We start from the raw sequence: 57,671 nt of genomic DNA on the forward strand, positions 1-57,671 counted from the left end.
AATTGTCGCCAGAAACGATCACAGACCTGAAAACACTGGGTATTCATTTTAATGGCGCACTCAATCCCGACGAGCTGTTTTCCCTTAACGCACTGGCAGCGCCTAAAACATGGTTGCTGTTGTTGTCCGGAGGCATTCTGGTTGGATTTGGCTCCAGATATGCGGGTGGCTGTACCTCAGGACATGCAATCTCAGGCTTGTCAAATCTGCAACTGCCTTCTCTGATCGCGGTAATTGGCTTTTTTATCGGTGGATTGATCATGACCTGGGCAATCCTCCCTTTTATCCTTTAAAAAATTGAAAACATGAAGTCAGTAAAATATATACTTGCCGGAATACTTTTCGGCATCATCATGACCAAATCTGAAGCCCTGTCCTGGTTCAGGATCTATGAAATGTTTCGCTTCGAGTCGTTTCAGATGTATGGCATTATCGGAACAGCTGTTGTTCTTGGCGTAATTTCCGTTTTCTTGATTAAAAAAATGCATTGGAAAGATTCTGAACACCAGCCAATTCTGTTTAAGGATAAAGAACCTCCATATACAAAGTACATCATCGGCGGGACGATATTTGGTTTGGGATGGGCCTTAACGGGAGCATGCCCGGGGCCGATGTTTGTGAACCTTGGCTACGGTTATCTGACCATGGCCATTGTGATTGTCGGTGCTTTGCTGGGAACCTTCCTGTATGGGCTGATTAAAGATAAATTACCTCATTGAGCGATGTGTGACTTTCATCACTAAAAAAGCAGTCAATAATACTCAGATTTGCATAGATAAAGGGTTTTACGTTAAAAAAAATAAAGATGATTATAGAACAATTTAAAGATGAATTTTTAGCCCATTATAGTTATGCTATAGTTAGTGAATGTGAACAGAAGATCGTTCTGATCGATCCTTCACGTAATCCGGAGCCTTATTATGAGTTTGCAAAACAGTTTGAAGCAGAGATCATTGGGGTGATAGAAACTCATCCCCACGCTGATTTTGTGAGCAGTCACCTGGAAATTCATCAGCATACCGGCGCTACCATATATGCACATAGTTTAACAGGAGTTGCTTATCCTTTTACCCCTTTTGATGAAGGGGAGGAAATCAATTTCGGTAAAATAAAACTGAAAAGCCTGCATACTCCGGGGCATTCTCCTGATAGCATATCTATTGTGCTGGAGCATAATGGTCAGGATAAAGCGGTATTCACGGGAGATACTTTGTTTATAGGTGATTGCGGCAGACCTGACCTGAGAGAGTCGGTAGGGAACCTGCAGGCAAAAAGAGAGGAGCTGGCTAAAAAAATGTTCCATTCCCTCAGAGATAAAATGATGAAACTGGATGATGATGTGCTGGTTTATCCTGCCCATGGCTCAGGAACATTATGTGGTAAAGCACTTAGTACGGCAAATTCAAGTACTATAGGAGCAGAAAAGGTGGGTAACTGGTCCTTACAGGAGATGACCGAGGAAGATTTTGTGAAAGAACTGACTACAGATCAACCTTTCATTCCTAAATATTTTGGCTTCGATGTGGACCTCAACAGGAAAGGTGCAGCTGAATTTAAACCGCAAATAGAAAAAGTGAAGACGATAGTTAATCCTGATCCTGAATCACTCAACCCGGCTATTGTAGTGGTGGATACCCGTCCGGAAAATCTGTTTAAAGAAGGGCATCTGCCGGGAGCAATAAATATTGTGTATGGTAAGAAATTTGAAACCTGGTTGGGAAGTATTGTTAAACCTGCTGAACGTTTTTATCTGACAGCAGCAAATGAGGAACAGTTGCAGGAACTGATCGGTCGTACGGCAAGTATCGGTTATGAGGATTTTATTGAAGCTGCATTTGTAACCCATACCGGTGATGTAATTATGCCGGTAATGCCTTTGGAATATTTTATGGCCAGTCCGGATGATTTCACCATCATTGATGTTAGAAATGAGAATGAGGTGAAAAAGAAAACCGTCTTCAAAGGTTCTTTAAATATTCCGCTGGGCGAATTAAGGGAGCGTATTAAAGAAGTTCCGGCAGGAAAGCCCATTGTGGTGCATTGTGCAGGAGGAAGCAGAAGCGCAGCAGGAAGCAGCATTATTGCTGCGGAATTAGGGGCCGAAATTCCGGTGTACGATTTAGGAGGAGCAGTCCGCGATTTTAATCAGGCAGAAAAATAGGCTTAATAACCTTAAGACAATACGATGGCAGTTCCCCTTGATAAAGAAGCGCTCCTAACCGCAATCCAAACGAGTTATCAAAAGCTGAAAGGAGAGATCGCGCATATTTCCGAAGATCAGGCGATAAAAGCAGAACTGGAAGGACATGTAAAAGGTACAAAAATGACAGTACTGAACCTGCTGTCATACCTTTGTGGATGGGCGGAATTGGTACTGAAGTGGGAGAAAGGAAAGAAAGAGGGCCGGCCGGTCGACTTTCCGGAAACCGGATATAAATGGAATGAGTTGGGAAAGCTGGCGCAAAAATTTTATGTAGATTATGATGGAGACAACCTGGAAACGATTAGCCGCAAACTCGACCTGGCGGTAGAAAGGATCTTATCCCTGGTAAAAGAAAAAAGTAATGAAGAGCTGTATGGAGTGCCCTGGTACGATAAATGGACGATGGGAAGAATGATTCAGTTTAATACGGCTTCACCTTACGTTAATGCGAGAGGACGCATCCGCAGATGGAAAAAGGAAGGATAAATGACCAATTTTTGCCTTAATCTTTGATTTAATTATTGTATAATCTAAATAATAATGTTATCTTCAAGTATATAAATGAAAGGGAATCACGAATTAATACGTTCTCCTACATAGTCTTCAGCAGCTCTTCAATAAAAAGGGTTGCTGATTTTTTTTTGAAAGCCCCCTTCTGCCATAGGATAAAAGCTTCTTTATGGAGTTCTTTTCCAATAATTGGAATGGCAATAAGGTTATCCCAGCCGGTAATTGCTTTTTCGTTAATGATCGTGATCCAGTTGCCAGTGTCGACGAGAGACAGCAGAGAATGAGTGTCGTTCATCTCGATTTTGATGTTGGGAATGATGTTGTTCTTTTTAAAAATCTGATCAAGCATGTCTCTTGAACTGAATCCTTTATTGGCTAAAACCATTTCTTGCGGTCCGAGGTCTTTCAGGGAAATTTTACTCAGTTGTGCCAGTGGATGGCTTCTGGAAGTTACCATTTTGATTCGTGAAGTAAACAGCAACTGCATATCCAGGCCGTCATTGTCAGATTGTTCATGGAAAGCAAGGATAAAATCAAGGTCCGCATTTTTCAGCCTCAGTTCCAGCTCCCCTGCAATGCCGGATTCTATATGGAGTTTAATACCAGGATACTTTTTTGAAAAGGGCGTGAGCGAAGGCAGTAATAATGAGCTGAAAGCATAAGTTACTCCGACCCTAAGCTCCCCGTTAACGAGATTGTTTAATTCAAATATGGCTTGCTTTGATTTTTTTACCTCCTGCAAAATCTGTCTTGCATGTTTCAGAAATAGTTTTCCCGCTTCGCTGAGCTGTACATGTTTACCTATCCGGTCAAACAGGGGCATTCCTAATTCTTCTTCCAGCTGTTTGATCTGCTGGGATAAGGTAGACTGAGTGACAAAACACGCTGCAGCAGCATCCGTGAAATGCAGCAACTCTGCAGCTTTGATGAAATAATTCAGTTGTCTAAATTCCATAATCGATCGGTTAAACTAATCAATATGATTAAAATTATCAATTTTACAAATATATAGTTAATGCCGAAATTTGAGCCATCACAGAAATAAATCCTATGGCACTATTCAGATCGCTTAAATCCAGAAACTTCAAGCTGTTTTTCTATGGACAATCCATTTCCTTAATTGGAACATGGATGCAGAAGACGGCAGTGAGCTGGTTGGTGTATCAATTGACAGGATCAGCGTTGTTGTTAGGGGTAGTGGGGTTTGTGAGCCTGATCCCCTCGCTGCTGCTTTCGCCTTATGCAGGCAGCCTGGTCGACAGACATAACCGCTACCGGATCCTGGTTATTACGCAGATTGCATCCATGATGCAGGCGGGAGCATTGGCAGGAATCATATTTTTTGGATACCATAATATACTCCTGATCGTTGTGCTGAGTCTTATCCAGGGGATCATCAATGCCTTTGACATGACCTGCCGACAGTCGTTGATGGTAGAAATGGTAGATGATAAAGAAGACCTTCCGAATGCAATTGCGCTAAACTCCACGATGGTGAATTTTGCACGCATTGCGGGGCCGGCAGTAGCGGGAATTATCCTGAGTGCCTTTGGTACAGATATCTGTTTCATCGGGAACTTTCTGAGTTATGTGCCGGTACTGATCTGTCTGTTTATGATGCGCCTCAATGTCACCGCGATCGGTAAATCGGAGAAAAGCATCTGGACTGAACTGGAAGAAGGGTTTAAGTATGTATCCGGAGATAGAGACCTGAGTAGTATGATCCTCATACTTGGCATGAGCAGCTTGTTTGTGATGCCTTTTAATACCCTGATGCCCATGTTTGCAAAAGATATATTTAACGGTGATGCGCGGACTTTCAGCTGGTTTGAAAGCGCAGCCGGCCTGGGCTCTATCTTAAGTGCCATCTATCTGGCCAACCTTAAAAACAGCAATGGCCTGATCAAAATGGTGACGATAGCGGGAGTAATCCTGGGTGGAAGTCTGCTGTTCCTGGCCTACGCTCCTCAACTGCCCTTCGCCTTATTTTTTATGACACTGGCAGGAGTAGGGATGATGGCGCAGACCTCCGCAATCAATACGTATATACAAACACATTCAATTCCGGAGATGCGCGGCAGGGCAATTAGTTATTATGTAATGGCTTATCAGGGAATCATACCCATCGGTAGCCTGCTGATTGGCTGGGCCGCAAACCTGATAGGTCCGAGGCCGGCAATCTTCATTGAAGGGACGATCGGCATCACCGCAACTGTAGCTTTTATCATTTACCGAAGCAGGTATTCCCAAAGAAAGACGCTTAGCGTGTAATTCCTAACCTATAACTGGTCCCAATTACTTAACTTTGGTGTATCACTAACTAATTTATTATATCATGAAAAAAACAGTTTATCTGCTGTTGTGTGCATTGGTGTTTTCCTTTGCGAATACAGCCAAGGCAGATGAAGGGATGTGGATCCCGATGCTGATAGGAAAGAACTATGAGCAAATGAAGAAACAAGGCTTTAAGCTAAGCGCAAAAGACCTTTACAATGCAAATGGTTCGAGCCTTAAAGATGCTATCGTTCATTTCGGTGGTTTCTGTACCGGAGAGATTGTTTCTGATAAAGGATTGATCTTTACCAACCATCACTGTGGTTATGATGCAATAGCTTCTAACTCAACAGCTCAAAACAACATTCTTGACAATGGTTTCTATGCCAAAAATTATGGTGAAGAAAAACCTATCGATGGTTTATTTGTACGTTTCCTTCTGAAAATGGAAGATGTAACGGATAAAGTAAATGAAGCAACCAAAGGATTGAAAGGCGCAGAGAAAGCTTCAAAAATGACGGAAGCCTTCAATACCATCGCTAAAGCTGCGGTAACAGGCCCTACAATCGAAGCAAACGTAAAAGACTTCTATAAATCAAACCAGTTTATCCTTTTCGTTTACGAACGTTTTGATGATATCCGTCTGGTAGGTGCACCTCCTCAGAATATCGGTAAATTCGGTGGTGATACAGACAACTGGGAGTGGCCACGTCAAACAGGTGATTTCTCTGTATTCAGAGTATATGCCGGTAAAGACAATAAGCCTTCGAAATATACCACAGAAAATGTGCCTTATGCACCAAAAAAATTCCTTCCGGTTTCTATCAAGGGAGTGAAAAATGGTGATTTTTCTATCGTTTACGGTTATCCAGGCCGCACAGACCGGTATTTAACTTCTTACGGTGTTGATCTTGCAACTGAAAAAGTAAGTCCGACGATCGTGAAATTACGCGATATCCGTCTGAAAGCATGGAAACAGGAAATGGATAAAAGTGTAGATACCCGTTTGAAACTGTCTTCACAATATGCAAACATCGCTAACTACTGGAAATATTTTATTGGTCAGACTGAACAGCTGAAAAGACTTAAAGTTGCCGATTCAAAAAGAAAAGAAGAAAAAGAGTTTACAGAATGGGCAGCTCAGAAAACTGAATTTGCTGGCCTGATGGATCAATATGCTCAGATTTATAAAGATATCGATCCGATCTCTGTACAACGTACTTATATCAATGAAGGCTTTATGGCCTCAGGATGGGTGCCAAATGCAATTTCTATCGGTCGCGCATGGACTGCAATGGACCAGAAAAAAGGTGATGCTGCCTTTGCTGAAAAAGTAAAATCAAGCATCAATGGTTCGATTGCCGGTTACGAAGAAACTTATGTGGAAGCTGCTGATAAAAAGATCTTCGCTAAGATCCTGGCTGCTTTCTATCAGGATGTTCCTACAAAATCACAACCTAAGTTCTTCGCCGAAATTGCAGAGAAATACTGGACAGGAAGCCCTGAAACAACTTTTGAGAAGTACGCGGATTACCTGTGGGAAAACAGTAATTTCATTAAACCGGAGAAACTGAAGAAATTTATCGCTTCTAATCCAAGCCTTGATGCCATTAAAGCTGATCCTGGATATAAATATGCGGTAAACCTGCTTCCTGCGGATTATGTAAAAGCAAACTTCGGATCTCTGGTAGCTGATTTTGAAACTAAAAAAGCAGAACTGGATAACCTCTACCTGAAAGCAATCCTGGAAAAAAATGCAGGAAAGATCATGTATCCGGATGCAAATTCAACAATGAGGTTGTCTTATGGAAATGTTCAGGACTACGCTCCAAAAGATGGGATGTCGTATAAAACTACGACAACGATCGAAGGAATCATGCAAAAATATGTTCCTGGTGATGGCGAGTTTGACCTTCCTGCTAACCTGATCGAAAACTACAATAAAAAGAACTTCGGCCAATATGGTAATGATGGTACTTTGACGGTAGGATTCATTACCAATAATGACATTACTGGTGGTAACTCTGGTTCACCGGTGATCAATGGCAATGGCGAACTAATCGGCCTTGCTTTCGATGGTAACTGGGAAGCAATGAGCGGTGATATCGCATTTGATAAGAAATTTAAACGCACAATCTGTGTGGATGTACGCTATGTGTTGTGGTGTATTGACGTTTTAGGTGGCGCTAAGAATATAATTGATGAGCTGGACATCAGAAAAGATGGTGTAGCTCCGAAGAAAGCTGTTACCAAGAAGTAATGTGAAAAAAATGTTCCTCTTTTCATCCTCGGATCTTTGCTGAAAAGCAAATATCCGGATGTCTTCAAAGAGGAACATTTTTTTTGGGGAAAAGAGAGATCCTGCCCGGGATTAAGGATCTTGCAGGGTTTCAGATTAAAGGACTTGTAAGATTTCAGATAAAGATCCTTGTAGCACTCAGATTAAAATACTGTTTTAAAACTAACTGAAAGGGGTTAAGCATCATGTTTAACCCTTTTTTTATTTGCTCCTTTTTATTGTTGAAGCAATTCGCCTTGTCCAGGATGATAACTATGGGTGGGAATGAGCAATATTTCAATAAAAAAGAAGCATTCTCTGAAAAGGCATAGAAGGCTTTGCGCCCTTCAGCGCAAGGTTTTCAGCCTTTGAAGAGTGATGCTTCTTTTTTAAGTAAGAATAATCTTTTTAACTAAGAATAATTGGAAACGAAAGAGCTAAATAACAAAAATCAGGAACACAAAAAAACCGGCACTAAATAATGCCGGTTTCCTTAATAATATCTGCTTCGGTTAGTTATATACAAACGTACCTTTTTCGCTTTGAATCGTTACCTGTTTCTGTGATGATGATTCTACACGGCCAATAATCTGTGCCTCAATGTTAAAACTATTAGAAATTGCAATAATCTCCTGAGCAATAGCTTCCGGAACATATAGTTCCATTCTATGTCCCATATTGAATACTTTATACATTTCTTTCCAGTCGGTGCCTGACTGCTCCTGGATCAATTGGAATAAAGGAGGAACAGGAAACAGATTGTCTTTAATGATATGTACATCATCATTTACAAAATGAAGCACTTTAGTCTGGGCGCCACCACTGCAATGTACGATGCCATGAATCTGATCTCGGTGTGCTTCTAAAACTTTTTTAATGACAGGTGCATAAGTACGGGTAGGGGAAAGCACTAACTTTCCTACAGTAATTTCTGTCTCTTCATTTATTTTGATGGTGTCAGTCAGCTTTTTGCCTCCGGAAAATACCAGGTCAAAAGGAACTGAAGGATCGAAACTTTCAGGATAGTTGTTGGCGATGGATTTCTCGAAAACATCATGTCTGGCAGAAGTTAATCCATTTGATCCCATTCCACCATTATATTCGGTTTCATAGCTGGCTTGTCCTGATGAAGAAAGTCCTACAATCACATCTCCCGCTTGAATTTTATCATTGCTGATGATTTTATCCCGCTCAATTCTGCAGGTTACTGTAGAGTCAACGATGATGGTGCGAACAAGATCACCCACGTCGGCGGTTTCACCTCCGGTAGAATAAATGGAAATTCCAAGTGCTCTTAATTCTGCCAGGATCTCTTCAGTGCCATTGATAATTGCAGCAATCACTTCTCCTGGGATCAGGTTTTTGTTGCGTCCAATGGTAGAGGATAAAAGGATCTGATCTGTAGCGCCTACACAGATGAGGTCATCGATATTCATAATGATGGCATCCTGTGCAATTCCTTTCCATACGGAAATATCACCTGTTTCTTTCCAGTAAACATAGGCCAGAGATGATTTTGTCCCTGCTCCGTCTGCATGCATAATGTTGCAGAATGCTTCATCATTTCCCAGGATATCCGGGATGATTTTACAGAAGGCTTGCGGAAAAATACCTTTATCTATATTCTTGATGGCTTGGTGCACATCTTCTTTTGACGCAGAAACGCCACGTTGGTTGTACCTGTTATCACTCATGTTGTTGCAAAGATAGGGAAACGCCCGAATGTTAAAGCGTTAAGCGCAAAAAAATAACCCTTCAAAATTAATTGAAGGGTTATAAAACTAAAATAAATGGTTTATTGAGGTTTGGTTTATTTTATAAACAACAATTCTCTGAACTTAGGTAGAGGCCATACGCTGTCGTCTACAATTTGTTCTAATTTATCTGTATGGTAACGGATGGTGTCAAAGTAAGATTTAACATTCTCATCATAACCGATTGCTTTCTCGCGTGAATCTTCGATTGCATTAGTTTTTTTACGTTCTTCCAACATTTTATCGATACTGGTTTTAAGGACACCAAGGTGTTCTGAAACTTTATTGATGATCAATAACGGCGTTTCTAGAGCATCTTTACCAAGACCAAGGTCTTTCAATCCTTTTGCATTTTCGATTAGCGTATTTTGGTAAGCAATTGTAGCAGGAATGATCATGCTGTTTGCTACTTCGCCAATTACCCTTGCTTCGATCTGAAGTTTCTTGTAATAGCTTTCCAATAAGATCTCATGACGTGCATGTAATTCACGTTTGCTGAAGATATTGGTGTTAGTGAATAGCTCAGATGTTTTTTCAGTTAAGTAAGCATCTAAAGCTTTAGGTGTAGTTTTGATGTTTGATAAACCGCGTTTTGCAGCTTCCTCTTCCCACTCCTGGCTATAACCATTTCCTTCAAAACGGATGTCTTTTGATTCTTTAAGGTATTTTTTGATGATGGTTAATAAAGCCACATCTTTTTTCTCTCCTTTTTTGATCAGTTTGTCTACTTCAACTTTGAATTTAGTCAATTGATCTGCAACAATTGCATTCAGGACAGTCATCGGAGCAGAAGAGTTTTCAGAAGAACCTACTGCCCTAAGCTCGAATTTGTTTCCGGTGAAAGCAAAAGGAGAAGTACGGTTACGGTCAGTTGTATCGAAAGAGATCTGAGGGATCTTAGGAATACCTAACCACAATGAATCTTCGCTTTTTACTTTTTTGATGATGCTGCGTGAAGATTCGATTTCGTCTAATACATCAGCAAGTTGTGAACCAAGGAAGATCGAGATGATTGCCGGTGGCGCCTCATTAGCTCCAAGACGGTGATCATTGCTTACAGAAGCGATACTTGCTCTTAAAAGATCAGCATGTTCATGAACAGCTTTAATGGTATTCACGAAAAACGTTAAGAACATTAAGTTGTTTTTAGGCGTTTTTCCTGGTGACAATAAGTTTTTACCAGTATCAGTAATTAGTGACCAGTTGTTGTGTTTACCTGATCCGTTGATTCCTGCATATGGTTTTTCGTGTAATAAAACTTTGAAGTTATGTCTTAAGGCAACTTTTTCCATTAAGTCCATCAACAATTGATTGTGGTCAATCGCAAGGTTGATTTCTTCATAGATTGGTGCGCATTCGAACTGAGAAGGAGCAACCTCATTGTGGCGTGTTTTCAAAGGAATACCTAATTTCAGGGCTTCGTTTTCAAAATCAACCATATAAGTGAATACACGCTCAGGAATCGATCCGAAATAATGATCTTCTAATTGTTGTCCTTTTGCAGACATATGTCCGAATAGGGTACGGCCGGTTAAGGCAAGATCCGGACGTGCGTTATACATCGCAAGGTCTACCAGGAAGTATTCCTGCTCAATACCTAAAGATGCATTTACTTTAGTGATGCTTTTGTCGAAATACTGACAAACATCAACTGCTGCTTTATCTAAAGCAGAAAGTGCTTTTAACAGGGGAGCTTTATAATCTAAAGCCTCACCGGTGTAAGCAACAAATACAGTAGGAATACAAAGCGTTTTACCAGCTTTGCTTTCCATAATGAAAGCTGGAGAAGAAGGATCCCATGCAGTATATCCGCGGGCCTCAAAAGTATTACGGATACCTCCGTTAGGGAAGCTGGATGCATCCGGCTCTTGCTGAACCAATGCACTTCCTGCAAATACTTCAATTGCACCATCTTTACTTGGCTCAAAGAAAGAGTCATGTTTTTCAGCAGTAGATCCTGTTAATGGTTGAAACCAGTGAGTGTAGTGGGTTGCACCTTTAGCCATTGCCCAGCTTTTCATGGCTGTGGCGATATGATTGGCATCCTCATGATTGATTAACTCTCCCTGGTCAATGGAAGAAATTAATTTCTCAAACACTTCTTTTGATAAGAAATCTTTCATTTTTTTCTTATCGAAAACATTAACGCCAAAAAACTCAGAAATCTTAGTCGAAGGAGACTTTACTTCCGGTGAAATTCTTGATTGCGCCTCTTTTAATGCAATTGTTCTTAAGCTTTTCATTTATTTGTTTAAAATTTGGTCAAAAATATAATTTTTGTTTGGTATTTTCTGTGAATTGTTTGTAAAAATACGAATGTCAGGAAATAATCAAAGAAATATTTGAGGTTTTTAGAGATTTTGTGTGATGAATTTTAATGAATAGGCGTTATTCTGCCGCCTGTTTGATGTTTTTGCCGATTTCAGGCGTTTTAAGATTTTTTGCATTTTGGCTATGAAAAGCTGGTAATCTTCACATCATTGTAAGGAATGGAAAGGATATTTCCCTTATTTTCTGGAAGATAGGAAGAAATTTTCAAATAAAAGAGAAAAAAAAGCTGATTATGATATATAAGGTGTAGAAAAAACAAATAATAAGGCATTCCCTGCAAATAAAAGGTTTATGCCTACGAATAATAAAAAGATATAGCAGAATAATAAAAACATAAGGATCTTAGTAGAGACAGCCCTTTTTAATGTGACCCCCTAATCATATTGATATGGATGTTTACCAGTTTAGGTGGTGTAGCACTTTAGATAGGTAAAATAAGAATGAGCAGGAATAAATTCTCAAGGTTAGTAAACCATGCCTGCTGTACTTCAAATAACCATCAGGAATTTTATTTCCTCCCCGATCTGAGATCCTGATGGTTGTTTTTTTTACCTTTGCCCCGTTCCATAAATAACATACTTATATATTATATATAGTATACGATAATTTCAAATGCCATCATGGGGAGTATTTTTAGGTTTAAGCAATTTGAGGTAGACCAATCTGGTTGCGCCATGAAGATCAATACGGATGGTGTGTTGCTGGCTGCTGTAGTAGCTAAATCTGAACCTCGTTATATTCTGGATATCGGTACCGGAACAGGAGTAATCGCCCTGATGCTGGCCCAGCGTTTTTCTTCTGCCTATATAGATGCGGTAGAGATCGACGAATCTGCTGCGAATGCAGCGGTCGGGAATTTTGCCCGTTCCAGCTTTTCATCGCGGACTGCCGCTCATTTCAGTGCCATAGAAGATTATACGACCGATCGGAGGTATGACCTGGTCGTTTCCAATCCCCCATATTTTGTCAACGACCTTAAAAATCCTGAAATAAGAAAAGGAATTGCAAGACATGCTGATGAACGGTTTTTTGAGGCGCTATTGGAGAAAGTTTCCGAAATATTGGCTGAGGAAGGTTGCTTTTGGGTAATTTTACCGGTAAAGCAGGCAGGTTTGCTAGTACAAAGTGCTGCTGCATTTGATTTGTTGGTTCGAAAACAGATTGACGTTTGTTCTGATCAAACCAAACCCGTGATTCGCCAGATCGTTTGTCTGTCCAGGTTAAAAGGGGCGAAAGAACAGGAAACTTTTTACATTTATGAGTCCAGAGGGGTTTATACTGAAGCTTACCGCTTGCTGTTAAAAGATTTCTTTCTTGCCTTCTGATGGCAATATACATAGCTTTGTCTAAAGACAAATACGCTATACTTTGAAAAAAATAGGACTCATTTCCGATACGCATGGTTTTCTTGACGATGCAGTGTTTAAACATTTTGATGAATGTGATGAAATATGGCATGCCGGAGACTTCGGTCCCGATGTTGCCGATCGCTTAGCTGCCTTTAAACCGCTTAAAGGGGTTTATGGCAATATCGATGGAAAGGAAATCCGTTCCGCATTCCCGGAGCACCTCCGTTTTAACTGTGAAAAGGTCGATGTATGGATGACCCATATTGGGGGATATCCGGGAAAATATGCTCCTCAGGTTAAGGGTGAAATATACACTAAGCCCCCGATGCTCTTTATCACCGGGCACTCGCATATCCTTAAAGTGATGTTCGATAAAAAAATTAATTGCTTGCATATAAATCCGGGTGCGGCGGGAAATTCGGGCTGGCATCGGGTGAAAACATTAATTAGATTTTGTATTTCGGAGGAAAAAATACATACCTTAGAGGCCATAGAAATAGGAAATAGATAACGTATAAAATACACTAAGTAATATGTCGGGCATTAAAACACTAGGCCAATTTATAATTGAAAAACAAGCAGACTTCTCCTATGCAAAAGGAGAGCTCTCCAGATTGCTGAGAGACATAGGTATTGCCTCAAAAATCGTTAACCGGGAAGTAAATAAAGCCGGTTTGGTCGATATTCTTGGTGATGCAGGGACAGTTAATATCCAGGGAGAAGGTCAGAAAAAATTAGATGTATTTGCGAATATCCAATTCATTAGCGCACTAACCAGTGGCGGTGAGTGCTGTATTGTAGCGACAGAAGAGGAAGATGATTTTGTAAGGATTGACTCTCCGGTATCGAAAAATGCAAAGTATATTGTTTGTATCGACCCTTTAGACGGCTCTTCAAACATTGATTGTAATGTGGCTGTTGGAACAATTTTCTCTATCTATCGTAGAAAATCTGTGGATGGAGAAGCTACACTGGCGGATGTATTACAAAAAGGTACACAACAGGTGGCGGCAGGGTATGTGATCTATGGCTCTTCTACCATGCTGGTATATACTACTGGAAAAGGGGTAAACGGATTCACTTTAGATCCCTCAATAGGGGAGTTCTGTTTATCTCATCCAAACATGAGAATTCCTGAAGGCGGTAATATTTATTCTTTAAACGAAGGGAACTATGTTCATTTCCCTGAGGGGGTAAAGAAATACCTGAAATATGTGCAGGTACATGATGAAGCAACCAACAGACCTTATACGTCAAGGTATATTGGTTCAATGGTGGGTGATATTCATAGAAACCTGATTAAAGGGGGGATTTATATCTATCCGACTACAGCCAATTCTCCAAAAGGAAAACTGAGGTTATTATATGAATGTAATCCGATGGCTTTCATCGTTGAACAGGCAGGTGGGGTTGCCTCTGATGGATTCAACAGAATCCTGGATATAGAACCTACAGAATTGCACCAGCGCAGTTCCATCTTTATAGGATCCAAAGAAATGGTGACGATGGCTGAAGGAATGATGGCGGAGTTCTCCGCAGAGAAAAATGTAAATGCGGCTGTGTCTGAAAAACTGGGAGAGGTAGGATAATCAAATCAATCTCTGGCCCATATAAAGAGCTAAACAGACTATTATAATAAAGTCTGTTTAGCTCTTTCTTTTTCAAATTCTACATCAATAGCCAGGGCGGCTCTGTTTTTGCCTGCAGCTACAGCCAATTCATCACAACGTTCATTTTCCGGGTGGGCATTGTGCCCCTTAATCCAGACAAACTTAACCTGGTGTAATTTATATACATTTAGAAAGCGAACCCAAAGGTCTTTATTCTTCTTTCCCTTGAATCCGGTCTTTACCCATCCGAATACCCATTTCTTTTCTACAGAGTCTACCACATATTTCGAATCGGAAACAACTGTAACATCCTGTCCCGGGGTTTTTAAAGCATTTAAGCCTTCGATAACCGCCAGTAGTTCCATTCTGTTGTTTGTGGTCATGCGAAAGCCGCCACTCAATTCCTTGTAGTGGTTGCCCGAACGTAAAATAACCCCATAACCTCCTGGTCCAGGGTTTCCACTTGCTGCTCCGTCTGTAAAAATTTCAATCATAACTGAGACAAATCTATGTTTTTAAGCTTTAAATGCAATTTATGACAATCAATTATTATTTGGATGAAAAAATAAATGCCCTGAAATAGAAAGGCTTAAAAGAAAAGTGTGACTTAATTGTTAAAATTATTTGATAAAAATGTTTTTAATCGTACTTTTGTGACGTTGAAAAAAACATGGTGGTTTTAGCTCAGTTGGTTAGAGCATCGGTTTGTGGTACCGAGGGTCGTGGGTTCGAGCCCCATATTCCACCCCAGTTTTGAAAGCAGTCTGAAAAGACTGCTTTTTTTGTTTCAAATAATTCCTGCTGAAATGAGATTGTGTTCAAATTTCTAAGAGTCATTAAACCTGGCACGATGTTTATTGTAACGTTCGAAATTATTTGTTTTTCAAAAAGATAGCCCCCCTACATGTCGTTTTTGAGATCATTTTACATCTATTTTATTGTATACATTGAAAACATTTACGATTGCATCGGCTCTTGTTATTTTAGTTTGTTTAATTAGTTCTTTTAAGAAAGAACCTTCTGTTGGCGAGTTGCTGTCCAAAGGCTTCAAAAGCAAGATTTATAAGAAATTTGATACCCTTGTCTTTGATTCTGTTTTTAACAGAACGATGGATACTCTGTCTGTCAGACTAACCAATACCAAATCAATTAAAGCTTTTTATGCCGGTAATGCCGGTTCTCCAAAGCTAATTGTGAAATTTTATGGGAACAGAAATTTAGATACACTCTTGAGCTTTTTACAAAACAGCAATGAGCATGGCCTTAATCCGGAAATGTTTTCAACAAAGGAGCTTGCCGGTTTACTGGAGGAGCTTAAAGAAAATAAATATACAAATGTGGATCAGGCTTACCCTACACTGGCAAAAGTTGAGCTCCTTTCAGCTGACGCCTATATTAGTTATGTGAATTACCTCAGGTTTGGGGTCGTGGATCCCAGAAAGGTGTTTTCCGGATATCTTATTCCGGTGAAAAGACCAGATCATCAATCTGCTATCGGGTTATTAAATTCAATCGATATATCGGATACATTAGATCATGTACAAAATAAATCACGACAATATAAGGCTTTGCAGTCCGCCTATTTGCAAACTGAGGATGATGCTGTTCGCCGCATATTAGCTGTGAATATGGAACGTTTACGTTGGGTCCTGCCAAAAATGGGGGAGGAGTATGTTCAGGTGAATATTCCGGATTTTAACCTGGTGTATTATAAGCAGGAGGATACGTTGGCCATGATGAAAGTGTGTGTGGGCAGTAAATCCGACGAGGACTATGATAAGAAAATGGAAGTTTTTAAAAAGTCCGGCGATTATGAAGACAGACCCGATAATCATGAAACGCCTATGCTTTTTGGCTCCATAACCTTACTATATGCCAATCCGGTATGGAATATTCCGGAAAGTATAGCCAAAAATGAAATTTATCCAACTGTATTGAAGAATAGAAGCTACCTGAATAAAAACCAAATCGGCGTATACTATAAGAATAAGCTTGTTCAGGATCCTGGCCGGATCCGATGGTCGAAATATTCCAGAGAAAAGCTGCCTTTTCGATTTGTACAAAAATCCGGACCTAAAAATTCTCTCGGTAAATTTAAGTTTGCTTTCCAGAATAATAGTAGTATCTATTTGCATGACACCAATTTTAAAAAGGCTTTCAAACTCACTAACCGGGCAATAAGCCATGGCTGTATCAGATTGGAACGGCCATTGAAATTTGCTGAACTTCTGGTAGCAGATAAAGCCAAGTACGATAAATTAAGATCTGAAATTGGTCTGGCACCGTTGGATAGTAGCAGACTTGTTGCCTATAAATTGAATCGGGCAAAAAAAGTACAAGTGAAGAATCTCATTCCCGAACCAGTTGCATTCAGTCCTAAGAAACCAGTTTCATTGTTGATCACCTATTTTACAGCATGGGAGATGAATAACAAGATTGAATATCGGCCAGACGTATACGGCATGGACAAGAAACTTTGGCTTGCTATGAATAAAGTCAGGTAGATAAGCCAGGCCTTTTTGATGCTTTGTAACTAATTACTTTGTTTATAAATCCCGGAGGCCCCGATGACCTGACGTAAATCAACCCAAAAAATATTACCAAGTCCGTTAAGAGCTGAGTTTAATATATTGAGGTATTCGTCAGTAGTCATGGGTTTATCATTAGGATAGGGTTGTGAGTCTCTGAAGCTGGTGAAAAACAAGGTTTTTCTGTCATTTGAAAGCATCGGACATTGATCCATATCGCTGGAATTAACCTTGTTCCCCAGGTTTTTACCTTTGCCCCAGAAACCTCCTTTGTTAAAGCTGAGGTATAAATCGCCGCTTCCATGATTATCTGCGTAATTCATACCGGTATATATAATGAACGATTCGTCGGGCGATACGAAGGCGTCGAATTCGGTTTTTGTTGTATTTATAGAGCCATTCAGAGGAACCGGACGCTGAAATTTATGTTTTTCATACCTGGAAACCATTAAGTCATACCCCTTTGAGCCATTTTCAGTAGAAAAAAACAGATTGCCTTTTTCTGAAACAGTTGGGTATAATTCATCATTCATTGAGTTCACTTCGTTTCCAAGGTGCTTCGGTAAGCTGAATTTCTCATTTTCATAATCAACATACCAAATGTCAAAGTCCGATTTTGATACACCTGTAGTAATTGGCCTGGTAGAGATAAAATAAAGTTTCTTGCCTATTGGATCGAAGAAAGGATCCGCATCACTAAACTGTCCTGAAAACGATGCGATTTGGGGCTTGGTCCATCTGCCTTGCTCTTTCCTGGTGATGAAAATGGTGTAAAATCTGTTTGTTGAGGTATTATTGGCAATAGTGTATAACCTGATATTTCCATCCGGAGAAAATGTAAGGTTGTATTCGTTTAATCTGGAGGAAATCAGGCCGTCTGCAAATAGTGTTGCGCTGTCCACAGGGCTGGGAGAGCTATAGGAAGCGTTACTGTTTTTTACCTTGTATTTACAGGACATAATGCTGAATAATAATCCGATGATAATTGTGGTATGTGTTTTCATTTGATTTTCTTGTTTAAATATTTACCATCTAACTTTATTTAGATGGTAAATATATGTATTTTAGTTAAACAAACAAATCTTTAGATGAAGAGGGGGATGGCCGTGTTTTTTGTAGAGAATAAATGCTTGTGGCAAGCTAAGACAACTGCTGATCAGAATAACTCCTAAAATTATATTTCGTTGTTAGGTGGTAAAAAAATAACTTTGTAATATGGCGAAATTGCGAAACATCGGAACACTAACAATAGACAGCAGCGTGCTGTGCTGTAATTTCGTAAATACAGTAAGTTCCTGGAAAGGAGAAAAAAAACACGACTATCTGGAGAGCTATAATGATTTTGTTGCCTGGTGTGCAAAATTGGAAGTTTCGGATCTCCGGACTCTGGATATGCTTCGTCAGTTGGCCGCTGTTCAACCTGAAGAAGCGATGGTGGCTTTAGCTCGTGTCAAAGAAATCAGGGAGGTAATCCGGGGACTGATATCTGCTGTTGCGCACAATGACAATGATGAAAAGTCGAAATTTCTACCTGCAGCAAATCTTTTGCTCATTGATGCGGTATCCAGGCAACGTTTGCTTTATGTAGAAGGAAAGTTTTTAATGGGGCAGGTAGAGGCACCTGGCGATCTCAGCTCTCCGGTTTGGAAAGTGGTCAATTCACTGGCCTCTCTGCTCACCGGACAGGAAGCCGTTCGAATAAAGGAATGTCCCAACTGTGGATGGGTATTTCTGGACGAGACCAGGAACGGTAAAAGGAAATGGTGTAATCCCCAGTCCTGTGGTTCTGCCGACAAGATGATGCGTTACAATCAACGGAAAAAGAACAATATAGTGGGAGAGTAAGCCAACTTTTGAGGTCTATTGCTATATTTGTTTAAACGCAATCGTAATGAACTTTCTAAATAATACCTCTTCAAATCTTATTCTATTTTTTCTTTTTTGTCTTATTTCAACTCCATTATTTGCTCAGCATAACTCAGAACATATTTACAAGTCCTGGGTGCTTACCGAAGTTAAATACAATGACGAGTCGGAGTTACCGGATGAAGAGACGATCAAGTACGCCTACTTTAAATATGCCTTTTCTGCTCCCGATAAGCTCCATATTGCTCATGGATATAAGGACCTGGGAACTCCCATGGGGTTCGGGATTAAGGGGAACCGTGTCGTATTAAAATCAACAGAAGGACATGTCATGAATACCATTCGGATTGAAAAACTAGAAGAAGATCAGCTGGTATTGCTGCAATCAGCTGCAGATGGTTTTGATAATCCTAAGGCACTGGAGTATCACTTTGTTTCAGAAGAGGCTTTTCAGAAATCGCAGACCTTAAATGCAGAAGATGTCTATAGCATAATTGACGGAGATACCATTTATAAAGAAAGTCCAAAGGTATACGCGAGGTTTAATGGAAATACACTTCAGTCTTCTTTAAAGGTGGGGAATGGCAAATTAATGGATAAAAAAAGCGGATTTTTAAAAGCAAGCTTTATTGTCTTTAAATCCGGAAAAGTCGATAGCCTGAAGATTTTGAACAGCATCAGCCCGGTTTACGATGAACTCTTTAAAAAGGAGTTTTTTAAATTGAAGAGCAAATGGACTCCGGCAGTAAGGAATGGAACACCAGTGGGAGTGCAAATGACGTATGAAGTCAGGTACTTAACAATCGATGAAATGATGCCGTCATACGGGCTAACAAATGAAGCAAATGAGTATTATCGGAATAAAGATTATGCTGCTGCGCTTAAATTATATAATGAGGCCTTGCAATACGTTCCCGCTGATAAGGAAAATTTATATAAAAGAGGGATATGCAGTAAAATGCTTGGGAATATAAACGCTGCATGTGAAGACTGGCGGGAAATTCGGAGATTGGGAGGAACGACCTCGCTTCGCTTACTGGAGAAGTATTGCAAAGATTAGTGGATAAAGATTGCTCAATTCAATAAAGTTGTCTGATAGCTGTCACCATAAATCATTCAGCGTCATTTTCCTCTTTTTCAATTGCATCATTATTACTTTTTAAAGTATCTTTGCATCACTTTATGAATATGATCTTTTTCTTCGAAACCCCATCTGCCAAGATTTATGTCTTGCAAATCAACCGGAGCCTTACACCATCTGATATTTCAAAATTAAGTTGGCTGTTTGGAGGCGCGAAAGTTAAATCGGAAACATCTTTAAGTGGATTCTTTGTTGGCCCAAGGGCAGCAATGGTAACCCCATGGAGTACCAATGCCGTAGAGATTACCCAAAATATGGACCTTCAGGGTATTATCCGCATTGAAGAGTTTGAGCACTCCACTGCTGAGGCTTCAAATTATGACCACATGTTGTTTCAAAAATACGACGGACTGGATCAGGATGTATTCACCACCAACATTCAGCCGGAGCCAATCCTGGAAATCAGCGATATCGCTGCCTACAATAAACAGGAAGGGTTATCACTAAGTGATGAGGAAGTAGATTATTTAAATAAACTGGCCGGAAACCTGGGACGTAAATTAACGGATTCAGAAGTATTCGGTTTTTCTCAGGTAAACTCTGAACACTGCCGTCATAAAATCTTTAACGGAACTTTTGTGATTGATGGTCAGGAGCAACCTTCTTCTTTGTTTAAACTGATCCGTAAAACATCAGAACTAAACCCTAACGGAATAGTTTCTGCCTATAAAGATAACGTGGCCTTCGTTAAAGGACCAAGGGTACAGCAATTTGCCCCTAAAAGAGCAGACGTACCTGATTATTATCAATTGAAAGATTTTGATTCCGTGATTTCAATAAAAGCGGAAACCCATAACTTCCCGACTACTGTAGAACCATTTAATGGAGCAGCAACAGGATCAGGTGGTGAAATTAGAGACAGACTGGCGGGTGGACAAGGTTCATTGCCCCTTGCAGGTACTGCAGTATACATGACTGCTTTGTCGAGACTTACCGAAGATCGTCCATGGGAAAATGGAGTAGAAGAAAGAAAATGGTTGTACCAAACGCCAATGGATATCCTGATTAAAGCATCCAATGGTGCTTCTGATTTTGGAAATAAATTCGGACAACCATTGATCACCGGATCAGTACTTACCTTTGAACATGAAGAACAAGGTAGAAAATTAGGATACGATAAAGTGATCATGCTTGCAGGTGGTGTTGGCTACGGAAAAGCTGATCAGGCACAAAAACATAAACCGTCAACAGGAGATAAAATTGTCATCCTGGGTGGCGAAAACTACCGCATTGGTATGGGAGGTGCTGCGGTATCTTCAGCTGATACGGGTGCGCTTGGTTCCAGCATTGAGCTGAATGCCATTCAACGCTCCAATCCGGAGATGCAGAAAAGAGCAGCAAATACGGTTCGTGGTATGGTGGAAAGCGATGCAAATACAATTGTTTCGATTCATGACCATGGTGCCGGCGGACATTTAAACTGTCTTTCTGAGCTGGTAGAAGAAACAGGTGGTCTGATTGACCTGGATAAATTGCCTGTTGGCGATCCTACACTTTCTGCCAAAGAAATTATAGGAAACGAATCTCAGGAACGTATGGGATTGGTGATCGGAAAAGACCACATAGATACCTTACATAAAATCGCTGAACGTGAACGTAGTCCGATGTATACTGTTGGAGAGGTAACGGGTGATCACCGCTTTACTTTCGCTTCTAAAACCACAGGCTTAAAACCTATGGACCTGGAGCTTAAAGACATGTTTGGCAGCTCACCGAAAGTGGTGATGGAAGATAAAACAGTAGACAGGAAATATGAACCTGTAACTTACGATATTAATAAACTGGACAGTTACCTGGAGCAGGTATTACAGCTGGAAGCAGTAGCTTCCAAAGACTGGTTAACGAACAAAGTTGACCGCTGTGTGGGTGGAAGAGTTGCAAAACAACAATGTGCAGGACCATTACAATTACCTTTAAACAACTGCGGTGTAATGGCGCTTGATTATCAGGGAAAAGATGGTATCGCTACCTCTGTCGGACATTCGCCACTATCGGCTTTGATCAATGCAGCAGCGGGAAGCCGTAATGCAATCGCAGAATCTCTTTCCAACATTGTCTGGGCTCCCTTAAAAGATGGATTGGAAAGTGTTTCACTTTCTGCCAACTGGATGTGGGCCTGTAAGAATGAAGGTGAAGATGCACGTTTATATGAAGCGGTAAAAGCATGCTCGGAATTTGCCATTGACCTGGGAATTAATATCCCTACCGGTAAAGATTCCTTGTCCATGAAACAAAAATATCCTGATGGTGAAGTGATTGCTCCAGGTACGGTAATCATTTCTGCTGGAGGTCATTGCGATGACATTGCTGCGGTTGTGGAACCTGTACTTCAGAAAAATGGAGGCTTGATCTACTACATCAACCTTTCGGGAGATGCTTATCAGCTTGGAGGTTCTTCTTTTGCTCAGATCTTAAACAAGATCGGCAATGAAACTCCAGATGTTAAAAATGCAGCACAGTTTAAAACAGCTTTCAATACTGTTCAGGAACTGATCAAAGCCGGAAAAATCCAGGCAGGTCATGATATCGGTAGCGGTGGTCTGATCACTACCTTATTAGAGCTTTGCTTTGCAGACAGAAACCTTGGTGCGGAAATCGACCTTTCTGCTTTAGGAAATGAAGACCTGATTAAAGTGCTTTTTGCAGAAAATATCGGAATCGTATTCCAGGCAGATGCCAGTGTGGAAGGATCACTTAAAGCAGCAGGAGTAGCTTACCATAAAATTGGTGAAGTAAAAGCTGAAGCGACTTTAACGGTTAAAAACGCAGGTACAAACCATACTTTTGATATCGATCATTTACGTGATGTATGGTTCAAAACTTCTTATCTTTTAGATCAGAAACAAGCGGGCCCGGTTAAAGCAAAAGAAAGATTTGATAACTATAAAAATCATGTCTTAAACTATACCTTCCCATTACAGTTTGATGGTAAAAAACCGGCGATCGACGCGTCTAAACCAAGACCTAAAGCGGCGGTGCTTAGAGAAAAAGGAAGTAACTCGGAGCGTGAACTTGCCAATGCAATGTTCCTTGCAGGTTTTGATGTGAAGGATGTACACATGACGGATTTAATCTCTGGTCGTGAAACACTGGAAGACATTCAGTTTATCGGTGCAGTAGGTGGATTCTCTAACTCAGACGTATTGGGTTCTGCCAAAGGTTGGGCAGGCGCATTCTTATACAATGAAAAAGCAAGGGTAGCACTGGAGAATTTCTTCAAACGTGAGGATACGCTTTCTGTGGGTATCTGTAATGGTTGTCAGCTTTTTGTAGAATTAGGACTGATCAATAAAGACCATGAGGAAAAACCTAAAATGCTGCACAACGAAAGTCAGAAACATGAGAGTATTTTCACTTCATTAACGATACAGGAAAACAATTCCGTAATGTTATCGAGCCTTGCCGGCAGTACATTAGGAGTATGGGTATCTCATGGAGAAGGTAAATTCCAATTGCCATATGCTGAAGATCAATATGGTATCGTAGCTAAATATGGTTACGAAAGCTATCCTGCCAATCCAAACGGATCGGATTACAATACTGCGATGTTATGTGATCAGTCGGGAAGACACCTGGTGATGATGCCTCATATTGAGCGCTCTTTATTCCAGTGGCATTGGGCCAACTATCCTCAGGGACGTAAAGACGAAGTGACACCATGGATGGAGGCTTTTGTAAATGCAAGAAAATGGTTGGAAAACACCACTAAATAACATCATTTTAAAAGATGTATACGAACAAGAGAGCAGCCTAAAAGGCTGCTCTTCCTGTACCGGGGAGTTTTTAGTTTTGAAATTAAGCGGGAGTAAACTGGAAAGAATGAATGATGATTTCTACTTCCTGTCCGTTTGAAGGGGCCTGGCCATTAAATAACCATAAATTCATGTGTACTGGCAAGGCTTCAGTGCTGACCGGGAAACCAGAGTCAGGAGTTGCCCATGGGTAGAAAGCATTGGATTCAAGTTCGTTATGTCCGTGATAAGCTTTGTAACTCACCTTCTGACTGTTTCTGGAAAATTTATAAGTAGAATACGTTCCATTCAGTGCAAGCTCATATGTGTTAAATACCCGTGTCGCAGGATCTCCGTAAGCCGGATACACAGTATAGTTGAAATTTGGCCATGCCGAATTGCCCCATCTGGCAAACTCAATGTCGATCTCATGGTGTCCGTTATCACCGGATTTGTAGTTGAACAAGCCTAAAATTACATTTTTGTCCAGCTCATCTACCGCGCCTTCCACTTTCCATACATAAGAACCATAGCCAAAATCCTGCAGGGAGCTGACTTCGGCGCAATTCCACCTTCCGGTAGCGGCATCTCTGCGGATTCTTAAGTGTAATCGTCCTTGTGCATCTACCCATACACTGCTGTTGGCCCAGTAATTTGGTCCCGGACCGCCCACAGAGAGGTCTGTGACATTCTTAACCTGCCAGTTGTAGCCGCTGAAATTGATAATGGTTGCGCCGGGAACAGGAACGGCAGCGGATTTTGAATTTACTTTCTCTGATTTAGCCTGGTCTGCATTGGAGTCTTTCTTACAGGAGAAGAAGACGATGGCAAGAATCGCCATAACATAGATTTTTTTCATTTTGGTTGATTATAGGGTTGATAAATTTTTGTCAGACATATTTTTGATGTCTTAACCACAAGTGCATGGAAAATCAGACTTTTACCAATTAATGTCTGAATATATTTTTCTGACTGCTGCAGAGTATTTAATATTGTGTACAATTAATGGTCATTCGTCTCCTGGACTAAACAATATACGCTGATGAAAAATATCCTGCTGGCCAGTACTTCTTCTATGTTTGGGGAAGCATATCTGGCTTATCTTATGCCCGAATTAAAGTCTTTTTTTGAAGGCTGCACTGAAATTGTATTTATTCCTTTTGCGCGTCCCGGAGGAATCAGTCATGATGAGTATACGGAAAAGGTAAAAGCGGCTTTTCATCCTTTGAACATTAAAGTAAGGGGACTTCATACCTTTACTGATCCTACAGAAGCGATTCAACAGGCGGAAGGTTTTTTCACCGGAGGAGGAAATACTTTTTTATTGGTGCAGCAACTCCATCAACTAAACCTGATGGAAGAGCTGAAGGGGGCGGTAGAAGGGGGGACTCCTTACCTGGGAACAAGTGCCGGAAGCAATATTGGAGGAATCAACATGAAAAATACCAATGATATGCCCATTGTATATCCCCCTGATTTTACCACCATGGGACTTATTCCTTTTAATATTAATGCGCATTACCTGGACCCGGATCCAAATAGTACCCATAACGGCGAAACACGGGAAACCAGGATTAAGGAATTTCATGTATTCAATGATATCCCTGTTGTAGGACTCAGGGAGGGAAGCTGGATCCGTGTTAAAGCAGAGGAAGTGACAACAGAAGGGAGCAGGTCTTCACGCATATTCCTCGCAGATACTGAGCCTTATGAACTGGAACCAGGATCTGTATTAAGATTTTAATCCGGAGATTAGTTCGGGGCCATTATATCGTTATATTTGTTTTGAGGCGATAATTAAATGGCGAAAAAGACTAATCCTGATGATTTTAAGTGTTACCCGCTTGGTGATGCGGCAATAGTGATCCAGCTGGGTAATCAGATCAGCCCGCTCATTAATGGAAGGGTACGTGCAGTATGTGCTTATCTTGATGAATATAGCTTTGAGGGCTTTATCGAATATGTGCCTGCATTTACCACGGTCACGATATATTATGAGCCCTGGATCATCAATTATAACAAACTGCTGCCACTCCTTCAGGAGCTGGCAAGTGAAGTATTGGAACAACAGGAGGTTCCGGCTGGAACACTGCTGGAAATTCCGGTATTATATGGTGGCGAATGGGGCCCGGATCTGGACTTTGTAGCCAGTCATAACAAGATGACAGCTGCAGAGGTGATTGCCCTCCATACCGCTCCGGATTACCTGGTTTATATGATTGGTTTTGCGCCCGGATTTCCTTACCTGGGAGGAATGAACGAATTGATTTCCGCACCCAGAAAAGATAATCCCAGATCTAAAATCCCTGCCGGATCGGTGGGTATTGCCGGTCAGCAGACGGGAATATATCCAATTGAAACTCCGGGAGGCTGGCAGATTATAGGACGGAGCCCAATCAATTTGTTTGACCTGAACAGCGCAGTTCCGGCATTGCTTAAAGCGGGTGATCGGGTTCGTTTTTCAGCCATTTCTGAAACAGAATTTAAGAAAATAAGGAGGGGCAGGAATGGGAATTAAAGTATTGAAAGCAGGCTTATTGACAACCATTCAGGATGCCGGCCGTTATGGCTACCGCAAAGATGGAATCATTATTGGCGGTGCGATGGATGTAAAGGCTTACCAGCTGAGCAATCTCCTTGTTGGAAATACGGAGAGGGAAGCAGGAATAGAATGTACCTTAATGGGACCGGCCCTTCTTTTTGAGGAGGAACAGTTGATCGCCATTACTGGGGGTGATCTTTCCGCTGAGCTGGATGGAGTTGCTATTCCCATGTGGCGTCCGGTACGGGTAGCTAAAGGAGCTGTTCTTTCATTTGGACAGGCCCGGTCCGGCTGCCGTACTTACCTGGCTGTTCAGGGTGGACTTGATTTACCAAAAGTATTGGATAGTTATTCCACTTATCTTCGTGCCGGTTTTGGCGGATGGGAAGGCAGGGCATTAAAAACAGGAGACCTGATCCCTTTTAAATCTGCTGCTCCTGTGGTACCGTCAGATTTCAACTGGTCCTTAAGCACTAAAATGCACCAGGAATCGAAGGATGACATCATCCGGGTGATTAAAGGCCCTGAATTCGAACTTTTTCAGGAAAAAAGTATCGCAGCAGTATTTACAGAGAAATTCAGGATCAGTAAAGAAGCAGACCGCATGGGTTATCGCCTGGAAGGATCAAAACTAAAGCTGCGCAAAAAGGAAGAAATGTTATCCTCCGCAGTGTCCTTCGGAACGGTACAGGTAACCGCTGAAGGAAGCCCGATTATTTTAATGGCAGACCATCAGACTACAGGCGGTTATCCCCGCATCTTACAGGTGATCACTGCAGACCTTGGTAAACTGGCGCAATTTCAAACCGGAGCTCATTTGAGCTTCGAATTAATTACCCTGGCTCAGGCGCAGGCCTTGCTCATAACCAGGGAGCAGGAACTTAAACAACTCAGACAAACATTAACTTTTAAATATCCAGTCCATGCTTAACCATTATTCTGCGGATCTGAATTGCGATATGGGGGAAAGCTTTGGTGCTTTCCGCATTGGAAATGATGAAGCCATACTGCCCTTTGTTTCCGCAGCAAATATCGCCTGTGGTTTTCATGCAGGAGATCCTACAGTAATGAAAAAGACGGTCCGCCTGGCCATGAATCGTGGAGTTGCCATTGGGGCACATCCGGGATTACCTGATTTACAGGGCTTCGGAAGAAGAGAAATGGCAATCTCTGCAGAAGAAGCTTATGACATGGTGGTTTATCAGATCGGCGCCCTGGCTGCCTTTGTAAAGGCCGAAGGGGGAAGAATGCAGCATGTGAAACCGCATGGTGCTTTATACAATATGGCAGCAGTAAATAAAGGACTGGCTACAGCAATAGCAGAAGCGGTATATCGGGTTGACCCGGGATTAATTTTATACGGCTTATCCGGCTCGGAATTGATTCTCGCAGGGGAAGCACTGGGCTTACAGGTCGCCAATGAGGTTTTTGCAGACCGTACCTATCAGCAGGATGGGACGCTGACTTCCAGAAGGGCAGCGAATGCCCTGATCACAGATCATCGGCTGGCCATAGCTCAGGTGATCCGGATGATCAAAGAAGGACTGGTACTTTCTGAACAGGGTACGCTGGTAAAGATCAAAGCCGATACGGTTTGTATTCATGGAGATGGAAGTTCGGCAGCAGCATTTGCCAAAGGTATCCATGCCGCTTTTCAGGAAGAGGGAATTACACTGTCCTTATTCAATAACAAAGATTTTACTGCTAATAATTCTGCTGAATGAAGATCATAAAAAACAGAAGCGTGCTGATGGGAGCCGCATTTTTAATGGCTACCTCTGCCATCGGGCCGGGCTTTCTAACGCAAACTACGGTCTTTACGCAGTCCCTGGGCGCTAGTTTTGGTTTTGTCATCCTCAGCTCTATAATTATTGATATTGGCGTGCAGTTAAACATATGGAGGGTGATTGCGGTATCAGAAAAGCGGGCTCAGGATATTGCAAATATGCTGCTTCCGGGATTGGGAGGTTTTATTTCTCTGTTGATTGTTTTAGGCGGACTGGCTTTTAATATCGGAAATATTGCAGGTGCGGGCCTCGGACTTCAGGCTTTACTGGGGGTGTCGGTTACCAAGGGTGCCATGATTTCTGCAGCACTGGCCATTGCAATTTTCCTGATCCGGGAAGCGGGAAAAGCAATGGATCGCTTTGCCCAGCTGATGGGTTTCATTATGATTGTCGTGATCATTTACATCGCGGTTACTTCGGCACCTCCGATAGGAGAAGCAGCTCTTCGAACCTTCGTTCCGGTAAAAATAGACCTGATCACCATCCTTACCCTGGTGGGAGGGACGGTAGGGGGATATATCACCTTTTCGGGAGGCCATCGTTTGCTTGATGCGGGAGTGAAAGGCAGGGGAGCTTTACAGGAGGTGAGCACGAGCGCGGTGATGGGGATTTCGGTCGCTTCACTGGTGCGTATATTTCTGTTTCTAGCTTCCCTGGGTGTCATCAGTAAAGGTCTGGCCATCGATGCAGGAAACCCTACCGCGTCCGTATTTCAACTCGCTGCGGGTAACCTGGGCTATCGCTTATTTGGCCTGGTGATGTTCTCGGCAGCAGTAACTTCTGTAATCGGTTCTGCTTATACTTCGGTCTCATTTGTGAAATCATTTAGTCCTAAAATCAACAGAAATGAGAATAAAGTGATCATTGCTTTTATCCTGGTTTCCACGCTGATATTTATCCTGGTGGGGCAGCCGGTAAAACTCCTGATCATGGCCGGGGTAGTCAATGGCTTTATTCTGCCGGTTACACTGGCTACGATTCTCTTCGCGGCTTATAAGACCAGGATTGTTGGGGATTACAAACATCCGGTATGGCTCACCTGTTTTGGTGTACTGGTGGTTTTAATCATGACTTTCATGAGCGGAAAAGTATTGTACGGAATGATTTTTTAAAGCAAAGGCCAAATCTATTTTGACGCGGATAACTGCAATGCCCTTTGCAGGAAACCCTGTTGCTTCAGCTTTTCTTCTACTTCTGTAATGGCTTTGAGCAGGTTGTTTTCGGTATTCATGATTTCCGTAAAAACACTGACCATTAACTGCCAGACCGGTTGCATCCTGATGATCAGCTCTTCGCCTTTACTGGTCAGCTGAACCAATCTTTTACGCTCGTCTTTTTTATCTTTCTTAGAACGGATCAGTTTTTGTTTTTCCAGTTCTTTAAGCAGGCTGATGGTGGAAGGGTGGGTATATCCAATCTCTGAGGCCAGTTCTACTACACTAAGAATCTGTTTATGATGAAGGGTATAAATTACGGGGAACCATTTGGGCTCAAAGTCAATATCGTAACTCTTGTATACCAATGCGCCGTCTTTTCTCAATTGTTCGCTTAACCTCTGGAGTCTTGTAGAGATGGCCAGAATGCCGGATTCATCGATGATGTTCATTATTTGATGGCTAAATGATAAAAGACATTGTCTGCATTCATTAAGGGAAACGATTCCGGAAGTGCAGATTTTTCAATTTTCTCAAAACCATTTCTTTCGTAAAAGCGCATGGCGGCCTGCAATACGGAAACAGTTCCCAGATACAGGTGACGGATCTGGTTTTCTTTGCAATAAGCAATCAGGGTTTCCAATAACCGTTGTGCCAATCCAAGTTCTTTGCCGCGGTATTCTTTTTTAACAAACATCTTTCTGATGGCGGCCGAATCATGGTCGTATTTGAGCAATGCGATAGTGCCGGCAAGCTCTCCCTCCACTCTTGCTCCCCAAAAACCACCGCCGGTCTGGTAATAGGCATTTTCTATGTCCAGTAAATCAGGCTGGTCATTTAAGGTGATCGGTACGTTAAATTCAATTTGCTGAATGGGTAGGATGATCTCAATTACAGCCGCTGAGGATTCATTTTTAATTTGTTCTATATGGACGCTCATCTGTTTTAGGAATTTGTTATTCAAAACTACGTAGTTAACTACATATATCAAAGTGAATTTTGTTTTTTTACTTATCTTTGTGGGAATGTCAGACGTAGAGGGGTATATGGGAACAAAAGGGAGAAAGGAATATGTGAATTCCAGATCCTGTTTCGGCTATTGTAATGATTGCGGCGAAGTACATGAACTGCCATCCGGGATTGCTGTTGGGCATTGTTATGCGCTCATGGCAAAACTTTCCGCACACCAAAGAATAGATTTTGACAAACCTCTGGAGGATGCTGATCCCCGCTTGTCTACTGATAGCTTATATACAGAAATGAGAGGACGCATGTTCGGCATCCTGGTTTGTGAGGATAAGGATGGAAATGAAATCATTCTCCGTGCTTTTTCTTCCAGGCATAATGGGGTATGGAATGTAGAAGGATGGGTACCTCCCCTGGTAGATGAGCACCGGTTTGTAGCTGAAGTCGAATTGGGAAATCTCGACCTTCACCCGCTGACAGACCTGATTGCGACCCTTCCGCGTGAATCCCGGGAATGGTACGCTAAGCTCGCTGAACGAAGACTTGTTTCCCATGGTATCCTGGCGAAACTGAATGCCCTGTATGAAATTCATAACTTCAAAAATGAAAAACGCAGTCTTGCGGATGCTTTCCATCTGAAGAAAGGAATTCCGGTCGGAACTGGAGATTGCTGCGCCCCTAAATTACTGAACTATGCAGCTGTACATCAGCTGAAACCCCTGAGCATTGCAGAGTTTTTCTGGGGTAAGGCAACTGCTTCGGGACATCGGGTGGAAGGTGGTTTTTATAGTTCCTGCGAAGAAAAATGCCAGCCAATTCTCGGATATATGCTATGTGGTGTAACCAATCCGATACAGTAGCCGTATAATTCTGGTCCGATTTTAGCGTTAATATAAATTATGTTTAACTTTGAATTTTGTAAGATAAACAGCCAGGGATCTTCTTACTTAAACTTTATAGGTTCATTTTTTCAACAATGAAAAACAAACAACGCTCCTTCGTAGTCATTTCGGTGGTTATACTCTTGTTTATCGCTTTTTTGTTCCGCAATTCGCTGGTACAGAGATCGGAACAAAAGGTGTTGATATCGAGTTTGAAAGAACTGGAAGGAAACAGTCGTCAGCTTTCCAAGCTGGATACCATCACGTTAAGTCTACAAACAGCAGAGAATAATTTCAGAATGTATACCACGCTGTGGGATACGGTATATTTTAAGAAATATACTAAGGAAATCCTTTTGATATCCAATTTGTTACAGGACCTTACTATAGACGACAGCACCCGGATTTCCGGAAATATTGAGGGGGCTCTGAATAACAAGAAAGGGCAAATGGTACTGTATAGTGAAATCAAGAAGCTCACCGATTCCCTGAATAACATCAATGTGGAGGTAGAATTGCTCAAAATTACCGGGGATGCTCCGAAACTGAAGACAACTGTCAAACCTGTGCTAAAAAAAACCACGAAAGTGGAGCAGGTGAAAGCTGCCCCGACAGCTAAAAAAGAAAAGCTCTTTAAACGGTTAAAAAATGCAATTCTGAACAAAGAGGATCAGAAAGATTCGGTGAAGACACTCAAAACAGAAGTGACTTACGAACAAGGCTCATCAAATACGGATGAATACAATAAACAGCAATTAAAACGCATTGAGAGTTTTTATGCGGGCTTGTTTGACAATTTAAAGAATAACCGTAAAAAGCTAAGCCAGAAGGAAGAAGCTATTCTGAAACTGAATGAAAGCATTTTTCAAAATATCAAACAGCTGTTCCGTGAATTCCGAAATTCAGAGAGCGCAAACTCAGAGGCGAAGAAAACCGTTCTGAAAAATAGGGCAAATGATTCTGTGCAGGCGATCGGAAGATCGGGACAGATCAATTTTGGAATCAGTGCGCTGTCTTACCTGGCCATCATTTTATTGATGTGGAAGTTATACCGTGCCTATGATAAGACCGTTAGGGCAAATCAGCTGGCTGCAGAACAGGTGGTGATTAAATCCAGATTCTTTACCAGCATCAGTCATGAGATGAGAACGCCGCTGAACGCCATTATCGGGGTATCAGAGCAGTTGAAATCTACGCCGTTAAATGACGACCAGCGTTCGATGTCCAAGCTGCTCGACAATTCTTCTTCCATGTTGTTATCGGCGGTAAATGAGGTGCTTGATTTCTCCAGATTGGAAATGGGCAAACTGTCGCTTGCCAAAACTCCTTTCCGGTACAAAAGAATCCTGAAAGAAATAGCAGAAACGGCAAGGGTGCTGGCCGACCAGAAGGGCCTGATTTTAGAGCTGGTTCAGGGGGCTTCTCCTGATTTATTATTGGATGGTGACCCTTACCGACTGAAACAAATTGTGATGAACCTGACGGCCAACGCAATCAAGTTTACCGATAAAGGTAAAGTGAGCATTCATGTAAGCGTTAAAAAAGCCGATGATAAGCAGGCGACCTTGTTAATTAAAGTGATTGATACCGGAATTGGCATCGCCAGTGAAAATATTCCGGTCATCTTCAATGAGTTTTCACAAGTGATCAATTCAAAACGCAGCGACTGGCAAAAAGGTTCAGGACTGGGATTGCCGATCAGTAAAAAACTGGTGGAATTGCACAAGGGAAAAATTTCCGTGGAAAGTACCCTGGGTAAAGGCTCTACATTTACGCTGGAACTGCCTTATGCCCTGGCTCAGCAGAATACAGAAGACCTGGATGGACAGCAGGCTCAGGTGATCAGTAGTGATCGTTTCAAAAATATTCATATGCTGGTAGTCGATGATTCGGAAATGAATTTACTGGTCATAAAAATGATCTTTAAGAAGTTGGGAATCAGCTTTGATACGGCAAATGACGGACATCAGGCACTGGCATTTCTGGAAGAAAAAAGATACGATATGGTACTTACAGACATTCAGATGCCGGAAATGGATGGGGTTGAACTGACTCAAAGGATCCGCGCCTTATCAGATGAGAAGAAATCTCAGTTGCCGGTAATCGCAATCACCGGACAAATCACAGCGGAATCACACGACCTTTATATTGCTGCGGGGCTGAATGATTACATCATTAAGCCCTTCACGGAAACAGAATTGATGGAAAAAATACTGGATTACATCAGTTAAGTTCTGCTTTTTAACTTCCTGATTAGTAATTTTAAAATTACGCAAACGGTTGCAATGTATAATGCAATCGTTTGTGTGCTGATCCTCCCTTTTTCATGCGCTGTTTTTGGCTATTATTTCAGTAAAATTGTGATTGACGATAGCAAAAAGGTTATGAAAATGAAACTCCATGGATTCCTGTTAATTGCTGCAATACTATTTGCAGGCTCACCTGTTCTGGCGCAACTGAATATCATCCCGCTACCACAAAAGGTGGAAGAAAAAGGGACTGCTTTTGTGATCAGGCCGCAAACAAAGATCTATTTCGAAAAAGGATTGAAACCACAGGCAGAATTGCTCGCTGCAGCCTTATCTCCGGCTACAGGTTTTGATTTCCTGCTGGAAGAGTCAAAAACGGCAACAAAAGGAATTATTTTGAGTACCGGAAATTCGGGATCAGCCAATAACGAAAGCTATCGTCTGGCTGTCAATAAGGACCAGATTAAAATCAATGGGCAGAGCAGCAGCGGGGTGTTTTATGGCATCCAGACACTGCTTCAGCTATTGCCTGCTGAAGTCTATAATAAACAACGTCAGAAATCCGTAAACTGGGAAGTGAAAGGGGTACAGATCGAAGATGCACCGTTATATCCATGGCGCGGAATGATGCTGGATGTGGCGCGTTATTTCTTTGGTAAAGAATACGTATTGAGGTTTATCGATATGATGGCCATGTATAAAATGAATACGCTGCACCTGCACCTTACTGATGATGCGGGATGGCGACTGGAAATAAAGAAATATCCAAAACTGACTTCAATAGGAGCCTGGAGAGGCGTTGGTCAGGAAAGAACGGGCGGCTATTATACGCAGGAGGATATTAAAGAAATGGTGGCCTATGCAACGTTAAGAAATGTAGACATCATTCCGGAAATTGAACTGCCTGCGCATGCACTTGCTTCTATCGCTGCTTATCCTTATCTGAGCTGTACAGGTGAACAACATGCAGTTCCGGTTCAGCATTTCATCAGCAAGGATATCTATTGTGTAGGCCGGGAGTCAACTTTTGAATTTCTGGCGGATGTCTTTAAAGAAACCTTTGCATTGTTCCCTTCCAAATATATCCATATCGGTGGTGATGAAGCAGTTTATGACCGCTGGAAAGAATGCCCTCATTGTCAAAAGAAAAAGAAAGAACTGGGATTAAAAGAGGAGAAAGAATTACAGGTATACTTTAACCAACGGGTGCAAACGATGGTTAAAAAATATGGAAAGACGATTGTTGGCTGGGATGAAATTATTGAAGACGGCCTGAAAGAGAAAGCAGTAGGCATGGTATGGCACGATCCAAAAAAGGCATTTAAAGCAGCCGAAGCAGGACACTTCTCGGTGATGTCCTTAACCGGATATTGCTATTTTGATGTGGCGGAGAGCAGCATTCCCGGTGAGATCAAAGCAGCAACCTGGCTCCCGCCGATTTCTCTGGAAAAGGTGTATCAGTTGAATCCAATGCTGAAAGGACTGGATGAAAAATACCGTCCGCTGATATTAGGAGCTTCGGCAACGTTATGGTCGGATCAGTTTATCCATGGAACAATACTTCAGGAGATCTCATTGATCAATGAGGACCGCTCGGAAAAGTACTTTGATTACCTGACCTTTCCGAGGATGTCTGCATTGGCAGAGGTTTGCTGGACGCCTGTAGCACGACAAAGCTGGACCGATTTTGAGAAACGTCAGTCTGCACATTATAACCGTTACGATCAGGCCGGATTTGGTTATCGCCTTCCTCAACCGAAACTAATCGCGAATGATAAAGGAGATAAAGGCTATACCCTGAAGCTGGAAAACGTGGTTAAAGGTGCACAAATCAGATATACAACGGATGGTACCCCTCCAAATGTTCATTCTGCAATCTATACCGGACCGGTAACTGTAGACAGGTTGAATGATTTCTATGCCATTACGGTGATGAACAACAATCAATATTCACTCCCTTTATTCTTTCCTGAGAAATATGAGAAGTTCAAAAAGTATGGGGAATTTGTGGCAGACTGGAGCCCTTCAAAAGTAAAAGGCAAAGAGTTTGGCATCTTTGAAATGAACGGGTCGGGGAAAATCAATGGAAATGGATCTTATACCCTTTCTTTCTGGTTTACCGAAGGGGCATCACGACTGGATATTCAATCGGTAGAGGTCTTTAAGAATGGAACTAAGATTGCTGAAGATGTACATGAAGGTTTTACCGGTGGAACAAAGAAAGATAATGAGTATAATTTTGACATCAGTAATTATGAAACCGGAGCTGCTTTTACCATAAAAGCAAAAGTACGCGGAGATATCAGCAATGACAGCAATGGTGTGGTGATGATCAGAAAGAAATAGGAAAAGAATTGACTCTAAAAAAAGCATCAGGTAAACCTACCTGATGCTTTTCCATTTTATGAAATAAGGAAATTAATGTAGTCTTTACCGGTTGTTATTCACTTAGCGTACTTGGTTCTACAGTTGGCTGAGGTAAACCAAGGGCGGTAATTTCTGCATAAACGCTTGCGTTCACCTTAAATCCCCATTTCTTGAAGAAATTGGTCAGGTTACGGCCGGAAGCAGCGCAGGCTTTTAACATAAAGTAACGCATTTTTTCCGCATCAGTGCTCACCACCGGTTGTTCAATACGGGTTGCTTTATGGATGTGTTTGTAAAAATTATCTCCAAATGCCATCCACAGCTGCTGGAACATGGCCAGCCTTACCCAGGTACCATTGGTCATGATGGCATCGCTGTTAAAATCTTTACTCGGACTGGTATTGGCCAGGTAAGTGGCAACAGCAGGCCAAACATTATCGCGTTTAAGTCTGGAAGGACTTACACCCATAGCACGTTCAACCGCCAGACTGTAGATGTTTACGGTCACTTCACCCAGGGTACTCCATTTCCAGGCGCCCTGCTGATGCATATGGCCTAATTCATGCCATGGGCCCCATCCGTCAACAGTACCAATACTGGAGGTAAAAGCGGCAGAAGCTGCTGCCGTAACATAGGCTGTGCGGTACCAGGTCGCAAACATCCATCCTGAACCATCGTTTTCTGTCATCAGCATACGTTGGTTAACATTCGGCATGTGCTGGGGAGCAGAGCCGTCTATTCCACTAAAAGCATCTTCCACTTCCATGGTTTGGTCGGCCTTGCTAAGGACATAATTGTTATCCTGGGTCTGGGTATTTACTGCCCTTGTTCTGGAGTAGATCTGATATACCCTGCTGCCCACCAGAATTACGTCAGGTGAAGCGGTATAAGTAGACAACTGATTGGCCCAATCGGTTTGGGTAGTGACGTTCTTGAGGTATACCGGTACCCGCTGATGGCCACTCAGGAAAGTAATCTTCACACTGGAAGAAGGAGTACCGGAAGTACCGAAGCGTACCCAGATCAAACCTCCGTACTGATCGGCAGTAATGTTATTGGTTCCCACATTCAAAGAAAACTCCTGTGGGTTATTTTTTACTTCATATCTGGAATAGGTACCTACCAGAATTTTTGGTCTTGTACTGCCGCTAAGCTGCTGTACGCTGACCTGTAAGGTTGCATTTGGCGCCAGGTAAAATCCTGTAGCATCAAAATCAGACCAGGGGGTAATTCCAAGGCGGGTGGCCTCTGATGTACCTGATTTTAATTCATTAAAGACCTGGATATTGGTGCCAATGGTGCTGTTTAAATTCGGGTTATTGCTGTCGGCAGCGGTTTTATCCCCTGTAATGGGGCTTTCCTCGGGCGACATTTTTTGTTGCTTACATCCAATGGAGAGTGCCATGCATAACAGCAGTGCACTTAAGAGGTTTAAAGATTTTAGGTTCATAATGGTTTTGGGATTGATTAGGTTAGTTATTGTTTTGGTTGTCCTTATTTCATACCTGCAGGTTTAAATGGTCAGTTTAAGGTATTAAGTCAGTGTAATCACTCATCCTATTGAGAATCAGCGATTAAATCAAATGAACAAATAAAGAGGGTAAATATCCCGGCGAAGCTCAACGCAAACGTTTGCATCTGAGCCGGTAATCAATAAATAAGCTTGACTGGGGAAAATAACTGCAGGAATAGGAGTAATGTAACAAAAATGATGAAATTTAACTATTCAGTAATGATTCTGACTGAAAAGGAGGGACATTATCCATTTTTATAACCGCCTTCATAAGTGATTGTTTTTTTATGGAATGGTACTGCTTTGCCACGGGGTAGGAGAAAGGATTACGCAAACGTTTGTGTAATCCGTTTTGACACAGGATTATAGCTTTACCTGTCTGATGATGTTTTTAACATTCAACTCAATAATGTCGGTCATGGTTTTACATTCCAGGTAATTCTCGTCGGCAAAATGTGCTGCCATACCTGCTTTCAGCATATTTATATTTTCGGTCGTGGTGAGCACATCGGCATTGGATACATCTCTCAGGTCTGCCAGACGGTGCCTTTCACTTCTTACCCGGTGTAATATAGAGGATTTTTCTTCCTGTTGATATTGCAGGAATGTTTTGTCGGTAAGTTCTTCCATACATAATTTTACAAAGGGAAAATTCTCTTTAAAAAACTGAGGCAGGTATACTTTTACATTTCCTTCGTAAAACTGCTGGTCAAAATCAATAGCCCTGATTTTGAATTGAATATCGTCGAAATCAGGTGTAATCTGTACCACAAAATTGTAGGCCCTCATATCGCCCAGCAACATGATCAGGCAGCGTTCATTGAATTTTACAAACTCTTTGGCAATCCGGGTCTGGTTGTATTCGGGGTTGTACAGATAGGTTTTTGAAAAAACATCTCCTGGAATACCGGCAATATGCTCCTCAATGAGCGTCTCTCTGTCTACCAGATAATTGACCTGATTGGGAGATAAGATTTCTTCCAGTTCCAGTCCATATATTCTTGAAGCATCTGCTCTTTTAACATAGAAATAATCGTATACATCGTTTAAGCGGTTTACGATCCTGATCCGGAAAGGATGTGTATTTCCAAATGTGCAGTATTCAATCTTATCAATGTATTTATGTTGTACGATACGCAGGTTTCCGGAGGCCTTTAGATTGGCATAGATTACTTTTAATCCATTGTGGAGTTCCTCCAGGTGGTCAGAAGGATATATTGGCCCTTCCCATAGCGTGTCTTTCCCATTTTTATCCATGATCGGGTAAGACTCGTTAAACATCAGCAGGTCGTCATACGTAATCGGAAGTTTGGCTTCCCGCTGATAGCTTTTCAGGTATTTTTGCAAAGCCGGGGATACCGGAAAAACCGGCTTCTTACGGGATATTTTTACATCTGTAGGTTCCATGGATGAAGTTTTGTGATTCAATGTAGGATTTTCCCCCGATACAGAGGGAATGGAATTTACTTCATTGCCTGGAAATTGCTAATTGTTGTTTAGCATTTTGGTAATACTCCTTGTAAACCGGCGCAACAGAGAACTTTCTTCGGTAATAATTTCTACTTCTGCCTGCATGCCGTTTTTCAATACAATCTTATGTTCCGGATCTTTGTTCTCAAATTCGTCAAATGCGATTTTAGCAATAAATACACTGTCCTTGAAAGCAACGTCAGAGATGTAATTCACATTACCGCGGATGAGTCCGTATTGTTCAAAAGGAAAACTTCGCATTTTTACCAATGTCCGTTGCCCAACCCTAACCTTACCCATATTGTCCTGTGGAATGTAGACTTCGCCAAAGAAATTGGTGTTTGCAGGATTGATGATGAATAATTCCTGGTTTGCATTGGCAGTCTGATTTTCCTGTACAATTCCGGCATAACTCACAATCCCCGCTACAGGTGCACTCAGCACATATAACTTTAACCAGGCATCGGTTTCGGTTACCATATTGTTCAGCGATTGTATGAACTTTGCTTTTTCTTCCTGAATGGTATGGTCAACTTCCATGATTTCCTTTTGCTTGGCAGCATAGCTGGTGCTATTGTTGATCAGCGCAGTAACGGTCTGTTCCAGCGGATACTTGCCGGCCAGATATTTGTTCTCCTGCTGCTTATACTCATTCACTGAAATTACACCTTTCTGATACAGCTTTTTATAAGCCTCAAACTCCTGTTCCACATTTGCATATTCCTTGTCCTGAATTTTTTTCTGCACATGAATCTGGTTCTTTAACTTTTCTATTTCCTGCAAATCCTGTTGCAGGTATTTCTTGCGGTTTAGATAATAACCTCCGTTTTGTGTAGAGATAAACTGCAGGTATTGCTGGTAAAAACTCTGATAGGCACCCTGAATTTCACCCAGACGTAAATTGTCGAGCAATACTTCTTTAGCCAGCCCCGTTTTATTCAACTGCGCTGTAATTTGCATTAAGGTCTCCTGTAATTTAAGTACGTCTCTATGGTCGGCCGTACTTTCCATAAAGGCCAGAGGATCATTTTGTTTCACCTGGGTTCCTTCCTTCACAAGGAGGGAGATGATTTTTCCCGTTTGTCTGACATATACGATCTTTGGTGCATTCAGTGAATTGACTTTTAATCGGGTTTTAACTACATCAGGGTATTGTATAAATGCTGATGCCATAACAATGGAAAACAAAATCAGAAAGATGGCTGTACTTCCTCTTCTCAGTATCCATGATGGAACTGCAGTAATGATTTCCTGAACTTCTTCGCTATTGATTTCGTATGTTGGTGGACTTGTGATTTCCGGAGGATTTGAAAGTCCCGGTGGCATCATCATTTCTCTTTCTTCAGTATTTTTTGTAGCCATGTTGTTTAAACTATTCAAAAGACGGTATTAGGCACCGAGTTCCAATTGATTCCTTACCAGTTCATAATATTCCCCTTTATTATTGGTCAGCTCTTCATGAGTCCCCTGTTCTGTGATGAGCCCTTTATCCAGCACAATGATGTTGTCTGCATTTCTGACTGTACTCAGACGGTGAGCAACCACCACAACAGTCCGCCCCTTAAAAAAGGTTTCCAGGTTTTCCATGATGGTCTTTTCGTTATTGGCATCCAGGGCATTGGTGGCTTCATCAAAAAAGATGTATTCCGGATTTTTATAGACTGCACGGGCAATCAGGATTCTTTGTCGTTGCCCCTGACTAATTCCATTGCCCGCTGCCCCGATTTTGGTATTTAATCCCAGCGGCAGTTCCTCAATAAAATTACTGATGTTCGCTATTTTCATGGCATGGAGTAATTTGGTCATATCCGGATACTCATCACCAACGGCAATATTCCGGGCAATGGTATCAGAAAAGATAAAGCCATCCTGCATCACAATTCCACATCTTCCTCTCCAATACCGGTAACCAATCTGATTTAAATAGGTGCTGCCCACTTTAATGTCTCCTTTCTGAGGTTCATAAAACCTGAGCAGCAATTTTAAAATAGTGGTCTTCCCACTGCCGCTCATCCCAACAATAGCTGTGGTTTTTCCTTCCGGGATGCTCAGTGAAATATTTTGCAACACCGGCTCATTTCCGGCACCCGGATAACTGAAGGTTAAGTTTTGAAAAGAAATGCCTTTATTTAAAGGTAACTCGGACATAAAAGGTTGATCGATTGGTTCTTCGTCTTCCATCTCATGGATTTCATTTAAGCGCTCCAAACTGATTTTAGCGTCCTGAAACTGCTGTAGAAAACCTAACAACTGTTCGATCGGACTATTGAGCTGACCAACGATATACTGGATCGCCATCATGGCACCAAGGGTAAGCTGCCCGTCAATAACCGCTTTGGTCACAATAAAAGTGATCAGGATATTTTTACCTTCATTGATAAAGAAGGTTCCAAACTGCTGATACTGGCCTAAAGCAAGGCTCTTCACACTAAACCTGAATAAAGAGGCCTGAATCCTTTCCCATTCCCACCTTTTCTGCTGCTCGCAATTGTTCAACTTGATTTCCTGCATTCCACTGATGAGCTGCACAATATTACTCTGGTTTTTGGAAGAGATATCAAAACGTTTAAAATCAAGTTCCCTTCTTTTTTTAAGAAAGAAGACCACCCAGAGGGTATAAACGATGCTGCTGACCAAAAAAATGACGAAGATGGTGACGTTATAATACATCAGCACAAATGCAAAGACAATGAGGTTAAAAAGAGAGAAAACAGTATTTAAAGAAGAACCCGTTAAGAAACTTTGAATCCTTCCCTGATCACTCATCCGTTGCATAATATCACCGGTCATCTTGGTATCAAAGAAACTCATCGGCAGCTTCATGATCTTAATCAGGAAGTCGGTCAGAATAGAAATATTGATCCGGGTACTGATGTGCAGCAAAATCCAGGATCGGATGAAATCAATGCTCAATCGACCTAAAAAGAGCATTGTCTGAGCAATAACAATGATATAGACGAAATTCAGGTTACGCGAATTTATCCCGACATCTACCAGCGACTGCGTTAAAAAAGGCAGGATTAACTGTAATATACTTCCTACACCCAGGCCAACAAACAATTGGAGGAGCAGTTTTTTATATTTGCTCAGATAACCCAGCATATAAGTTAAACTCATTCCTTTATCCGGATCTCCACCTTGCGTATAAAAGTCGGGTGCCGGAGAAAGCATCAAAACTACGCCTTCAGCATGACCATCATTCTGAGTGCTGATCCAATGCGTTTTTAGTTCCTGCTCGGTATAGGCAATAAGCCCCTTGGCAGGATCTGCAATGAGGTAGTTTTTTCCTTTTAAATTGGTTTTTGAAGGAACTTTATATAATACCACAAAGTGGTTCTGGCTCCAGTGCAGAATACAGGGCATTTCAACTTCGGTGAGCTGTTCAAGACTGATTCTGACACCGGTAGTACGGAATCCAATCTTTTCTGCGGCCTCGCTGATTCCAAGTAAGGAGACTCCTTCCCGGTTGATTCCTGAAATTTCACGCAAACGCTGTAAACTATAGTTACGGCCAAAATGTTTTGCAATCATGCGTAAACAGGTCGGCCCACAGTCCATTTGGTCTGGTTGTTTATAAAAAGGGAATTTTTTCAAGAGCTACAGCATTTATGACATTTAAAATCCTAATAATAAGTTAAACAGGATATTTCCTCTCTCAACTTTTCTTAGTGTTTTAAATATATATAAATTAATGTGACTATGGCAAATAATATTCCTGATGACAGAAAAAGAATTGCGATATAGAAAAATTAAAAACTGTTCTGCTATAATATGGTTCTCTTATTTCTCAATAACCCGGCTTCTATGATGCTACAAAAATGAAGGTCACAACAAGTCCAGGAAAGGACATTTCAAGATGGAAATGAGGCTAAAAGAGTAATGTATTTGGCTGAATTCAACAAAGAAAACCGGTCGTCCTAACCGGTTTTCTTTGTTGAACAGCAGTTAAATATTAAAAAGTACAGGCGATTTTACCGTATACATAACGACCGCTAAAGCCAAACTGGCTGATCGCCCTTGGGAATAAAAACCTTCCGTTAGAGGTATTGTCCAGGCCACCTGAGTAATTACTGCCGGAAACACCACTTAAATTATATTCATTATTCCGTGGATCGATGTATAATTTATCAGGATACACATCAAAGATGTTATTTGCACCTACAGTTACGGTTAAGGCCTTACTTGGTGCATAACTGATAGAAAAATCGCTCACCCATTTTGGAGAGAAAGTCTGATCTAGTTGCAGAGGAAGGTTGTTTGCAGGGAGGTTCGGATCTACCGCATTCAGGAAAGTGACTTCTCCAAAACGAACAGTCCTTGCCACAAAACTCAATTTATCTACGGTATAGTTGGCGGTAATATTCAATTTGTTTTTTGGAACAGAGCTCTCAAAGCGGGAACGCTCCAGGCGGTCAAACAATTTGGCTTTCAGAGTGGGGTCGCTTTCTATTTTTGGGGAACCCTGAATACTTCTGACAATAGTCTTGTTTAAATTACCGGCCACACTTAACAGTAGGCTGCTGGAAGTGCCCAGCAAAAACCTGTTGGTTAATACCACATCTAATCCTGCAGTATTTGTTTTGATGGCATTGGTGAAGAACTGAACACTATTTACCTGTGCATTTGGATCAACGGTATTCAGAATCTGATTGACCACACCTGATGGGATAAGTACGCCTCCGGCGCCACGTTCCCGTGCATATTGACTGGAGAATACAATGCGGTCGTCGATATCAATATTATATGCGTCTATCGTAAACGTAAATGTTTTGGCAATCCTCCCTGCAAGCCCTAAACTTCCTGATCTGGAAATCTCTGGTTTTAAGGATCCTACTCCAAATTGGGAAACTATTGGGTTGTCGTTGTTTACGGTTAAGACCTGTGTAGGGTTTCCGGCAACAAACTGGGTACTTTCATTATTGAAATAGCGCTGATGTAAAGAAGGTGCCCTGAAGCCTGTTGCATAGGCACCACGTAGGGAAACATCTCCGAACAGCTTTATTTTTCCTGCAAACTTATAGGAGAAGTTAGATCCGAAATCACTATAGTTTTCATAACGTCCTGCAGCTTCAAGTGTAACCCTGGAGCCAAACTCTGCCTCGAAATCCAGGTATCCACTGATGTTATGTCTGGATTTATTCAGCGCGTTAACGGGCTTAAACCCTGGAAATACCTGGGCCCCTGCTGCGGTAAATGAAGAACCTACCATTCTGCCGGGTATGCCTTTTGAAGGCTGGCCATAGGAGTAGGACAACTCTTCTCCTGGTTTAATCTGATAGTTGTCTATTCTGAACTCCCCACCTATAGCGGTGTTCAGGGAGGTTAAGAAACCACTGTCAAAACTATATTTTTTGTCCAGGTCCAGATTGGTGGTATTTTGTCTGAATAGTAACTTGCCGGCATAAAATGAAGTTGGACTGGTTCCCAATGGGAGGGAAGCATTAACGGTATTGTTGATGTTAAATGCGATATTGTTCTCCCCACTGGTATTGCTCAGGTCATAATTCCAGCTGCCGAGTTTGCCTTTCAGGCCGCCGGTGAAAGAAAGGTCATTGATCTTGGTATCAATAAGCGGAAGAAAACCATTCGGATAGATCGTCAGGTCAATCTGGGTAGTCTGGGTTGGCAGCCGGAAGAAACCAGCTGCACTTCCTGTTTTGTGGGTATAACCACCTGCAAAATAAAGCTCAGCATTTTCAGAGAAGTTATATTGCCCGTTTAAAAAGAAACCGCCGTTTTTGGAATCAGAATTTCCTACACGCATGTTATTTCTGTCCAGGCCATTTGCTGCAGCCCTTGCATCATCTGCTGCTTTTAAACTGGCAAATCTGGCCTGAAAATCAGCCTCTGTTTCCGTTGCTCCTTTTGTTGGGTTGGCAGAATACAATAAAGGACGGGTATCCAGGCCGCCACGGTTGGTGTAACCACGTTGTAAATACTGACCGGCAAAATTGATAAAGCCCCGGTCACTTTTGAAAGCCCATCCCTTGCTGAAATCAACCTGAAAAGTCCGGCCATCGTTAAACTCCCTGCCTAAAGCTTTAGAGTCAGACTGCCCGAAGGAAGTGGAAAAGCTGTAAGGGGTAACTTTTTTTAAGACCACATTGATTACCCCGGCAATGGCATCAGAACCATATTGTGCGGCAGCACCGTCACGTAAAACTTCAATGCGTTCAATGGCTGCAACAGGAATAGAGTTCATGTCGGTGCCTACGGTACCACGGCCAAAAGTACCATTGATATTCACCAAGGCGGTGGTGTGTCTGCGTTTCCCGTTTACCAGGACCAAAACCTGATCGGGGCCCAGCCCACGTAAAGAGGCGGGGTCGATATGGTCTGTCCCATCAGCAACCGTTTGTCTGTTGGAACTGAAGGAAGGGGCAACGTAATTTAAGATCTGGGTAACGTCTACCTGGGCAAAAGTCCGGACGTCTTTGCTGGTAATCAAATCTACGGGAACCAGACTTTGGATGTTGGTCCTTGGTACAGATGACCTCGAACCCACTACAATGACATCCAGTAATAACTGTTTGGCATCCCGAAGACTAAAGTCCAGCGTTTTTACAGTATTGTCGATGTCTACCTGAGCTTCGGAAGTTTCATAACCGGTAAAGGATACGCGTATTCTATAATTCCCGGCTGCCGGAAACTTTAAAGCATATTGTCCGTTAGCATCGGAAGAGGTTCCTATTTTGGCACCTATTACCTGAATGGTCGCGCCCGGAATCACCGAGCCTGCAGAATCTGTGACTTTCCCTTTTAAGCCCTGGGCAAATAACTGACCAGAGAGTAGCAGGAAAAAGATCAGAAAAGAGATTTTGTGTAAATTTTTTTTCATAGGGTTTTAGATTTATATAGCAATATAACAAAAAAATTACACGATTAACAGTAGAATGGGCGCTTTGCCAAATAATGTTTCGTATGACCCTCTATTTTGCCTTGAAAGCGGTTTCTTTCCTGAATTTGTGGTCGATTTTTGTTGTGATTGTTTTGCCCAGTTATTAATCCTCAGTTAACTGATAATAGAGGGTTGATTGATCCCTGATTGATCCAGTAGCTCTATGAAGGCTGATTTATAGTTCAATAGGGGTTTAATTTGTTTTAACATGAAATTAACAATAGCGGCAAAACATTTCGTATATTCAGTGTATAAATAAAGTATCTATGAATTTAAATATAACAAGATGGGAAAATTAAAAGGTGGCCCTTTTGGCGGGGTCTATGGAAAAGTCGGTAATCTGGTTGGTTACATGCTGAATGGAGAGAACATTTTGAGGAAAATAGGCAAGAGCAGTAAACCACTTACACCGGCAAGAAAAGCCAATTGCGAGAAAATGACCGTGGTAAACCGGTTCTTAAATACCTCACTTCGTTTCCTCAATATAGGTTTTGGTCTGGCCGTTATCGGAACGAATAGAAATGCTTATAATGAAGCGGTTTCCTATAACAAAATGAATGCTGTTCAGGGAGAATACCCGAACATCAGTATGGATTATGCCAAAGCATTGCTAAGTAAGGGAAGCCTGCTGAAGGCTAATAAGCCTCAGGTGGCAGAAGTAGAGGGTGGAGTAGCGTTTAGCTGGGATACTTCCGGCATTCCAGCGGAATATAGCAACGATCGGGTGATGTTATTGGTTTATTTTCCCAATACCGGAACAAGTACTTTTAATCCAAGTGGGGCCAAACGGTCTGAAGGAAAAGAGCTGCTCTGGATTGGTTCCGAAATGGCAAACGAACCTATGGAAGCTTATATTTCCTTTATCAACCCTTTCGGAACGGAGATTTCGGATAGTGTATATGTGGGATCTTTAAATGCAGCAGTTCCGGAAATAGATCTGGAGCAGCAGACCGGTATGATAGAGGAAATCGCCCCGAAAGATAAGGACAGGCCCGATGCGGTCATTGTACAAAGGAAATCCAGATCAAAGGAGCAGGCACCAAAGACACGAACCCAGCGGAAGTTGTCTCTTTTCTTCAAGGGATCAAAGCAAAACATAGCGCCCTCCTGAAATTGATGTTTCTACTGACACCAGGTTTTGAAATCAAATTTATCAAAGTGATCGCAGCTGACCGCCTTCTCTTTGGAAATGAATACATAAGGCTTTAGTCCTGATGTTGCCATCATGGAGTAATAGTAGTGTTCATCTTCGCCATACAGCCAGTATTCGCCAGAGCCGGTATTCATTTGTGTTGCCTTAAAACTGATCATGGAGCTTTCCTCAGGAATCAGGTAGCCTTGTCCTGTACCAATGCCCCATAAATTTGCCATCACATTCGTGCTGATCAGTAGTGCTGTAATTACGAAAAGCAGTAAAATACCAAAGACCGGCAATTTCTTTTTCATGAAGCCTTCCAGGTTTTTAGCTCTTCGGTGATGAAATAGTTAACCAGATCACGGTACATTTTTTCTATTGCATCGGGAGATAGGCCTTCTATTACTGCCCATTCTCTTCTTTTTTCCAGCATGCTTTTAAACCTTTCCGGTGCTTTTACTGAGCTCTCGTCCTTTTTAAATTTGGCCGCAGCCTGTACGTATTTATAACGCTGGCCAATCAGACCAATAACCTGTCTGTCCAGGTCATCTATTTCTTTACGGATCTCTTCCATGTTTTCACATGCTGATGCTTTCTTCATATGAGCAAATATAACATCTCATTTGGTCTTATTTTAATAGTTAAATGTCTTATCCTGCCATTCCCCCATTTGAGGCTGCCTTACCTTTGTATCATAAATAATTGAAACAAATATGATGTCGCTAAGAAAGTATATCGTCGTTAAAGGAAATCCAATTTTATTTCCAGCTGATCTGATCCATGCAGAGGTGGCCGGGAAGCAAAACGAAGTAGATAGTGCCGGTTTCTTTGTAGTGGTTAAAGAAAAAGGCCGTAAGCGGGTGATTTGTATCGGGGAGAGCACTTCCTTATCGATTTCCAGCATACCGGAAACCGACCAGCGGCTCATTGCAAACTATCTGGGCCTGGATTAACCTCCGGCTTCCTAAAATAAAAGAATTTTAAAAATTAAATAGTACACACAACTGATAAAATAAACAATTAGATAATTTAAAAAAAGAACATCATGAAAATCAAATTTTTAGCAACACTAGTAGTGATAGCCGCAGCATTTACCGCATGTAAAAAAGACAATCAAAATCCGGAAGAAACAGTACTTCCGACAGGGAAATACAGGTTGGTTGAAATGCACGAGTTCAACGCTCAGGGAAAAGATTCATCAACAGTTGAATTTCCGGTAAGTGCACTTAGCCTGACGTTTGATCAGGCTACGAAAACGGCAAACGTATCAGGTAAACCGGAAAACATTCATTTGACGGGAACCTATACGGTAAAAGGTAAGGATGGCCTAAAAGATGCGAAAATTTCTACTTCTAAAATTGCTCCTGGTGAGTACGACATGAAAGTGGTTCAGTTTCTGGAACTGGGACAACAGTTTGAAGCCAAAGGTGGAACCGTTAGGATCAATACCAAAGATAAAGGTTACCTGGTATTCAGTATGCAAAAATAACCTGATAGGGGGTTAATGATCAACTATTAAAGTTGATTGCGGGTATGCCCTTGGGGACATGCCCGTTTTTATGTATGAAGAACCTGATTTATCCGGTTAATGTTCCTTAACCAGCACTTCTGCCGGTAGCAGGCCAAACATTTTTTTATACACTTTGGCAAAGTAATTTGGACTGCTATAGCCGAGCTCATAGGCGATCTCCTGCACACTGTTGAAGTTGCCGCTTTGTAATAGCTTCTGTGCAAGCAGGAGCTTCTCATTCAGAAAAAAGTTATTCGGACTTTCCTTCAGCATCTTTTTAAAGAGTGTTTTGTACTTCGAAACGGACATTCCCGCAAGCGCAGCCATCGTTGGTAACCCAGGGAATTCTTCCAGCAGGTGATCCAATAGGTATTGAGAAGTTTTCAATATATTGTCGATATCGGAAGGGGAGAGCTTGTTGATGATGGGTTCAAAGCGACTGACCCGCTCCACAAGATAACCCAAAAGATACAAAGCGGTACTTTTCAACTTTAATTCGAAGGATGGATTGGTAAAGGGATGTTCCTTCAGGTTATTGAGCAATACCTTACTTCTGCTGTCAATATGACTATAGAAGAACAAGGTATTTTTCGTTTCGTCGAATAACTGGTTGTTCACAGAAAGGTCTCTGGTGGAGGCCCCTAATTCTTTTAAATAACTTTTTTCGATAAACAACCTCAGGCTGTAAGAGCGTTCCCCGATCGGGGGCATAATGATTCCCTTTGAACTGGAATCCATAAAACTCATTCCCAATTTGGAATGGTATCCGGCCCGGTGAACGCTATCTTCCACGATATGAGTGGTAATCTCATCACCAATGTCAAAATAGACCATATAATAATTGTGGTCTGTAGGGATTCTGGTGATGGCAACAGGAACCTGAAAAGTCATGTCCAGCAGCAGTACCGATAGTTTTCCAGGCAATACCTCCAGAAAAATGGAACCTCCGGAAGCAATTCCTTCCGGCATGAGCAGGATTTTGTTGTCGATGAGCCTGGCGCCTAATTTTTCAACGATTTGCTGCTGCCATTCCGGACTGAGGGTATAGTGGTAAAAAAAATCTATTCTTTCCTGCGTCATGGTTATAGTCGGGTAAGGTATTCCTTTGGAGGAATACCATAAGCATTTTTAAATTGTTCAATCAGATGCGAAGCGCCGAAGAAACTGAATTTATCTGCTATTTCTGAAATGGTATAATTGCCGGTTTCCAGCATCTCTTTTGCGAAAGAAAGCTTATTGCTGAGGAAAAAACTATTGGGACTTACCCCGGTAATTTTTTTAAAGAGCTTTTTATATTTTGTCTCCGACATCATGGCCCGGGAAGCAAGATCCGCTATTCCGGGGAAAGGATTTTCAATGTTCTCGATTAAAAAAGCTTGTGAACCAACCACATTGACCACATCTTCCGCAATAACCTGCCCGATGATGATCTCCTGGCTGATGATCTGGTCCATATAGTCGCCGATCAATCCGTAAACGGTACCACTTACAAAAATATTATATAAAGGATTGTCAGGACTTACTTTTCGCAATTCATTCATGAGCCACCAGGCCTGATTGCTCATCCGGTCAAAGCGCACAATGGTATTGAGTTTAGGATCAAATATGGACTCTACAATCTGCTGGTATTGTGGGATGTTGGAAATATATTGTTTTAAAGCAGTTTTCTTAATGAAAATCGCAATCATATAGCTGGTGCAGCCTGTTTTTACCTGGAAATCGCCCCGCATATCGGCATCAAATATAGCCAGATTGTAGCCCCATCTTCCGGCAGATCTGGATACTTCATCCAGTATATGGATAGATTCTCCTTCTGTGAGGTTGAAGTAAAGACCTACGAAGTCGCTTCGGGTATTCCTCAGCTTAAAGACTACGTCCTGCCGGTAGGTGACATCAATAATAAAGGCGCTGAGTTGTTCATTGATCTGGAGCACATAACGGTTTCCCGGATGCAGCTCGTCAGGAATTCTGATACAATTTCCTTCTACATAGCCATCCAGCTGAGCCGCTAAATCTGCTACCCAATCCAATTCTACGCCATACTGGTGAACTACTTCCTTCATTTAAGATTTCGATTACGTTTATGCACAATCAAATTAACCCTGAAGCAAATATAGCGATATGTTTTTCTGAATAACGTATGTTTGCCGGAGATAGAAACCCATGAAAGTTAACCATAAGGTATTGAAGAAATTTAGAAAGACAGGTGTGACTGGTTTAATGCTGATCCTTTTATTTGTGAGCTGGAATGCCTTCGGACAAAGCATTAATCACGAGGGGAAGCTGCTGTATTTGTTAAACGGTGCGCAGAAGATGGAAATTGATCCCGAATTGTTTTCAATTACAGCGGTAGATGCTGAGGGGAAGCGGTACCAGGTTTCTGCTCCGCTTCAAAAAGAAAAGCTGAGCGGATTAACGCATGATCACAAAAAGGCATCCTGGGCTTATCCTGAAAAGGGGATCGGGATATCGCTGGAATTGCATCCTGAATACTTAGAGGTAAGTATAAAAGCAAGTAAAACCACGGAGTTCACATGGCCGGTGTTGAAAGGAGAAATAGACGCGTTGACGATTCCAATGCATCAAGGGAAATATATTCCTGCGAAGGATTCCTTATGGATCAGTCATCTGACCAAAACAGGTTCTTTAAGTGGAAGCCAGGATTTGTCTATGCAATTCTTTGCAGCAAATATGGGAGCTAAAGCGCTGGTTTATGTGATCAGGAATATGTTCAATAATGAGTTGAACTTTGCGAACGATAAGGGTACCTTGGGATTGAGCGTTAATCATGAATTTCCTGCAACTGTATCCGACAAGCAATATGGTTTCAGAATTTATCTGACTACAAACAGTACCACAGCGATTGCGAAGACTTATAAAAAGTATGTAGAAGAACAAGGGCAAATCATTACACTGGAACAGAAGGCAGAGCATAATCCCAATATTAGGAAATTGTACGGCGCGCCCCATATTTATATCTGGAATGATAAATTTCTGGTATCAAATGATGTGGTTAATTGGAAGCTGTTTAAGAGAATAATCCTGGGGCAACTGCGGGATAGAACAATGAATCCTACGAAAAATATGTTTAGACAGTTTTCAGTCGGGGAGGCAGGGACTGAATTTCAAAATCAGCTGGATGAGTTTGTAAAAGAGGAATTCATGACCAGGTACCAGAAGAATGGATTGATCCAGGCCATAAATGAAGTTTTGCTAAGGAAAGATTTTTATAATAAACTGGCCTGGAGTAATACGAGGATGGAGGAAAATGTTTTAAGCCTGATCGGTAAAGGCCCGGACCAGCTGAATGCTGTTGAACTTTATCGCTTAAATAAACTGTTACTGGTTGCTGCATACCCTGAGGTTTTTCGTCCGGTGGCCGATTGGGGAGGGGCACAGCCCAAAATGCTGGATGAAATGCAGGCTGCGGGAATAAAAAAAACATGGCTGGGTTTAAACGACTGGATGCCTGCAGAAATTCATCCTGAGTTTGTCACGAAGGCGGTCGGAAAAGGTTATTTAATCGGCCCTTATGATTCCTATCATAGCATTCATCAGCCGGGAAAAGAAGGTTGGATTACGGCAAGATTTTCCGACACAACGCTGTTCACAAGAGCTTTTGTAATGAATAAAAATGGGAAACCATCTTTGGGTTTTCTGGGGAAAGGGCGGAAGCTAAATCCTACTTTGTCGATGCCTGCGGTGAAAAACAGGATGAGAGAGGTGATGAACAATACGGGGGAAGTATTCAATTCCTGGTTTATTGATTGTGATGCGACAGGCGAAAGTCTGGATGATTATACGCCTGGAAGGATGACCAGTCAGGAAGATGACATCAAAGCACGTTTGCAAAGAATGACCTGGATTAGGGATACTTATCAATTGGTTGTTGGCTCGGAGGTAGGAAATGATTTTGCTGCGGGTACAATTGCCTATGGTCATGGAATGACTACGCCGGTGATTGCCTGGAATGATCCGGATATGAGAACAAACAAAACCTCAAAGTATTATATCGGTGGATATTTCTCGAATAATGGAGGGGTTCCCGACCGTTACGGAATGCAGGCAGAGCTGAAAGAAGAATACCGCTATCTCTATTATGATAGTCGTTTTAACATTCCCCTATTTCAACTGGTCTATAACAATGCGGTAATCACTTCTCATCATTGGGAATGGGGAAGTTTGAAAGTGCCTTCAGAATTGAAGAATACGGAATTAAAGGAGATTTTATTTAATGTTCCCCCATTGTATCACCTCAATGATGAAAGCTGGTTGAAGTTTAAAGAAGTCATTGGGAAACATGTAAAAGTCTTTTCAAAAACACATGAAATTGCAGTCAAATCAGAGATGAATGCATTCGATTGGCTGAGCAAAGATCATCAGGTTCAGAAAACTACATTTGGCGATAAGATCGAGGTGGTCGCGAATTTCGGCAAGAGCCCTTTTACTTACAAGAGCCAGGCGATTCTTCCGCGAACCCTGATCATTCATGATCTTATTAGCGATACTTTTGAAGTCTATAAACCTTAAATCAGAAATAGCGGTTAGTTATAGGCACGTTTATTGAACAACTAATAATTCAGGTATTTTTTATGCAAAGACTTTCAGTAAAAACAAGTTTATTTTTCTTGTTGCTATTTCCTTGTGGCTTATATGCTCAGAATGTGAGCAATATCGCTACGGAGCAAACGGTTCAGACGGACACCTCCGCTCAGAAAGATCTGATTGATGTGGCCAAATCATTGTTTAAGATAAAACCGAAGAAAATCAAGGAAGAACGAGGTAAAAAGATCTATTTTTCTATACTTCCGGTGAGTAGTAACATTCCTGGTGGAAGTGGCCGCGCATTGGTCACAAGTACCACTGCAGCGATGTATCTGGGGCCCAGAAAGACCACGAACCTGTCCTCTGTTACATTTACTCCCTACTGGAATCTGGGAAACCGTTTTGGTTTGCCCTTGCGCAGCACCATATGGCTTCCTGACAATAAATGGGTAATCCAGGGAGATACGCGTTTTCTGGTTTATCCGCAATATACCTGGGGACTGGGGAGTAAGGCCTTAAAACCAGCGCCTACCCTGGTAGATTACAAGTATATTCGTTTTTACCAAAGTGCACTGAAACAGGTCAGACCTTATTTCTTTGTGGGATTGGGTTATAGTCTTGATTACCGTTTTAATATAAAAAGTGAAGATCCGAATGTGAGTCTGAAACAGTACACAAACTACGAATACGGGACTGGCAATAACTCTTTTTCTTCCGGTATTACCTTCAATTTGCTCTACGATACCAGGAATAACTCCATTAATCCACTTCCAGGTATGTATGGCAACCTGGTTTATCGGGTAAATCCCAAATTTTTAGGTAGCAATGATTCATGGAGCTCTTTGTACCTGGATGTTAGAAAATATATTTCCATGAATCCATCCAAACCTGATCAGCAGAACACATTGGCTTTCTGGACTTACCTCTGGGCGACCCTGGGAAATAAAACTCCGTATCTTGATTTACCCAGTATCGGCTGGGACCCCGCTAACCGCTCAGGCAGAGGGATCGACCAGAACCGGTATCGTGGAAGGTCTTTATTTTATCTGGAGAGCGAATATCGAAGGGACATTACCAATAATGGTTTGTTGGGTTTTGTGGTATTTGCGAATGTCAATACGGTTAGTGGTTCAAACACAATGTTTAGCTCCTGGAAACCTGCCGTTGGGACGGGACTTCGGGTAAAATTCAATAAGAGCTCAAATACTAATATTGGTGTTGACTACGGAACGAGCAAAGGCTACAATAGTTTTACCTTTAGTCTGGGAGAGGCTTTCTAAGACGCCTGTTCTCACAGTTGCCTGATGATTCATCAGATAAAGTCCCTCTTTCCTGACTTAGAAAAGAGGGACTTTGATTTAATACCCTGGATTTTGGGTGTAATTCGGGTTTGCCATTTGATTAGAAGGAATTGGAAAAATCAAATACTTAGGGTCATCCGATGGTTTTTCCTGCCATGGGGTTAAGAATTTACCGAAGCGGATTAAATCCTGTCTTCTTACTCCCTCCCAGAAGAATTCACGGCCACGTTCGTCCAGTAACTGATCCAGTGTTACCGCTCCCCAGGAAGATGCGCCGCGGGTAGTCCGTACCAGGTTTACCAAAGGAAGCGCAAGTGAGGCCTGTCCGGTTCTCAATAGTGCTTCTGCTTTCATCAGCAACACGTCCGAATACCTGTAATAAACCCAGTCGTTGTCCGGAATCCGGGAACCGATGTTTGGATAATCGATAGGATATTTAATGACACGTATCCCTGCATTTTCCAGTCTTTTCTGATCCCGTTCAATGATATTCACCTCAGGGGTAAAAATCAGGTTTTCGCCAAGACGGTTTTTAATCAATACGCCATCTTTATTTACCTGCTGACCTACGAGAAAGCCAACCCGGATACCGGATACATCAGTAACACCTGCATACGCACCACCTCTTCTGGAGTCTGAGGCTTCGAATTTATTGTAAAAATCCGATAGGGTACAAAAACCATTGTTTCCGCTTGGGTTTTGATTGTAATGTAAAGGGGCCACCCACATGGCATTGAGTCCGCCGGCATCTATGCCACCACTATTTTTTCCGGTAAAAATGTTTTCCTTCGAAAGCAGGTCATTTTTAGGGGCAAAATTGTCGAAGTATTTAGGCGTCAGGGTGTACTTGCCGCCGGTGATGATTTCATCTGCAAGGGCAATCACCTTAGCCATATCTGCCGGATCAAAAGTTGGGGCCGCACGATTTAAAAATGCACCTTTGTTCAGGTAACATTTCATCAGTAACATCTTTGCCGCATCCTTGGTTGCGATGGTATTGGTATCTGTTGGTAAGGATGGCAGAATCTCATTTAACTCGGTGATCAGGTACGTGAGTGCTTCCGGACCTTTTCTCACTCTGGAAGGCTGGGTTACATCTTCTCCCGGATCACGGTACGGTACCTGGTTCCAGCCATCAAGAATAGAGAATTGGGCAAAGGCACGTAAAAAACGGGCTTCAGCAGCTTGTCGCGGTGTTGGATTAAATTGTAAAACACTTGTGGCGACATAACTTACACTGTTTAAGTCGCGGTATACGCTATGTATGCGGGTATGATCTGGCTGCCAGCGATGAAGGTGTAATGCCCTCCATGCACCATTATCGTCCCAGTCGCCACCACGTGTAGGAACAATGGCTTCGTCACTCGGGAATTCTTGTAAAGCCCACCAGCCATAGGGGCCCTGATAAGGTGCACGCATGGAATTATAGGCCGAGTTTAATACCGCGGCAACGTTTCCTGAGCCTACGCCCTGATCGTTAATCTGCCCGTTTAGTTTTTCATCCAGTTTTGTACATGCCGTAACGGAGAATAAAGCAATCATTACAGCGGATATATATCTAGTTTTCATGTTCAGAATATTTAAATTATAGGGAAAAATTAACTCCGAAATTGAAAGTCCTTGCGGTTGGATAAGGAACATATTCTATTCCGGCTGATGGTACACCATTGCTGCTTTTGTCGACATTCACCTCCGGATCAAAGCCAGTAAATTTGGTGATCACAAAAAGATTCTGACCATTCACAAAGACATTTAATCCCTTGATGGTTTTTCCGAGATTGCCCACATTATAATTAAGGGTAGCATTGGCCAGTTTTAAGTAATTTCCTTTTTCAATATAGCGGGAAGACGCAGAGATCGGATTTGCCAGCGATTCCTGTATGGCCGAATTCAATAAGGGAGCTGCGATATTTCTGGTCCCTAAATTGGTAATTGGCAGTACTGAATTGGCGGTGTTGTTATAAATGTCTTGTCCGAATGAGCCATTGAAGTTAAGTCCCAGTGATAATTTTTTATACCTGAAGTCGGTGCTCAGGCCCAGGATCACACTTGGATTTGGGTTTCCTACATAATACAGTGTATACCCATCATCGGTATATTTGGAAAAACCACCGGCATCCAGGCCTTCAAAACGTCTGGTGACCATCCCAAATAGCGGCAAGCCACTTTGAATCACTTCCAGGGTTACGTCGCTCATACCCTGACCATTTAAGGTTCCGGTATTGATGATTCCCGAAATACCTTTTACCGTATTATCCAGGAAGGTTACATTTCCGCCCAGCGACCAGGAAAGATCGGTGTGGTCAATAATGCTGCCGTTTAAGGTCAGTTCCACTCCTTTGTTGATGATCTTGCCCGGTAAATTCACCCAGGTTACAGAAGCTCCTGCTGCAGATGGATAAAAGGGGATCTGAGGAAACAACAGGTCTGTTGTGGTTTTTTTGAAAAAATCAACTGATCCTGTAAGCCTGCTTTTGAAAAAGCCGAAATCGGCACCGATGTTGATTTGCTCATCCGCCTGCCATTTTAGTTTTTTATTCTCATTATTGACTCCGGTTAAGGTTTGTCCACCGGAATTATATCCAAAAGCAAAGCGTTTTTGCGAAGAGCCAGAAGGAAATTCCTGATTTCCGGTCAAGCCGTATCCTGCCCTGATTTTTAACTGGTCCAGCCAGGTCGCATCGGCAAGGAAATCTTCATTTTTGATATTCCATGCAGCAGAGAAGGAAGGGAAATAGCCATATTTATTGTCCGAGCCGAACCGGGTAGAACCATCTGCCCTGATGGTGGCTGTTAACAGGTATTTACCTGCATAGTTAAAAATGGCACGTGCAAAATAAGATTGCAGTTCGGTGGTTGGATCATTAAAAGAACTCATCCTCCTGTTATTTGGAGGGGTGGCCTGTAAAGCATCGGTATAATCCACCGGAATATCTCCAAATCCGCTGGCGTTCATATTGCTCCCTTTATTAATGTAATTGGTATATTCATAACCAACTACTGCATTCAGATTTAATCTGGAGGCGATTTCCTTATTAAAGGTTAAGGTATTGGTGAATTGCTGGGTCAGTAATTCACTGTTCGAATAACTGGCATAACCACCCAGGAAATTTTCCGCAGGTTTGGCTTGTACGCCGTCAATATTCAGGAAGCTGCGTGTGGAGGTTCTCCTCACACCTGTACTGTAGTTAAGACTCACCAGCATGCGGTATTCCAGCCAGGGGGTGATTTTATAATAAGGAGAGATGCTTCCTAAAATAGAAGACACTTTAGATTTGTCGCTATAACCTTCCGACATTGCCAGAGGATTGATAATCCGGCCATTTTCAATAAACAGCGAACCATCGGGATTTCTTAAAGGTCGGGTAGGGTTCCATGACAATGCCTGACTTACTAAACTTCCGGTAAATCCGGCATCATTGGTAATAGGGGCAATGTTTTCATTGTACTGACTGCTGATCATGCTGACATCCATTCCCAGTTTCTTGCTGTCCAGGAATTTGAAATTGCCATTAAAGGAGGCGGTATATTTTTTTAAATCTGATTTTCGGATAATTCCCTGCTGATCCTGATAGCCAAAAGAGGCACGATAAGTATTGGCATCGTTCCCGCCACTGAGCCCAATAGAATAGTTCTGGTTGTATGCAGTTCTGGTGATGGCTTTCATCGCATCTACATTGCTTCCATAGTCGCCTGCAGTAAGACCGTATTTATTCAATGCCGAACGGTACTGATCGCCATCTAAAACCTCTAACTGGTTCATGATGTTGCTGACACC

Annotated in this window: 45 protein-coding genes and 1 tRNA gene (2 of these 46 cut by a window edge); 27 read left to right on the top strand and 19 right to left on the bottom strand. The window is 41.9% G+C overall.

Features of this window, described 5'->3' with window-relative positions; all coding sequences use genetic code 11:
- From BFS30_RS16670 to BFS30_RS16685, 4 genes are all read left to right on the top strand, one after another.
- On the top strand, window positions 1-293 hold the 3' portion of the coding sequence (locus BFS30_RS16670) for a YeeE/YedE family protein (RefSeq protein ID WP_069380328.1). Its footprint begins 265 nt before the window's first position; 293 of the gene's 558 nt are visible here — the last part of the coding sequence; its start codon lies off the left edge, out of view; it ends in the stop codon at window positions 291-293.
- Between the two features lie 12 nt (window positions 294-305).
- Entirely contained in the window at window positions 306-719 is a 414-nt protein-coding gene (locus tag BFS30_RS16675; protein WP_069380329.1) for a YeeE/YedE thiosulfate transporter family protein, read from the top strand.
- A gap of 86 nt (window positions 720-805) precedes the next feature.
- Entirely contained in the window at window positions 806-2,161 is a 1,356-nt protein-coding gene (locus BFS30_RS16680) for an MBL fold metallo-hydrolase (protein ID WP_069380330.1), read from the top strand.
- 24 nt (window positions 2,162-2,185) lie between these two features.
- A complete protein-coding gene (locus BFS30_RS16685; RefSeq protein ID WP_069380331.1) occupies window positions 2,186-2,689 on the top strand; it encodes a ClbS/DfsB family four-helix bundle protein in 504 nt (167 codons plus the stop codon).
- 106 nt (window positions 2,690-2,795) lie between these two features.
- Here the strand turns inward: BFS30_RS16685 and BFS30_RS16690 are convergent, their stop codons facing one another.
- Window positions 2,796-3,668 (bottom strand): LysR substrate-binding domain-containing protein, encoded by an 873-nt coding sequence (locus BFS30_RS16690; RefSeq protein ID WP_069380332.1) that lies wholly within the window; start codon window positions 3,666-3,668, stop codon window positions 2,796-2,798.
- Window positions 3,669-3,763: 95 nt separating this feature from the next.
- On the opposite strand from BFS30_RS16690, the gene BFS30_RS16695 reads away from it, so the two are divergent.
- The gene (locus tag BFS30_RS16695; protein ID WP_069380333.1) at window positions 3,764-4,984 is read left to right on the top strand and encodes an MFS transporter; all 1,221 of its coding nucleotides are present in this window, start codon (window positions 3,764-3,766) and stop codon (window positions 4,982-4,984) included.
- A 64-nt stretch (window positions 4,985-5,048) separates the two neighbouring features.
- The gene (locus BFS30_RS16700; RefSeq protein ID WP_069380334.1) at window positions 5,049-7,247 is read left to right on the top strand and encodes a S46 family peptidase; all 2,199 of its coding nucleotides are present in this window, start codon (window positions 5,049-5,051) and stop codon (window positions 7,245-7,247) included.
- Window positions 7,248-7,777: 530 nt separating this feature from the next.
- Here the strand turns inward: BFS30_RS16700 and BFS30_RS16705 are convergent.
- Together BFS30_RS16705 and BFS30_RS16710 are read right to left on the bottom strand one after the other, a co-directional pair.
- Window positions 7,778-8,959, bottom strand: coding sequence for an AIR synthase related protein (locus tag BFS30_RS16705; protein ID WP_069380335.1), 1,182 nt, complete (start codon window positions 8,957-8,959; stop codon window positions 7,778-7,780).
- A gap of 116 nt (window positions 8,960-9,075) precedes the next feature.
- Window positions 9,076-11,262, bottom strand: coding sequence for a glutamine synthetase III (locus BFS30_RS16710; protein ID WP_069380336.1), 2,187 nt, complete (start codon window positions 11,260-11,262; stop codon window positions 9,076-9,078).
- Window positions 11,263-12,024: 762 nt separating this feature from the next.
- On the opposite strand from BFS30_RS16710, the gene BFS30_RS16715 reads away from it, so the two are divergent.
- From BFS30_RS16715 to fbp, 3 genes are read left to right on the top strand one after another with little or no spacing between them, the layout of a single operon-like run.
- Window positions 12,025-12,675 (top strand): tRNA1(Val) (adenine(37)-N6)-methyltransferase, encoded by a 651-nt coding sequence (locus tag BFS30_RS16715; protein WP_237028592.1) that lies wholly within the window; start codon window positions 12,025-12,027, stop codon window positions 12,673-12,675.
- A gap of 43 nt (window positions 12,676-12,718) precedes the next feature.
- A complete protein-coding gene (locus BFS30_RS16720) occupies window positions 12,719-13,210 on the top strand; it encodes a metallophosphoesterase family protein (protein ID WP_069380338.1) in 492 nt (163 codons plus the stop codon).
- 22 nt (window positions 13,211-13,232) lie between these two features.
- Complete coding sequence (gene fbp / locus BFS30_RS16725; RefSeq protein ID WP_069380339.1) at window positions 13,233-14,288, top strand: class 1 fructose-bisphosphatase; 1,056 nt, start codon at window positions 13,233-13,235, stop codon at window positions 14,286-14,288.
- Between the two features lie 41 nt (window positions 14,289-14,329).
- Here fbp and rnhA read toward each other — a convergent pair whose 3' ends face one another.
- On the bottom strand, window positions 14,330-14,803 hold the full coding sequence (gene rnhA, locus BFS30_RS16730; protein ID WP_069380340.1) for a ribonuclease HI: 474 nt from the start codon (window positions 14,801-14,803) through the stop codon (window positions 14,330-14,332).
- A 179-nt stretch (window positions 14,804-14,982) separates the two neighbouring features.
- Between rnhA and BFS30_RS16735 the strand changes: the two genes are divergently transcribed.
- Together BFS30_RS16735 and BFS30_RS16740 are read left to right on the top strand one after the other, a co-directional pair.
- A tRNA-His gene (locus BFS30_RS16735) sits at window positions 14,983-15,059 on the top strand.
- 359 nt (window positions 15,060-15,418) lie between these two features.
- A complete protein-coding gene (locus BFS30_RS16740) occupies window positions 15,419-16,813 on the top strand; it encodes a L,D-transpeptidase family protein (protein WP_237028593.1) in 1,395 nt (464 codons plus the stop codon).
- A 29-nt stretch (window positions 16,814-16,842) separates the two neighbouring features.
- Here the strand turns inward: BFS30_RS16740 and BFS30_RS16745 are convergent, their stop codons facing one another.
- Complete coding sequence (locus BFS30_RS16745; protein ID WP_083252082.1) at window positions 16,843-17,841, bottom strand: PD40 domain-containing protein; 999 nt, start codon at window positions 17,839-17,841, stop codon at window positions 16,843-16,845.
- A gap of 211 nt (window positions 17,842-18,052) precedes the next feature.
- Between BFS30_RS16745 and BFS30_RS16750 the strand changes: the two genes are divergently transcribed.
- The 3 genes from BFS30_RS16750 to purL all read left to right on the top strand — a co-directional run bounded on the left by BFS30_RS16750 (window position 18,053) and on the right by purL (window position 23,557).
- A complete protein-coding gene (locus tag BFS30_RS16750; RefSeq protein ID WP_069380342.1) occupies window positions 18,053-18,682 on the top strand; it encodes a CGNR zinc finger domain-containing protein in 630 nt (209 codons plus the stop codon).
- 46 nt (window positions 18,683-18,728) lie between these two features.
- Window positions 18,729-19,763: a tetratricopeptide repeat protein gene (locus BFS30_RS16755; protein ID WP_069380343.1), complete on the top strand. Its 1,035-nt coding sequence runs from the start codon at window positions 18,729-18,731 to the stop codon at window positions 19,761-19,763.
- Between the two features lie 128 nt (window positions 19,764-19,891).
- Window positions 19,892-23,557, top strand: a complete 3,666-nt coding sequence (gene purL, locus BFS30_RS16760; RefSeq protein ID WP_069382484.1) for a phosphoribosylformylglycinamidine synthase — start codon at window positions 19,892-19,894, stop codon at window positions 23,555-23,557.
- Window positions 23,558-23,639: 82 nt separating this feature from the next.
- On the opposite strand, the gene BFS30_RS16765 is transcribed toward purL, so the two are convergent.
- The gene (locus BFS30_RS16765) at window positions 23,640-24,434 is read right to left on the bottom strand and encodes a glycoside hydrolase family 16 protein (protein WP_069380344.1); all 795 of its coding nucleotides are present in this window, start codon (window positions 24,432-24,434) and stop codon (window positions 23,640-23,642) included.
- Between the two features lie 183 nt (window positions 24,435-24,617).
- On the opposite strand from BFS30_RS16765, the gene pepE reads away from it, so the two are divergent.
- From pepE to BFS30_RS16790, 5 genes are read left to right on the top strand one after another with little or no spacing between them, the layout of a single operon-like run.
- Window positions 24,618-25,319 carry a dipeptidase PepE gene (pepE, locus tag BFS30_RS16770; protein WP_069380345.1) on the top strand — a complete coding sequence of 234 codons (702 nt, stop codon included), beginning with the start codon at window positions 24,618-24,620 and terminating at the stop codon, window positions 25,317-25,319.
- 57 nt (window positions 25,320-25,376) lie between these two features.
- Window positions 25,377-26,093, top strand: coding sequence for a 5-oxoprolinase subunit PxpB (pxpB, locus tag BFS30_RS16775; RefSeq protein ID WP_069380346.1), 717 nt, complete (start codon window positions 25,377-25,379; stop codon window positions 26,091-26,093).
- Entirely contained in the window at window positions 26,083-27,048 is a 966-nt protein-coding gene (locus tag BFS30_RS16780) for a biotin-dependent carboxyltransferase family protein (RefSeq protein WP_069380347.1), read from the top strand. Before pxpB ends, BFS30_RS16780 begins: the two co-directional genes overlap by 11 nt.
- Window positions 27,041-27,841, top strand: coding sequence for a LamB/YcsF family protein (locus BFS30_RS16785; protein WP_069380348.1), 801 nt, complete (start codon window positions 27,041-27,043; stop codon window positions 27,839-27,841). The genes BFS30_RS16780 and BFS30_RS16785 overlap by 8 nt, the downstream gene beginning before the upstream one ends.
- Complete coding sequence (locus BFS30_RS16790) at window positions 27,838-29,016, top strand: NRAMP family divalent metal transporter (protein WP_069380349.1); 1,179 nt, start codon at window positions 27,838-27,840, stop codon at window positions 29,014-29,016. The genes BFS30_RS16785 and BFS30_RS16790 overlap by 4 nt, the downstream gene beginning before the upstream one ends.
- 14 nt (window positions 29,017-29,030) lie before the next feature.
- On the opposite strand, the gene BFS30_RS16795 is transcribed toward BFS30_RS16790, so the two are convergent.
- Complete coding sequence (locus BFS30_RS16795; protein ID WP_069380350.1) at window positions 29,031-29,510, bottom strand: MarR family winged helix-turn-helix transcriptional regulator; 480 nt, start codon at window positions 29,508-29,510, stop codon at window positions 29,031-29,033.
- Window positions 29,510-29,998 (bottom strand): GNAT family N-acetyltransferase, encoded by a 489-nt coding sequence (locus BFS30_RS16800; protein ID WP_069380351.1) that lies wholly within the window; start codon window positions 29,996-29,998, stop codon window positions 29,510-29,512. The genes BFS30_RS16795 and BFS30_RS16800 overlap by 1 nt, the downstream gene beginning before the upstream one ends.
- A gap of 85 nt (window positions 29,999-30,083) precedes the next feature.
- Between BFS30_RS16800 and BFS30_RS16805 the strand changes: the two genes are divergently transcribed.
- From BFS30_RS16805 to BFS30_RS16815, 3 genes are all read left to right on the top strand, one after another.
- The gene (locus BFS30_RS16805; RefSeq protein WP_157262941.1) at window positions 30,084-30,884 is read left to right on the top strand and encodes a hypothetical protein; all 801 of its coding nucleotides are present in this window, start codon (window positions 30,084-30,086) and stop codon (window positions 30,882-30,884) included.
- A gap of 116 nt (window positions 30,885-31,000) precedes the next feature.
- The gene (locus tag BFS30_RS16810) at window positions 31,001-33,136 is read left to right on the top strand and encodes an ATP-binding protein (protein WP_069380353.1); all 2,136 of its coding nucleotides are present in this window, start codon (window positions 31,001-31,003) and stop codon (window positions 33,134-33,136) included.
- Window positions 33,137-33,190: 54 nt separating this feature from the next.
- Window positions 33,191-35,500 carry a beta-N-acetylhexosaminidase gene (locus BFS30_RS16815; protein WP_083252083.1) on the top strand — a complete coding sequence of 770 codons (2,310 nt, stop codon included), beginning with the start codon at window positions 33,191-33,193 and terminating at the stop codon, window positions 35,498-35,500.
- A 94-nt stretch (window positions 35,501-35,594) separates the two neighbouring features.
- On the opposite strand, the gene BFS30_RS16820 is transcribed toward BFS30_RS16815, so the two are convergent.
- The 5 genes from BFS30_RS16820 to BFS30_RS16840 all read right to left on the bottom strand — a co-directional run bounded on the left by BFS30_RS16820 (window position 35,595) and on the right by BFS30_RS16840 (window position 45,342).
- Window positions 35,595-36,971: a M60 family metallopeptidase gene (locus BFS30_RS16820; RefSeq protein ID WP_083252084.1), complete on the bottom strand. Its 1,377-nt coding sequence runs from the start codon at window positions 36,969-36,971 to the stop codon at window positions 35,595-35,597.
- A 426-nt stretch (window positions 36,972-37,397) separates the two neighbouring features.
- A complete protein-coding gene (locus tag BFS30_RS16825; RefSeq protein WP_069380355.1) occupies window positions 37,398-38,441 on the bottom strand; it encodes a hypothetical protein in 1,044 nt (347 codons plus the stop codon).
- 78 nt (window positions 38,442-38,519) lie between these two features.
- Window positions 38,520-39,866: an HlyD family efflux transporter periplasmic adaptor subunit gene (locus BFS30_RS16830; RefSeq protein ID WP_083252085.1), complete on the bottom strand. Its 1,347-nt coding sequence runs from the start codon at window positions 39,864-39,866 to the stop codon at window positions 38,520-38,522.
- A gap of 27 nt (window positions 39,867-39,893) precedes the next feature.
- On the bottom strand, window positions 39,894-42,098 hold the full coding sequence (locus tag BFS30_RS16835) for a peptidase domain-containing ABC transporter (protein WP_083252086.1): 2,205 nt from the start codon (window positions 42,096-42,098) through the stop codon (window positions 39,894-39,896).
- Window positions 42,099-42,456: 358 nt separating this feature from the next.
- Window positions 42,457-45,342, bottom strand: a complete 2,886-nt coding sequence (locus BFS30_RS16840) for a TonB-dependent receptor (RefSeq protein ID WP_069380357.1) — start codon at window positions 45,340-45,342, stop codon at window positions 42,457-42,459.
- Between the two features lie 346 nt (window positions 45,343-45,688).
- Here BFS30_RS16840 and BFS30_RS16845 point away from each other — a divergent pair, with 346 nt between their 5' ends.
- Window positions 45,689-46,513: a DUF6266 family protein gene (locus BFS30_RS16845; protein WP_069380358.1), complete on the top strand. Its 825-nt coding sequence runs from the start codon at window positions 45,689-45,691 to the stop codon at window positions 46,511-46,513.
- 11 nt (window positions 46,514-46,524) lie between these two features.
- Here BFS30_RS16845 and BFS30_RS16850 read toward each other — a convergent pair whose 3' ends face one another.
- On the bottom strand, window positions 46,525-46,848 hold the full coding sequence (locus BFS30_RS16850; protein WP_069380359.1) for a hypothetical protein: 324 nt from the start codon (window positions 46,846-46,848) through the stop codon (window positions 46,525-46,527).
- Complete coding sequence (locus BFS30_RS16855; protein ID WP_069380360.1) at window positions 46,845-47,138, bottom strand: isochorismate lyase; 294 nt, start codon at window positions 47,136-47,138, stop codon at window positions 46,845-46,847. Before BFS30_RS16855 ends, BFS30_RS16850 begins: the two co-directional genes overlap by 4 nt.
- Window positions 47,139-47,250: 112 nt before the next feature.
- Between BFS30_RS16855 and BFS30_RS16860 the strand changes: the two genes are divergently transcribed.
- Together BFS30_RS16860 and BFS30_RS16865 are read left to right on the top strand one after the other, a co-directional pair.
- Window positions 47,251-47,490 carry a hypothetical protein gene (locus BFS30_RS16860; RefSeq protein WP_157262942.1) on the top strand — a complete coding sequence of 80 codons (240 nt, stop codon included), beginning with the start codon at window positions 47,251-47,253 and terminating at the stop codon, window positions 47,488-47,490.
- A gap of 92 nt (window positions 47,491-47,582) precedes the next feature.
- Complete coding sequence (locus BFS30_RS16865; protein WP_069380362.1) at window positions 47,583-48,026, top strand: hypothetical protein; 444 nt, start codon at window positions 47,583-47,585, stop codon at window positions 48,024-48,026.
- A gap of 96 nt (window positions 48,027-48,122) precedes the next feature.
- Here the strand turns inward: BFS30_RS16865 and BFS30_RS16870 are convergent, their stop codons facing one another.
- Window positions 48,123-49,127 carry a helix-turn-helix domain-containing protein gene (locus tag BFS30_RS16870; protein ID WP_069380363.1) on the bottom strand — a complete coding sequence of 335 codons (1,005 nt, stop codon included), beginning with the start codon at window positions 49,125-49,127 and terminating at the stop codon, window positions 48,123-48,125.
- Between the two features lie 2 nt (window positions 49,128-49,129).
- Window positions 49,130-50,110 (bottom strand): helix-turn-helix domain-containing protein, encoded by a 981-nt coding sequence (locus BFS30_RS16875; protein ID WP_069380364.1) that lies wholly within the window; start codon window positions 50,108-50,110, stop codon window positions 49,130-49,132.
- A 100-nt stretch (window positions 50,111-50,210) separates the two neighbouring features.
- On the opposite strand from BFS30_RS16875, the gene BFS30_RS16880 reads away from it, so the two are divergent.
- Window positions 50,211-52,577: a glycoside hydrolase gene (locus BFS30_RS16880; RefSeq protein ID WP_069380365.1), complete on the top strand. Its 2,367-nt coding sequence runs from the start codon at window positions 50,211-50,213 to the stop codon at window positions 52,575-52,577.
- 62 nt (window positions 52,578-52,639) lie between these two features.
- Window positions 52,640-53,872: a BamA/TamA family outer membrane protein gene (locus tag BFS30_RS16885; protein ID WP_069380366.1), complete on the top strand. Its 1,233-nt coding sequence runs from the start codon at window positions 52,640-52,642 to the stop codon at window positions 53,870-53,872.
- Window positions 53,873-53,950: 78 nt separating this feature from the next.
- Here BFS30_RS16885 and BFS30_RS16890 read toward each other — a convergent pair whose 3' ends face one another.
- Together BFS30_RS16890 and BFS30_RS16895 are read right to left on the bottom strand one after the other, a co-directional pair.
- Window positions 53,951-55,462, bottom strand: a complete 1,512-nt coding sequence (locus BFS30_RS16890; protein ID WP_069380367.1) for a RagB/SusD family nutrient uptake outer membrane protein — start codon at window positions 55,460-55,462, stop codon at window positions 53,951-53,953.
- Window positions 55,463-55,478: 16 nt separating this feature from the next.
- Window positions 55,479-57,671, bottom strand: the 3' portion of a protein-coding gene (locus BFS30_RS16895) for a SusC/RagA family TonB-linked outer membrane protein (RefSeq protein WP_069380368.1). Its footprint extends 876 nt past the window's final position; the window shows 2,193 of its 3,069 coding nt (coding positions 877-3,069); its start codon lies beyond the right edge, outside the window; the stop codon is at window positions 55,479-55,481.

It is taken from the genome of Pedobacter steynii (assembly GCF_001721645.1).
In the GTDB taxonomy this organism is placed as follows: domain Bacteria; phylum Bacteroidota; class Bacteroidia; order Sphingobacteriales; family Sphingobacteriaceae; genus Pedobacter; species Pedobacter steynii_A.

Bases quoted from the DNA above. Each gene is read 5' to 3' on its own strand.
- BFS30_RS16675 (WP_069380329.1), top strand. From the start codon at position 306: ATGAAGTCAGTAAAATATATACTTGCCGGAATACTTTTCGGCATCATC.
- BFS30_RS16680 (WP_069380330.1), top strand. From the start codon at position 806: ATGATTATAGAACAATTTAAAGATGAATTTTTAGCCCATTATAGTTAT.
- BFS30_RS16685 (WP_069380331.1), top strand. From the start codon at position 2,186: ATGGCAGTTCCCCTTGATAAAGAAGCGCTCCTAACCGCAATCCAAACG.
- BFS30_RS16690 (WP_069380332.1), bottom strand. From the start codon at position 3,668: ATGGAATTTAGACAACTGAATTATTTCATCAAAGCTGCAGAGTTGCTG.
- BFS30_RS16695 (WP_069380333.1), top strand. From the start codon at position 3,764: ATGGCACTATTCAGATCGCTTAAATCCAGAAACTTCAAGCTGTTTTTC.
- BFS30_RS16700 (WP_069380334.1), top strand. From the start codon at position 5,049: ATGAAAAAAACAGTTTATCTGCTGTTGTGTGCATTGGTGTTTTCCTTT.
- BFS30_RS16705 (WP_069380335.1), bottom strand. From the start codon at position 8,959: ATGAGTGATAACAGGTACAACCAACGTGGCGTTTCTGCGTCAAAAGAA.
- BFS30_RS16710 (WP_069380336.1), bottom strand. From the start codon at position 11,262: ATGAAAAGCTTAAGAACAATTGCATTAAAAGAGGCGCAATCAAGAATT.
- BFS30_RS16715 (WP_237028592.1), top strand. From the start codon at position 12,025: ATGAAGATCAATACGGATGGTGTGTTGCTGGCTGCTGTAGTAGCTAAA.
- fbp (WP_069380339.1), top strand. From the start codon at position 13,233: ATGTCGGGCATTAAAACACTAGGCCAATTTATAATTGAAAAACAAGCA.
- rnhA (WP_069380340.1), bottom strand. From the start codon at position 14,803: ATGATTGAAATTTTTACAGACGGAGCAGCAAGTGGAAACCCTGGACCA.
- BFS30_RS16740 (WP_237028593.1), top strand. From the start codon at position 15,419: ATGGATACTCTGTCTGTCAGACTAACCAATACCAAATCAATTAAAGCT.
- BFS30_RS16745 (WP_083252082.1), bottom strand. From the start codon at position 17,841: ATGAAAACACATACCACAATTATCATCGGATTATTATTCAGCATTATG.
- BFS30_RS16750 (WP_069380342.1), top strand. From the start codon at position 18,053: ATGGCGAAATTGCGAAACATCGGAACACTAACAATAGACAGCAGCGTG.
- BFS30_RS16755 (WP_069380343.1), top strand. From the start codon at position 18,729: ATGAACTTTCTAAATAATACCTCTTCAAATCTTATTCTATTTTTTCTT.
- purL (WP_069382484.1), top strand. From the start codon at position 19,892: ATGATCTTTTTCTTCGAAACCCCATCTGCCAAGATTTATGTCTTGCAA.
- BFS30_RS16765 (WP_069380344.1), bottom strand. From the start codon at position 24,434: ATGAAAAAAATCTATGTTATGGCGATTCTTGCCATCGTCTTCTTCTCC.
- pepE (WP_069380345.1), top strand. From the start codon at position 24,618: ATGAAAAATATCCTGCTGGCCAGTACTTCTTCTATGTTTGGGGAAGCA.
- pxpB (WP_069380346.1), top strand. From the start codon at position 25,377: ATGGCGAAAAAGACTAATCCTGATGATTTTAAGTGTTACCCGCTTGGT.
- BFS30_RS16780 (WP_069380347.1), top strand. From the start codon at position 26,083: ATGGGAATTAAAGTATTGAAAGCAGGCTTATTGACAACCATTCAGGAT.
- BFS30_RS16785 (WP_069380348.1), top strand. From the start codon at position 27,041: ATGCTTAACCATTATTCTGCGGATCTGAATTGCGATATGGGGGAAAGC.
- BFS30_RS16790 (WP_069380349.1), top strand. From the start codon at position 27,838: ATGAAGATCATAAAAAACAGAAGCGTGCTGATGGGAGCCGCATTTTTA.
- BFS30_RS16795 (WP_069380350.1), bottom strand. From the start codon at position 29,510: ATGAACATCATCGATGAATCCGGCATTCTGGCCATCTCTACAAGACTC.
- BFS30_RS16800 (WP_069380351.1), bottom strand. From the start codon at position 29,998: ATGAGCGTCCATATAGAACAAATTAAAAATGAATCCTCAGCGGCTGTA.
- BFS30_RS16805 (WP_157262941.1), top strand. From the start codon at position 30,084: ATGTCAGACGTAGAGGGGTATATGGGAACAAAAGGGAGAAAGGAATAT.
- BFS30_RS16810 (WP_069380353.1), top strand. From the start codon at position 31,001: ATGAAAAACAAACAACGCTCCTTCGTAGTCATTTCGGTGGTTATACTC.
- BFS30_RS16815 (WP_083252083.1), top strand. From the start codon at position 33,191: ATGTATAATGCAATCGTTTGTGTGCTGATCCTCCCTTTTTCATGCGCT.
- BFS30_RS16820 (WP_083252084.1), bottom strand. From the start codon at position 36,971: ATGAACCTAAAATCTTTAAACCTCTTAAGTGCACTGCTGTTATGCATG.
- BFS30_RS16825 (WP_069380355.1), bottom strand. From the start codon at position 38,441: ATGGAACCTACAGATGTAAAAATATCCCGTAAGAAGCCGGTTTTTCCG.
- BFS30_RS16830 (WP_083252085.1), bottom strand. From the start codon at position 39,866: ATGGCTACAAAAAATACTGAAGAAAGAGAAATGATGATGCCACCGGGA.
- BFS30_RS16840 (WP_069380357.1), bottom strand. From the start codon at position 45,342: ATGAAAAAAAATTTACACAAAATCTCTTTTCTGATCTTTTTCCTGCTA.
- BFS30_RS16845 (WP_069380358.1), top strand. From the start codon at position 45,689: ATGGGAAAATTAAAAGGTGGCCCTTTTGGCGGGGTCTATGGAAAAGTC.
- BFS30_RS16850 (WP_069380359.1), bottom strand. From the start codon at position 46,848: ATGAAAAAGAAATTGCCGGTCTTTGGTATTTTACTGCTTTTCGTAATT.
- BFS30_RS16855 (WP_069380360.1), bottom strand. From the start codon at position 47,138: ATGAAGAAAGCATCAGCATGTGAAAACATGGAAGAGATCCGTAAAGAA.
- BFS30_RS16860 (WP_157262942.1), top strand. From the start codon at position 47,251: ATGATGTCGCTAAGAAAGTATATCGTCGTTAAAGGAAATCCAATTTTA.
- BFS30_RS16865 (WP_069380362.1), top strand. From the start codon at position 47,583: ATGAAAATCAAATTTTTAGCAACACTAGTAGTGATAGCCGCAGCATTT.
- BFS30_RS16870 (WP_069380363.1), bottom strand. From the start codon at position 49,127: ATGACGCAGGAAAGAATAGATTTTTTTTACCACTATACCCTCAGTCCG.
- BFS30_RS16875 (WP_069380364.1), bottom strand. From the start codon at position 50,110: ATGAAGGAAGTAGTTCACCAGTATGGCGTAGAATTGGATTGGGTAGCA.
- BFS30_RS16880 (WP_069380365.1), top strand. From the start codon at position 50,211: ATGAAAGTTAACCATAAGGTATTGAAGAAATTTAGAAAGACAGGTGTG.
- BFS30_RS16885 (WP_069380366.1), top strand. From the start codon at position 52,640: ATGCAAAGACTTTCAGTAAAAACAAGTTTATTTTTCTTGTTGCTATTT.
- BFS30_RS16890 (WP_069380367.1), bottom strand. From the start codon at position 55,462: ATGAAAACTAGATATATATCCGCTGTAATGATTGCTTTATTCTCCGTT.